Source organism: Halomonas sp. M20 (assembly GCF_020622265.1).
GTDB lineage: Bacteria > Pseudomonadota > Gammaproteobacteria > Pseudomonadales > Halomonadaceae > Modicisalibacter.
Genome location: NZ_JACNMQ010000004.1, coordinates 343,739 through 389,736, shown reverse-complemented (window position 1 = coordinate 389,736; position 45,998 = coordinate 343,739). Strand labels below are relative to the sequence as shown.

Below are 45,998 nucleotides of genomic sequence, written 5' to 3'. Positions count from 1 at the left end.
GTGGGGACAGCGTATTTACCGAATTACTTGGCATGGCGGCGGTTGTTTGAAACTGCAAAGTCAACTGAGGAGGCGTGGCTTCGGGCGGCGATCGGCCTCGACCAACAGCAGATGCCAACATAGCCATATACATACAGTATTATTGATCCTGGCAAAACGCGCAAGCGCGCGAATTCTGCATAGGCTGCCGAGCCATTCTCAATACTTTGTGATATCAGTGGGTTAGGCGAAGAAAGACGTGCTAGATAACATTGTTGAACACGCCAACGCGTTCATTCAATATCAGAGCGTTCCGTCTAATACCTGTTAACTAAAAAGGGAAATTCCAGATATGAGTAGAAAAATGACTGCATTGGTCATTGGGAATTCAGATTATCCGGGTCAAGAGTTAAAGAATGCCACAAATGATTCTGAAGATGTCTCAGCAAAACTATCTGAATTTGGCTTTTCTGTCATCCACCTTTCTAATGCACAGAAACGAGATATCGATGATTCGGTTAAGTCGTTTAGAGATAATCTAAATAGTAATGATATAGGTCTTTTTTATTTTGCTGGTCATGGGATGCAAATAGAGGGGGAGAATTATATAACAGCCGTCGATACCGAGTTTGACACGGAAATGGATGCAAAATACTCATCTTATCCATTAAACAAAGTCATTGATATAATGGAAAGAAGTAACAATAAAACTAATATAGTTATATTGGATGCATGCCGAAATAACCCGTATGAACGGGCATGGCAAAGAACTCCGGCTCAAAGGGGGTTGGCACCTGTATTTGCTCCTAAAGGTACTATGATTGCATTTGCCACCTCGCCAGGCGAGGTGGCTGGTGATGGAGCAGGAAGGAATGGCTGTTACACCGAAGCTTTACTCAAGCACATATCTTCACCAGATATTCCCATAGAAGAGATGTTTAAACGAGTTAGAAATTCACTCTCGGTAATTACAAAAAATAGACAGACCTCATGGGAGCATACGTCTTTATCTGGTGATTTTTTCTTTTATATAAGTTTGGTTAACGCTGTAGGTAAGTACAAAAAAGAGTCAATTTCAGACGAGCTGTTTCACATAAAATCGGATACAGACCTGCATGAAGTCATTTCTGACCTAAAATCACATGATTGGTATACCCAAAATCCAGCGGCAAGAAATCTCACGTCTACAGACATTAACTCTTCTGATGTGGATTCAGCTTTTGTATTAGGAAGAAATATTTATCAAGCAGCATGTGGAAGCGCCAATGGCGCAACTGAATTCATTTCAGGGTTTCGAGATAAAACTCAGGATGTAGATGGCGAGTTGAGAGCCTCAGTTTTGGAGGGAATGTTGTTTGAGATATTTTTTAACTCCAAAGGTGAGCTGAGAGAAAACTTCAAGACATCGAAATTTAATAAAGTTTTTGAATATCAACAATATTCTGAATTTGATGAATCCTTCAAGTTTGTCTCAGATATATTGGCAAATTATCCAAATCGTTTTCATATTATACCTGGGAAAGATAGAAGTGTGTCAATTGACATAGAAACAAACGAAAACCAAGAAGGTGAGCGTAAGGTAATCGGTATTCATCTGGGCGGCATAAACATTCTGCGTGAGGATGAGGATTATGGATTCTATGAGGAAGATGGTGAAGTGCCTTATGAGGCCCTACGGAAAGCGGCGCTTGAGAGACGAATTTCTGAAGATATGCTGATACCAAGCTCCAAGCTAACAATCAATTTTGACTTTGACGCGGATAAAAAGTCCAAAATCTTATTTCCCTATGGTCACACTGTAGCGAAGTAAGTTAACAAGGCCAGGCACGGCGACGTCTTTTCCGTTGCGGCTTCGCCTTCACTACAAAGCCGCGCATGCTGGCAGCGTTACGCGTAATATGCTTTCGGAGATAATGAATGGAATTCAAAATCCTTTATAAAGAAACCGCAGCAGATGAAACGGATTTTCGTGATGTTAAAAATATCTGCTCGGAGAATGAGATCAACTGCTCGTTAGTGAAAGTTCGTGCGACCGATCCTCAAGCATTACTAGAATGGTTAATCCCTACTGCCGTGGTCGTCTATATCGCAGGCCCATTTGCCAAGTCCTACTTTGGAAAACTCGGCGAAAAAGCAGCTGAAGCGACAGTGGATGTTATAAAGAACTTGGCCAGGAAATGTTTCGGAAAACAGAAAACTATAGACGAGCAATTGTTTACAGTTGGTGGTAAGGCAGTTGAATCGGAGTTTTCCAGAAACATGTCGTTTGCGTTTCCTATGAAAAATGGAAAAATGTTTCGGCTTCTATTAACGGAAAGTATTACAGATGAAAAACTAGAAATAGCATTTCTGCATTTTCTTACGCTACAAAAAATGTACCAAGATGACCCAGACAGCTGTCCACTCACACCTTGGTCAGAAAACAATGAAATCACAAGAAACTGGGATCAACTTGCATGTTTTAATGAAGAAACAGAGATGATGGAGTTTGTCGACTATGTAAAAAGCGACATTCAAAAACGGATCGTAAGCTGCCCCATTGATGATGCGTGGGAATATCACTGCTAAAACACGTAACAAGTCGCTGTAGCGCGCGGTGGACTTCCCCCGATCTAGTAGACACGCATTGATAACTCCGCAACAGGAGAACACCGATGCCGGAGATGATCATGGGGAAGAAAACTCAGCAGTACAGCACTGAGTTCAAAGTCAAAGCAGTGGAATGGAGCCACCAGGCCCACCGGAGCGCCAAAGGGGTGGCCGAAGCGCTGGATATTCACCCGTTCATGCTGTCACCAAACCAGCCGCAAATGCGGGCGTAAAATTTTTGCCGCACCCTCGCTAACTATGGTGTAATACATTGTAGTCGATAAATTCGAGGGAATACTCATGAGTGTCACCACAGTTCGCCTTCAAGCAGAAGTTGAACAGCACCTGGAAGCAATCGCCAGCAGGCTACACCGGAGCAAAGGCTGGGTAATCAACCAGGCATTGTCAGAATACATAGAAAAGCAGCAGCTTGAGCAAGAGCGGTGGAAACAAACGTTGGAGGCAATGGAGTCTGCCGCTCAAGGCAAGGTTGTTGATGCAAGCGAGGTTCACAGTTGGCTTAATAGCTGGGGAACCGAAAACGAGCAGGGTGCGCCGAGATCAGGTAAGTGAAACTGGTTTATACGGATGAAGCCATTGAAGATTTGAAGCGTCTCAGGGAGTTCATTGCGGTGCACAACTCGTCGGCGGCAGCCAGGATTGCCTCCGAACTGGTTGGCAAAATCGAATTACTTCCAGACTTCCCCAAAATCGGCACACCAGTTGAAATGGCTCCGGTACCTGACTCTGTTCGAGATATGGTTTTCGGTAAATATGTCGTTCGATATTCGGTTCATACCAGTACCATCATCATTCTTCGGGTATGGCATGGTATGGAGGGTGAACGATAGCAATTTAACCAGCCGCGGCACTCGGATACCTTTGTCTCCGCTTAGCTACGTCAAAGCCACCGGTGCGCTCAACGATCCGCAGAGCGAAGTGTGCAAGGTTATCCATTTGCCGCAATGGTTTATATCCGGCCTTGCAGGCTGGAAATAAGGCAATGAGCGAGTAAGGCTCGATCATTAGCTGAAAGCCCTTTCGTCTCTAGAATGACTTGCTCAAGTTTCATATTCATGGATGTTTCTCGTATCAAAAAGCGCACCCACCGATTCTAGCATGGGTGCACAAATTTCAGGATGAATAAGCAGTAAACGCCTCTGCCTTGACGTCGTTAGCGTTCTGCCTGGCGTCAGCGTGCTGGACATGGCCATCACCCGCCTGGCTGCGTCGCGAGGGGTTCAGCAAGTATAGTTATCCCCATATCGTATCGGCTCCTTAACCACTATGCTCTTGATAGACGATTTTCCATTTCAAAGGAGTGAACGATGTCCACGGTTCTGGCGTTCGATGTCTATGGCACCCTGATCGATACCCAAGGGATCAATGAGCAGCTACAGGAGCTGGTCGGCGATCAAACCCCCACGTTCTCTCAGCGCTGGCGAGATAAGCAGCTCGAGTACGCTTTTCGACGTAGCCTGATGGGCGCCTATGCAGATTTTTCGCAGTGCACCAGAGATGGGCTGGAGTTCGTCGACCGCGCCCTGCAAACCCAGCTTTCCGATAATGACAAGGATGCGCTGATGGCGACTTACGGGCGACTGCCGGCGTTTACCGATGCGGCGGATGCCTTGGCGCGCTTAGCGGATTCATCGAAACTGCGCTGCGTGGCGTTTTCCAATGGCAGTCGCGAGGCGGTCAACGGTTTGCTAGAGCAGGCGGGGATTCTCGAATATTTCGAGGACATTGTCAGCGTCGAGGAGGTCAAGCGTTTCAAGCCCGATCCGGCGGTGTACGCCCACCTACACAACCGCCTGGAAGTGGCAGCTCAGGATGTGTGGTTGATATCCTCCAATCCTTTCGATCTGATCGGCGCCAAGCATGCTGGCCTGCACGTGACCTGGATACGCCGTAGCGCCGAGGCGCCCTTCGATACCTGGGGCGGCGAACCGGATATGACCGTCTCGGATCTCAATGAACTGGTGGATCGTATTACTTGAAGGTTTCCGTTACTTCTTCAGCAATCCAAGGAGCACAGCATGAGTAATCAACTGCCCGCCACGTTGGCGGCTCTGGTTTTGGCGGGTGCGGTAAACATCGCCATGGCGCAATCCGATCATGCCTTTCCTGGCATCGAGCATGTAACGACCCAAGATTCGGTCGATGAGGTGGAATCGCGTTTGAAAGATGCGCTGGAAGACAAGGGCCTGACGCTGTTCACCGTGATCAACCATACCCAGAATGCCGAGAAGGTGGATATGCAGTTGCCGCCCACACGCACGGTAATCTTCGGCAATCCCAAGGCGGGTACGCCGTTGATGCAGTGCCAGGGCAGCACGGCGCTGGATCTGCCCCAGAAGATGGTGATCCGTGAAGAGGGCGATGCAACGCTCATCGAGTGGAACGATCCTGCCTATCTTGCCGAGCGTCACGAACTACAGGAGTGCGACCTACCGCTGAACAAGATCACCAAGATTCTCCGGTCCTTGGCCGAGACCGCGGCAGGATCTTGAAACGCTTGCTTACGACGCTAGTTCGTCAGTTCGGGCTGCCAGGATAAAGTCGTTCTTGTGCAGTCCCTTGATGGCATGCGTCCACCAGGTCACCGTGACCTTACCCCATTCGGTGAGCAGCGCCGGGTGGTGGCCGGCGTCTTCGGCAATCTCGCCGACGCGATTGGTGAATTCCAGTGCCTGCTTGAAGTTTCGGAACTTGAATTCCCGCTCCAGCTGCGCAATGCCGTCCCGTTCGACGATTTCCCAGTCAGGGATGGCGGTCTTGAAATCATCGAGCTGAGCTTGGGAGACTTGAGGGGCGTCGATGCTGCAGGTTTCGCAGGACTGCTGAGAAAGTTGGCTCATGTAAAGGCTCCTGTCAGGGCGTTTATGGATAGTCAGGCGCTGGCCGCCTGCTTTGGTTCGAAGGTCGGTGCGAACAGTCCATGCTGCATGGCCTCGTGCACCATGGCCATGATGTCCTGTTCGGCGAGTTCCTGCAGTGCGCTCAAGTCATCGATGACGTAATAAAGCGGTTGCAGGATGTCGATGCGATAGGGGGTGCGCAAGGCGTCAACGGGGTCGAACGGGTGATGTGCGGGCACGTCCGATAGCACATGCAGCGTCTCCTTGGGCGAGGAAATGATCCCGCCTCCATAGATACGCCGGCCTTGAGCGGTATCCACTAGCCCGAACTCGACGGTCATCCAGTAAAGGCGCGCCAGATAGATGCGCTCCTCTTTGCTAGCCGCCAGCCCCAGCTTGCCATAAGTGGCGGTGAATTCGGCAAATGCCGGATTGGTCAGCATCGGACAGTGGCCGAAGATCTCGTGAAAGATATCCGGCTCCTGCAGATAATCCATCTCCTCAGGCGTGCGAATGAAGGTCGCCACCGGAAAGCGTCGATTGGCCAGCAGCTCGAAGAAGGTGTTGAAAGGAATGAGCGCCGGCACCTGTGCGGTCTGCCAGCCGGTGGTTTGCTGCAGCACGCGGTCGACATCGCCAAGCTGAGGAATTCGATCCTCGGGTAGCGTCAGGCGTTCGAGGCCATCGATGTACTCCTGACACGCGCGACCCTCGATGAGATCCTTTTGGCGACGCATCAGCGCCTGCCAGGTTGCGTTTTCGGTATCGCTGTAGTGAATGATGCCGTTCTCGTCCGGCTGGTGAGCCTGATACTTGGTCGGCTTTTTCGTCTTTGAACCGTTCATGTCAGGGGCCGTCCATCGTGTTTGTAATTGGGTTTGATTATTAGAGTAGTGTTTTCTCGCCAACACGAGGCATTGCTCTAGTGCCATTCGTATTCAAAATGACGAAGCCTGGCGTAAACCTTTCATGACAAACGAGACCGGTTCGATCTTGCCTGGGTGGGAGGCGCTCGTTGCCGTGATGGGACTAGAGGCAGGTGTCACGTTATGTTGACAGCAAGTCAGGTTAGCGTGACGCTGAATTGTCATTAGCGTTTTCGCCCATCGGATCGAGTCGACCATGCGCCTCAAGTTTCATTGTCAGAATCGTATCGGCATCCTGCGCGATATCGTGGCCCACTTCGCCGATTACGGTCTCAACGTGGCGCGTGGCGAGGTCGGCGGCGACCAGGGCAATAGCGTCTATCTGCACGTCCCGCATCTGCTCAATGCCCAATTGGTCACGCTCAGGCCCAAGCTCGAAGCCATCGAGGGTGTCTTCGGCGTCAAACGCGTGGAATTGATGCCCAGCGAGCGGCGTCATCTGGAGCTCGATGCCTTGCTGTCGTCGCTTGCCTACCCCGTCATGTCCATCGACATGCAGGGCCGCATCGTGGCTGCTAATCGGGCCGCCGGTCAGATGCTCGGTGTGAGGGTGGACGAAGTGCCCGGCCTGTCGCTGGATCGGTATCTCCAGGATATCGATCTGCCCGAGCTGGTGCGGCGTAACAACGCCCGGGTCAACGGACTGCGGCTGACGCTCAAGGAAACCAGCTATCTGGCCGACATTGCGCCGTTGCATACCGGCGAGGACGATGTCGCTTCGCTGGCCGGGGCGGTAGTGACGCTGCACCGCGCCGACCGTGTCGGCGAGCGTATTTATCAGGTCCAGCGCCAGGAGATGCATGGCTTCGAGGCGATCTTCCAGGCCAGCCCGCGCCTTGCGGAGGTCGTGCAACAAGCGCGGCGCATGGCGCCGCTGGATGCGCCCTTGTTGATCGAGGGGGAAACCGGTACCGGCAAGGAATTGTTGGCACGCGCCTGTCATCTGGCGAGCCCCTGCGGACAGGCGCCGTTCATGGCGCTCAGCTGTGCGGGGCTACCGGAGTCGATGGCCGAGACCGAACTGTTCGGCTACGCACCGGGTGCCTTCGAGGGCGCGCGACCCGAAGGCAAGCTGGGGCTTCTGGAGTTGACCGCCGGCGGCACCATCTTCCTCGATGAAGTAGGCGAGATGAGCCCGCGTCTACAGGTCAAGCTACTGCGGTTTCTTCAGGACGGCGGTTTTCGGCGGGTGGGCAGCGACGAGGAAACCTATCTGAACGTGCGGGTAATGTGTGCCACCCAACAGGATCTGCCGCGGCTGTGTGCCGAAGGTCTTTTTCGTCAGGATCTCTACCATCGCCTCAACGTCCTCTCGGTACGCATTCCACCATTGCGCGACTGCCTGGACGGTATCGAGGAGCTTGCCCAACGCTTCATCGATCGTGCCGCTCGTCACATCGGCTGTCGATCCCCAAGGCTTTCCGGGGCGGTGGTCAAGAAGTTGTCGACGTATCACTGGCCGGGTAATGCCCGTCAACTCGAGAACGTACTGTTCCAGGCGGTATCGCTATGCGAAGGCGACGAGCTTCAGGTACGCGATCTGCGCCTGCCAGCCATCGCTCAGGCGCCGGGGTTTTCAGGCATCGATCTCGACGGCCCACTTGACGATATTCTCGGCAAGGTGGAAAAGCGCGTGCTTGCCTCCCTCTATCCCGAATACTCTTCGAGTCGCCTGCTGGCGCGACGACTGGGCGTGTCGCATACCACTATCGCCAACAAGCTCAAGCGCTACGGCATCGGCGATGAGGGTCAATGAAAACAACACCGCTGTAAAATCTGGTTTACAGGTTGTCAGCCTTTTACACCGCAAAAACGGGCCATTTGGCGCGCCGTGCGGCCCTGTCAACATTTATTGCCGCGAGTTTGGCGATGGTATGCCGATGTGCATACCGGGAGGACGGAAAAAGCGTTTTGAAGCGTCGCCAGGCGACTTACGCTGAATGCATTGCTCGCCTTGAGGCTTATCGAAACGCTGGCGAGAGCATCCAACAACAACTCCTGGAGATGAATCATGAATGTTTCCGCCTTCCCAACGCCACAGGTTTCCCAGCACAATCCCATCGGCACCGACGGTTTCGAGTTCGTCGAATACACGGCGCCGACCGCCGAAGGGCTGCAGGCGCTGCGCGAGCTTTTCCTGCGCATGGGATTCATCGAGACGCGCAAGCACCGTTCCAAGGCGGTCAGCCTGTTCCAGCAGGAAGGCATCAACTTCGTGCTCAACGCCGAGCCGAACAGCCAGGCCGCAGAATTTGCCCAGGTGCACGGACCCAGCGCCTGCGCCATGGCCTGGAAGGTGGCCGACGCCCGCCAGGCCTTCGACTACGCCGTGGCCCAGGGCGCGGAGCCGGTAGAGACGCCAGTGGGGCAAGGGGAGGTGGGCATCCCCGCGATCAAGGGCATTGGCGGTTCGCTGCTCTATTTCGTCGATCAAAAGGTCGATGACAAGGGGCGTACCATCTACGATATTGATTTTGAATCCCTGGCCGACTCAAGTGCCGGCATCGACAAGAACGCCAATAGCGTGGGGCTCATGGTGCTCGATCACCTGACCCACAACGTCGATCGTGGCCAGATGGATGTGTGGGCGAATTTTTATACCGATATCGCCAACTTTCGCGAAATCCGCTATTTCGACATCGCTGGCAAGAAGACCGGCCTGTTCTCCCGCGCCATGACCGCCCCCTGCGGCAAGATGCACATTCCCATCAACGAGTCCGCCGACGACAACTCCCAGATCGCCGAATTCCTGCGGGAATACAACGGCGAGGGCATCCAGCACCTGGCCATGGCAACGGACGATATCTACGCCACCGTGCGCGGCTTGAAAAGCAACGGCATCACGTTCCTGTCCACCCCGGATACCTACTACGAAAAGCTCGACGCGCGAGTGCCCAATCACGAAGAAAGGCTCGAGGATCTGCGCGAATTGAATCTGCTGGTGGATGGCGCGCCTCGTGAAGGGATATTGCTGCAGATCTTCACCGAAACGGTCATCGGTCCGATCTTCTTCGAGATCATCCAGCGCAAGGGCAACGAAGGCTTTGGCGAAGGCAATTTCAAGGCATTGTTCGAGTCCATCGAGGAAGATCAGATTCGCCGCGGTGTGCTCAAGGAATAAAGCGCGGCAGCGTTTCGATGACATCTTGCCAGCCATCGCGAGGAGTCCAACATGAGCCACCGCTGGATCAACTTTCCTATCCGGGAAGGCACCTACTCCCGTCAGGCCCACTGTGACCTGCCTGACGGTACCTTCGAGCGCGAACTGGGGCGCGAGGGCTTTTTCGGCCCGGTCAGCCATATGCACCACACCCATCCCCCTACCGGCTGGATCGATTGGGAGGGGCCGTTGCGCCCCCACGCCTTCGATCTCAACGCCATCGAGGCGGCGCCGACCTGCCCCTGGCAGGCGCCGCTGGTACTCGAGAACGCCGATATCGAACTGCGTTTCTGGCGTCTGGGCGAGCCGATGCGCCATCTGGTGCGCAACAGTGACGGCGATCAGCTGCTGTTCATACATCACGGCGAGGGTTCGCTCTATTGCGACTACGGGCATCTCACGTTTCGTGACGGCGACTATCTGGTGATCCCTCGGGGTACCGCCTGGCGGCTTGAGCCTCGAGAAAAATGCGAAATCCTGATGATCGAGAACGTGGACGGTGCCTATCAGCTACCGGACAAGGGCATGCTCGGCCCCAACGCGATCTTCGATCCGGCGGTGCTCGATCATCCGCGCCTTGATCAGACGTTTCGCGATCAGCAGGACGAGAACACCTGGCAGGTTCGAGTCAAACGCCTGGGCGAGATTTCCACCGTCACTTTTCCTTTCAATCCCTTGGATGCGGTGGGCTGGCACGGCGACAACACCGTGGTGCGTCTCAACTGGCGCGATATCCGCCCGGTGATGAGCCATCGCTACCACCTGCCGCCGTCGGCGCATACCACCTTCGTGGCGCGTGGCTTCGTCGTCTGTACCTTCTGCCCGCGGCCCATTGAATCCGATCCGGGGGCGCTCAAGGTGCCGTTCTATCACAACAACGACGACTACGACGAAGTGCTGTTTTACCATCGCGGTAACTTCTTTTCTCGAGACAACATCGAGCAGGGGATGATCACCTTCCACCCTTGCGGCTTCGCCCACGGCCCCCATCCCAAGGCTCTCAGAAAGAGCCAGGACGATCCCGCGTCCTTTACCGATGAGGTCGCGGTGATGATCGACACCCGGCGCAGCCTGCGCATCACCGAGACTGCAGAAGGCGTCGAGAACGCGGCCTATGTGAATTCCTGGCAGGCTCCGGGCAAGGTCGAATGATGGTTTCAATTTCTTTGTTGGCAAGGAGTTTTCGATGAAACTGGCATCCCTGAACCGGGGGCGTGATGGCGAGCTGGTGCTGGTCTCTCGCGATCTTGAGCGCGCCGTGGCGGCAAGCGATATCGCCCCGACCTTGCAGGCGGCTCTCGACGACTGGGCGCAGATGGCCCCGCGTCTGGAGGAGCGCTATCGGGCACTGAACGATGGCCAGTGCAGTGAGGCCTTCGATTTTCGACCGGAGGACTACGCCAGCCCGCTACCGCGGGCCTATCATTGGGCGGATGGCAGCGCCTACGTCAATCATGTCGAATTGGTGCGCAAGGCGCGCGGTGCCGAAATGCCCGAGAGCTTCTGGCACGATCCGCTGATGTACCAGGGCGGCTCCGATACCTTCCTGGCGCCGACCTCGCCGATCCGCCTGGCGGACGAGGCTTGGGGTATCGATCTCGAAGCCGAACTGGCAGTAATCACCGACGATGTGGCCATGGGAACCGCTGTTGATGAGGCGCAGGAGCACATCCAGCTGCTGATGCTGGTCAACGACGTGTCGTTGCGCAATCTGATTCCCGGCGAACTGGCCAAGGGTTTCGGCTTCTACCAGGCCAAGCCGTCCTCCGCCTTTTCGCCGGTGGCAATCACCCCGAATGAGCTGGGCGACGACTGGCGCGACGGCAAGGCGCATCTCGACATGGTCAGCCATATCAACGGCGAACTGTTCGGTCGTCCCAATGCCGGCGTCGACATGACCTTCAATTTCCCCACTCTGGTGGCCCATGCAGCCAAGACTCGGGCGTTGGGCGCCGGCACCGTCATCGGCTCGGGCACGGTCTCCAACTACGATCGCAGCAAAGGCTCCGCCTGCCTGGCGGAAAAGCGTATGCTCGAAGCGCTCGAGCATGGCGAGGCGCGCACGCCGTTTCTCAAGTTCGGTGATCGGGTGCGCATCGAGATGTTCAGTCGTGACGGTGCCTCGCTGTTCGGTGCTATCGATCAAGCCATTGAGCGTTACGTACCCGGCGAATGACACAGCCAGCCAACGCGAGGAGAGAGTATGCGTAATCAGCAACCTATTCTGTATGGTTACTGGCGTTCCAGTGCCGCCTATCGGGTGCGCATCGCCCTGAACCTCAAGGGCATCGAGGTCGAGCATCGCAGCGTTCACCTGGTGCGCGACGGCGGGGAGCAGCACCGCACCGAGTACCGGCAGATGAACCCCCAGGGCCTGGTACCGTTTTTCATCGACGGTGACGGCACGTCGGTGTCCCAGTCCCTGGCGATCGTCGAGTATCTCGACGAGACCCGCCTCGCCCCCGCCTTGCTGCCCTGGGAACCGGGGGCCCGCGCCCAGATACGAAGCTTTTCCCAGCACATTGCAAGCGACATTCATCCGCTCAACAACACGCGGGTGCTTCAGTACTTGAGTGAGGAACTACAGGTCGATGACGCAACCAAACGAGGCTGGTATCGGCACTGGGTGGCGCTGGGTCTGGCGGCGCTGGAGCCTCAGGCGGCGGCCTTGGAAGGCGCTTTCTCCTTGGGCGAGCGGCCTGGGCTTCTGGAGCTGTGCCTGGTACCGCAGCTTTATAACGCCCGGCGCTACGAGTGTGATCTCTCGGCTTATCCGGCACTGGTCGCGCTTGATGCCCGCGCCCGGGAAGTCGAGGCGTTTCGACGGGCGGCGCCGGAGGCTCAACCCGATGCGACGCCGTGATTTCAGCATAGCCGACTCCCTATACTGAGTTTTTTCGTTAGCGATTTGATTAAGAGAGATTTTCTGTCGTGTTGCCTTGCTCGTGGGCGAGCGGCTCATAGGCATTACCAGCCTGGTGCAATAACTCGAACTGCCTGTTGCACTCCCGGCAAGCGCCACACATACCAATGTGCATCTGCAGTAACAACCTGTCCTTGATGCCCAAGGGCACATCAAGGCGCTGAGACATCAATTTGGTAATCTCTCGACATATCATCAATTTGAACATCATGAATCTCCCAATAACCAGCCTCGTTCGATACAGGCGCGCAGACGTAATCGGGCACGGTGCAGGATGACCCAGCAGTTGTTTTCCTTGATACCGGTTTCCTTGCAGATGTCTTCGGTGGAAAGCCCCATCAGTTCCCGCAGAGAAAAGATACGTGCGATGTTGTCCGGGAGGGCGATCATGCAGGCATCGAACACTTGCCAGAAACGTTCGCTGACGAAGGCGGCCTCCGGGTCACCCCAGCTTGAAGGACGCGCGGCTTCTTTCCAGCGTCCATTACGTTTGAATTGGCGATCAAAGGCCTCGTCGTCCAGTTCTTCTTCCCAGGGGCGCCAGTTGCCTTGGCGGCGCTGGCTACGTAGGCTATCGAGTATCTTGAATTTGAGAATACCGAATACCCAGGTTTCATAACCTGATTGCCCCAGAAAGCTGTCGTTCTTTTCCATGGCGGCGACGAGTGTTTCTTGAACGGCGTCTTCGGCCTGGGCGAGATCACGAAGCTGTAGACGAGCAAAGGAGACCAATCTCGGCCGAACGGCCACCAAGCGCTGCATTCTCTCGTTCTTTTTGTCGGTCGTCGATGCAGTCATCGCGGCGTCTCATTTGGCTTATTAATGACATGATGAACGCCCGTTTGTGGAGGTCAAGCCGTTCTTGACGTTTGTTTTGTGTGTTTTTTCCATAAACCCTTACAGGTTTTTAAACATGCGGGCTGTCTTGTTTATCGAGGTAAGAGTGTAATGACGCGATATGTCTGGCTACTAAGAAAGATACAAAGGTGAAATAACGGTTCGTCGAGCGGGTATTCGCTTCTGCCATGGGAATAAGAGCTTTTGCTGTATGCCGTCAGATGGTGGTAGACGAAAAGGAAAACAGTCATGAAACATGCAAGGCTTATCCGGGGAGCCGTACTGGCAACTATCTCTTGGAGATTAAAGCGGTGACCTTTGGCAGGCGGCATGAAAGATTGAATCAATATGAACTAAAGACCTTCATGTATTAAGGATTTTACGTGGTCTGGACATGCAACGTTACGAATATTTGAATTTCCGCCAGGCTGATACCGGGCGGTTTTCAATGGCTCAATGAATGGCATTAACCGCGACACAATGGTTTTCTTATCGGACATGGCGATAGGCCTTTACGAGCCGCCGACTGTCCACCCCTTGCCAATAGCGATAGCGCAGCCGCCACATCAATACCATGGTGGACCAGAGGCCGTGGCGTTCCCAACGACGCCCAGAGCTTGCCACGCGTTGAGGCACACAGGTTGGTCTCGAGAGTCGTTTCAAGCGAGAGGTCATCTCGACATCTTCCATTAGCGGCTGCTCAGGGAAACCGCCGGCGGCAGTGAAGGCCGCGCGGGTCATGAACAGCGCCTGATCGCCGGTCGCTATGCCCGTGAGCCATGAGCGCAGGTTCATGGCCCTTGCAATCACCCCAAGCATGGCATGCCGTCCGGACAGCTGCACATCGAAACGCCCCCAGGGGCGCCTGGCAAGCGCTTTGGCGATCAACAGGTCCGCACGCTTCGGTAGTCGCGTATCGGCATGCAGGAACAGCAGATGATCACCCTGACTGGCATGCGCCCCGACATTCATCTGCCGAGCACGACCTGGGTCGCATACGATGACCCGCGACACGAACGGTGATGCCAAGGCGGCGGTCCGGTCTTGGCTGCCGCCATCGACGACCAAAACTTCGACACCGCACACCCACAGCCCAAGTAACGAGGCAAGCTGATTTTCTATTTCTCGTTCTTCGTTGAGGGTCGGGATGATGATACTGAGTTGTGGTGATGAGGCCATGGACAGCTACCCAGTTGTTTTTGCTTTGTCACCTCGGTCGAGTCACACCTTACAAGACACTGATCCCGGTGGAGGGTTATCGGGCGCTGTGAAGCATGGCGAGGGGTGCCATGTAAGGGTAGCGATCCCTGCACCGACCAAACAACACGAGAACACCGAGTTGAACCGCATATAAGCGTTAATGACCTGCGCCTTCAACGTCCACACTAGAGGTAAGTGTCATGCTGGATATCCTGGTGATGTATCCCAATAGTGATGAAGTTCGTTTCGACGATACTTACTATTTCGATAAACATGCATCGTTGATCATCTCTTTGCTGGAGCCTTTGGGCTTGAAATACCTGCGCATTGCCAAAGGCATAGATCAAGACGCTCCTTATTATCTCGTGGCCCATCTCGGCTTCGAATCCCAGGAAACATTTCAGAAAGCCATCGAGGAAGCGGGTGACAGGATTTTTGACGATATCTCGAACTTTACCAATATCGACCCTTTGATTCAGGTCGGAGAGGTGGTGGCCAATAACAATAGGTATTGAAATCCCGCGGGGAGGGGGTGTCCATGCAATCGTTATTGCAGCGAATCGGTTACTGGTTGAGTTGCTGGCTCTCCTGCCCGCGGCCTCAGCATCTTGCATTGCCCAATTATCAGCCACGCAGCCTGTTGAAATGCTTGCGCCCAGGTGACGTATTGTTGGTGGAAGGCACGTCGCGAGTCAGTACCGCCATCAAGTACCTCACCCAATCTTCCTGGTCCCATGCAGCGCTGTATGTCGGAGAGGCAACGGAAGAGCATGGTGCCGGCTATAAGGCTGTGCGCTTCGTCGAAGCCGATTTGACCGAAGGCGTCCGGGTTGTCGGTTTCGAGGAGTATCGAGGCCTGAATCTGCGAATCTGCCGCCCCGTTGGTTTGAGTAACAAGGACATCGATGCGCTGGTCAGGTTCGCTTGTCAGCGCGTGGGATATCAATATGACTTGCGCAACATCATTGATCTGGCACGTTATCTTTTGCCCTTGCCCCCGGTTCCGCCGCATTGGCGGCGTGGCATGTTGGGCCTAGGCAGCGGTGACCCTACTCGCGCCATCTGTTCGACACTGATCGCGCAGGCTTTTCAGTCGGTTCGCTATCCGATTCTTCCTGATTGGGAATGGACTGAAGACGAACTGCGTTGCCATGGTTGCAAAAAACAGGTGCTGAAGAAGCGCCACTACACGTTGTTCACCCCTCGCGACTTCGATTTCTCGCCTTATTTCCTAATCGTTAAACCAGTGCTCGATTCGGGGTTCGACCCACATATTCTGGAATGGAACGAGCGTATTGAATCGGCGTGAGAGTAGGCCCGCTGACTTAGAAGGTGCGTTCATCCGGTTGTCGAGTATGGACTTCAAAAATGAATAAAACTGTAAGCCCTTCCTCCTTCGACCTACCAAATGCCAGACACCGCAGAAAGCAGTGTCTCTCAACTGACGAACAACAATGGAGTGATCCCATGATACTCAAGAAGCGTTTTTCTCTGTCTCGCTCAGGCAAGCTGGCCTCCAGAATAGCCGGCACTGTGCTGACTGTGTCGTTGAGTGGCGCGGCTTTGCAGGCCATGGCGGCCTGCGGTGCTGCCAACCCCTGCGCAAGCAAGAATCCTTGCGCGGCACAACAGACATGTGGAGCCAATCCCTGTGCTACCAAGAACCCGTGCGCCACGAAGAATCCCTGCGCCACGAAGAACCCCTGTGCGGCCAATCCCTGCGCTACCAAAAATCCTTGTGCTGCCAACCCTTGCGCGGCCAAGAAGAATCCATGTGCCGCAGAGTCCTGGTGAGTGTCAACAGGCTCAACCACGAACTACTGTAATATCGGGCGTGAGGGTAGACCTCGCGCCCGTTCCTTTGCTATGGATAATGGAATGCCTTAACTCCCAAGTTCGATTACATGGCCACCGGCTGCTTCTGCATCGGCGGCGTCATGGGTAACCATCAATGTAGGCAGGTTTTCCTGACGTACGCGTTGAAATACCAGTTGGCGCATTTCATCACGCAGGGCGGCATCGAGCTTGGAGAAGGGTTCGTCGAGCAGCATCGCGCATGGTTTGGACAATAGCACACGCATCAGTGCTACCCGTGAACGCTGGCCGCCGGACAGGGTAGCGGGATCGCGGTTGGCAAATCCATTCAGGCCGATTTCTTCGAGTGCCGCCTCGACGCGCTGCCTGCGCTTTCGGCGTGAGCCTTCGGCGGTCATGCCGAAGGCCAGATTGCCGCCGACATTGAGATGGGGAAACAGCAGTGGGTCCTGAAACAGCAGGCCTACTCGGCGTGCTTCGGCGGGTAGCCGGGTAAGTTCGCGCTCGCCTAGGCACACTCTGCCGCGAGCATGGAACGCCGGGGATAGAAAACCGGCAATATAGGCCAGTAGTGTCGATTTGCCTACGCCGGAAGGGCCCATCACCGTCAGCACCTCGCCTGGGGCGATGGAGGTATCGACGCTAAGCAAGGACGCGCCCTCGAGGGTGATATGCACATCTTCCAGCGTCAGTGAATGCATAGGGCTCCCAGAGATGCAAAGTGATGTAGATAAGTGTTCATGACGAGATCAACAGTCCGCTACGACGACGAAACACCAGCCGAGGCAGGCCGAGTGCCAATGCGAACCCCAACGCAGGCAAGGCCAGTTGCAGCAGAGCGTAGACGGCGGTCAGGCGGCGATCACCGCCGCTGGCGAGACTGACCGCTTCGGTGGTGATAGTACTGACTCGGCCCGCGCCCAGCAGCAGCGTGGGCAGGTATTGACCGATACTCACCGCAAAGCCCACCGCAGCGGCAGTCAGTAGCGGAACGCTGAGCATCGGTAATCGCACCCGCCAGAAGACCTGTGCTGGACTGGCGCCTAGACAGCGCGCCAGATGCGTCCAGCGTGGGTCCAGCCGGCGATAACTTTCTGCCAGCGATAGAAACACATAAGGCAGCACGAATACCGCATGGCCGAGAATTACCACTGCCGTGCCCGGTGGCACGCCTGTTTGAACCTGCATCAATACCAGCCCGAACAGAAAGGCGACCGGCGGCACCAGTAAAGGTAAATAGAGGATAAACTGTGCCCAAGGTCGGGTCGGGCGTTCATGCAATGTTTCCGCTTCCAGTGCGCCAACTACCAACACTAACGACAATAGGGTGGCGATTATGCCGATCATCGCGGCCTGGGTCAGTGGATCACCCAGACTGCCGGCCGCACCCGTCCAGTTGCGCAGCGTCAGCGGCTGCGGCAATGCCTGAGGGAAGGGCCAATAGGCAGCCAGCGACCATAGGACCAGTCCGATCAGGCTGCCGACGATCAACAGTAGCGAGAGTGAAATCGCGCTGAGCGCGATCCCCCCGAACACTGCGTCGCCGCTGTTTCGCCGACCGCTCTCCAGCCAGGTGTGGGTAAGCCGCCGCAACAAACACTCGATTAGCCACCAAGTGGCCAAAGCGGCCAGGGTCACACCCAATTGCAGTAAGGCGCCGGCGGAGGCCATGAAGCGCATCGACAGATCGGGGTCGTTGAGCCAGCGCAATACCGCGACCGATAGTGGTGGCGGGGTAGTCGGTCCCAGGATCAGCGCCACGTCGACGGTCGACGATGCAAAGGCGATTACCGCGTAGACCGGCAGCCGCAATAGCGGATAGAGCCCTGGTAACACCGCTTTGAGAAATGCCGAGAGCGGCCCATAGCCCAAGGCGCGCGCCACGCGCAAGCGTTCACTGGCGTGGCATTGGGGCAGCGCGGCGAGGCTCATCAGAAGCAGGAAAGGCACTTCCTTGAGAACGAGACCGGTGATCAACGCCAGGCCATGCGGATCGCCGGGAAACAGGATGTCCGGTGGATGTTGCCAGCCGGTCATCCAGGGGGAAAGGGCGCGGCTGAGCAACCCCGAAGGGGAAAGCAGAAACGCCAGACCGATAGCTGCTGCGGCATGCGGCACGGCCAGTAGTGGTGATAGCAGTCGACGCATCGTGCTGAACAGTCGAGTGTGCATGAAGGCGCCGAGGAACAGCACGACGATGCCCAGCGACAGTCCGGCGCTGGCAAGCCCGGTGACATAGCTTAGCTGGACCATGCGACCCAGGCCCGGCTTCTCCAGGAGCGCCTGCCAATGCGTCAACGTCAAGGTATCGCCGCCCAGTACGGGTAGCCAACCGAAGGCCGGTGCGATGACGCCCACCAGGCCGCTGGCTACCGGCAGGCTCAGCAGTGCGATCGCCATCCAGGGCGCCAGACGTATACCCAAGGCATACCCAGACGGCATCAGCGCACTCCGTACCGCTTGAGCCACGCTTGTTCCAGACGTTCCATCCAGCTTGGATGCGGCTCGGCCAGCGTGCGTTGCAGAGCGTCGAGGGGCAGCGCCGCACGATTATTGTTCAGCGACTTGAAGGCTTGTCGTTGTGCTTCGTCCAACGTGTCCAGGGCCAGTACGGTGGCGTCGCCCCATACGTCGATATCCTGTTTGTGCGCCTGGGCTTCGGGGGAGAGCAGAAAGTTGGCTAGCACCAGTGCACCGGCCTTGTGACTGGCATTGAAGGGAATGGCCACGAAATGCACGTTGCCGAGCGTGCCGTTATCGAGCACATAGCTACGGATGGTGGGCGGCAACTGGTAATCGGCTACTGCAGCGGCGGGCTCCAAGGGATTGAAGGTGAACGCCAGGCTGAGCTCACCATCCCCCATTAACTGGCGCAGCGCACTACCGCTGCTAGGGAAACTTTTGCCACCGCGCCATAGATGCGGATGCAGCGCGTCGAGATACTCCCAAAGCGGTGCAGTGATCGCCTTGAAATCCGCCTCGCTGACCGGCTCATAAAGTGGTTCGGTATTCTCGACCAGGCCCAACAAGGCCTGCTTGAGAAAGGTGCTGCCGAAGAAATCGGGAACCAGCGGATAGGTGAAGCGGCCGGGGTTGTCCTTTGTCCAATCCAGCAGTGCTTGCATGGTTCTGGGTGGTGATTCGACCCGGTCGCTATCGTAGTAGAAGGTAATCTGCGCCTTGCCCCAGGGAGCTTCGAGGCCTTCCACCGGTAGTGTGAAATCGTTGCGCATTTCGGGATTGGCATTCGGGGCGGTCAGCGCAAAGTTTGGCAGTTTCTCGGCCCAGGGACCGTACAACAAGCCGTTTTCTTTCATGGCCGCGAAGTTCTCACCGTTGATCCAGATCAGATCGACGGCGCCATCTTCGAGATTGCCGGCGGATTTTTCGGCCACCACCCGCGACACTGCCTCAGCGGTATCGCCAAGTTTTACATGCACCACGTTGACACCATGGCGAGACTGCATCTGTTTACTCACCCAATTGATGTAGTTATTGGTATTCGAATCACCACCCCAGGCATTCCAGTAAACCGTTTGGCCCTTGGCCTTGGTCTCGATCGATGCCCAGTCATCAAGGTCGAGATCCTGAGCCTGTAGCGACGAACTGCCGAATAGCAGGATGATAAGCAGCGGCAGAAGTCGCAAAGCAAGTGATTGGAGCATGCGCAAAGTTCCTTTTGTCATTGGCATAGAGCGTCATGAATCAAGAAGCGCCGGGCGGTCAACCGAACAGATCGAGCCGTTGCAGATACTGCAACTCCGTGCAAACTCGCGCTACGATTCTTGGTGACAAATAATGATTGACTCGGTCGCGGACATGGGCGATCAGTGCGGGGTCACTCAACTCCGTCGACCAGTCCTCGCCCCCGGCAGTCGCATCGTGGGAATGGTGATTTTCCACGCGCCATTTGGCGCACCAGGTCACTGACCAGAGCCACATGGCACGCCGGCATTGCAGCATGGTGTCTTGGTCGCGATGCCTATCGTCGTCACCCATTGCGGTTGCCCAATGGCGATAAAACCCATGTACCTCTTCCACGCTGAGTTCGGCATGAGTGGCGATGTCCCAGGTGGTGGAAGTGTATAGAGTGGCATGTGCCAGATCGAGCCCCGGCAAACCGTAGCGGCATTTTTCCAGGTCGACCAATACCGCATGGCCATCGTCCTGGATCAGGAAGTTACCCGGATGTGCATCGAAGCTGATCAGGGCTGTCGATGATGGCTGACTCTCAGCCAGCCATGCTTCCAGGTGCTCGAATTCCTCGAATATCTGGCTATGAGTGTCCGCACTGATATCGGCTTGGGCCAGATAACTTGCCTGATCGCGAATTTCCTCTATCAGCGCCGGCCAGGGTGAGTGGGGCGCGAGTAATGGTGTGCGTGCTGCCGGGTGAGGCAAAGACAAGCGATGCAGACTGGCCAAAGCCCGTGCGATAGCGGGTAAGTCGCGGGGCAATTGCGCCGTACGGCCATCGATAGCGGACACTACAAGCCCGCCTCGGGGCAGCGCATCGCTGGGGGGAAGCACTGCGTGCAGGGCGGGCGTATGTCCTCCTTGGGAAGCGCGGGCAAAGCAACAGGCCTGGTAGTCGAGATTGGCTTGCGGGGCGAGTCGCATCTGACTCTGTTTGGGTACGCGTGCGACCCAATCGGCGCCATTTCGCCGATACAGCCAGACATGCTCATGAGCCAGGCCGGTATCGGCCATCTGGCCCAGTTCACTGACGTCGAGTCCTGCCGCTTGCAAAGCTCGGTGCAGATTTGCAAGTCGTGAATCAATGCCGCAAGCGATAGGCGAGTCGGATCGGGTCATATCAATCATCAACGCGAGAGGGAGTTTCAGAGCTTGGTCGTCTTCAACACCATGACCTTACACGCGAACTGGCAATATCGAAGCACCACTGCCTAGAGACCTTTACGGGCTCAGTCGCGTTCACATGCTCTAAGTGATTGCCGAGACAGCGTCATCAGTCGGTCAAGAAACATAATATGAGATGTAATGCTCCTGCACATTGCTCGACCAAGCAGTATGCGCAAGGCGAATCGAGTCGATGCCACTGCGCATCTGGGGCGATAACAATAGCCAACAAATTCGGGAGTGCTGTCATGAATCTCAAGAAACGTCTGAATCTGTCCAGTCGTACGGCGCTGGCAGGTACGCTCGCCGGCACCTTGTTGACGGCGGCCATTGGGGGTGGCGTAAGTCAGGTGATGGCACAATGCGCGGCCAATCCTTGTGCGGGCAAGAACCCCTGTGCCAGTCAAAATCCTTGCGCTGGAGTCAATCCATGTGCAACGAAGAATCCCTGTGCCGTAGCCAATCCTTGTGCAACAAAGAATCCTTGTGCAGGAGCTAATCCCTGCGCAAGTGCCAATCCGTGCGCCGGGGCCAATCCCTGTGCGGCGGGCAGCCAGAAAGATTCTAGCGCGGTGACACGCCCAGCGGATTACTCGCCGGGTTATAAAGAAGATGGCGAAAACACTCAAGAATTGCTGACGCGCGGCGAGACACTGTTCAACGATACGGAGCTGAGCAGCAATGGCCTTGCTTGTGCCAGTTGCCATAGCGGCGATCAAGGTTATCAAGCTACCTTCGAGCAGGCCTACCCGCATCAGGTGGTCATGGGCATGAACCTCTATGGCATGAACGAAGTCCATGCCGACGAGATGGTGCAGATCTGCATGGCCAATCCCATGGCGGCGAGTCCCTTGGACTGGGAGTCGATGGATCTAGCGGCGTTGGCGGCCTACGTGGTGAACGTTCAGCGTAATTACAGCGGACCTGAATAGCCATGATGACAAGTCGATATGGCCGCCATGCGAAGTCGGCCATATCGACGCCATGTCAACGAGATCGAGAAGCGGAGAAATGCCATGAATGCGGTGTCACCGTCGTACTCTATTACCGAGGCTATTTGCGAACCCTCTCTTGTGGATTACGCGACTGCTGAAGTACAGCTCATGCATACAGCCGCCCTCGACGCCCTGGATTGCCAGCGGGTATTGAAGAAGGTCGGTCTCAATTTGGTGGGGGAGCTACTCAAGGGGCAGGGTGAGTTCCTGGAGTTCAATCACTTCCCCCAGGGCGATGTCTACGACAAGGAAACCGGCAGCCAGTACTACTATCATGCACACCGAGGTAGTGAAGAACATGGTCATTTCCATGTCTTTCAGCGCCCACCGGAGGACAATCACCCCGGCTACTTGGCTGATCCTACTCATTTGATCGCCATCTCCATGGATGCCTGGGGGGAGCCTATCGGGCTTTTTACCACGAATCGCTGGGTGACCGGTGAAACCTGGCGCGATGCCCCCGAGACTCTGGCGCTGGCCAGATCATTCGAGCTCGATCACGCTTGGCCCTCTTGGCCCGTCAACCGCTGGGTGAGTGCCATGATTATCGCCTTCTATCCCTATCTCGACGTCTTGGTCAATCACCGCGACCGTGAGATAGATAGCCTTGAAAAGTCCGGCGTACGCGACATTTTCGAGAATCGCGATGTCGAGGTCATCGGCCAGTTGCCGATATCATTGGCAGATTGGGAGCGACGTCTAGCGTCCAGCCTGGGCCACGAGTGATAAGCAAGACAGGGGTAGACAAGGCCATGCCGCATGAGGCATGGAGGTGACTGTAACTGTCTATTGTGTATCAATTGCGCTGGAAACAAACTCACGCCAGCGCTCCGGATTGGGTAGGCTCAGCAGACGTTCGAGATCGTCGGGCCTGTCCAGATCCCAGACGCGTGTCGGACACGCATACGACCAGCCGAGCTCATGTAGTCGCTCGAGCGTCTGGGTCAACACGCGCTCGGTCCCCCAGTCGATATCCTGAAATAGCCGCGAATCGGCCTGGTGCGCGCCGATAAGGGCGTACCCGCCGTCCTCCGCCGGCAGCAGCACGCACTCCGAGGATGCCAAGATGGCCCGGCATTGCTGCAACAAGGCCGCATCGAGCATCGGACAGTCGCAGCCGATCACCAGGCCCGGACCTGGCATGGCAACCAGTGCGGCCTGCATGCGTAGGCCAAGGCTACCGTTAGGCTGCGCACATAGACGAATACCGAAATGTTCGGCACAGGTATCGAAGAACGCATGTTCCGGGCCGCCCCGGGAAGCAAGGCTTGTCCACAGCGTGATTGATGCCGGCTCGGTGGCAGCCACGGCGGTTTCCAGGGTCTGCCAGACAAGTTGGCGATGCAGCCTGGTAGCGCCCTCCGCACCAAGGCGAGGCATCAGTCGAGTCTTGACCTGGCCTGGTACTGGTGCCTTGGCAAGAATCGCCAGCGGAAAATCCTTCAGAGTGGTCATCATTTCTCTCTTCGGCGTTTCGAGGAGAGGTCACTCTTACCCGATCAATGCCCGATCATCCAGCGCTTGTTGGATTGTTGATAGTCCGTCGAGCCGGTCAGACGTCGGGTTTCAGGAGAGATCGGTGCGCCGTGATCGTGTTTGCAGCCATGCCGGTGCGCGCTATCGGGGTGCTGCTGAGTGGCGACACGCTTCAGATCCAGTTCGGCGCGGGACATCACCTTCGGGCAGTCGGCACTGAGTTCGTTGCGTTGATACGCCTTGCGGCTATTGCCGTTCATGGTATTGAGAAACGGAGCGCTGATGACGCGAACTGCGCTGAGGGTACACCGGGGGCAGTCTGCAGGATCCGTCGCCCGGGTCATCGCTCTTCTGATGCTGAAAGGTCCGCACTGGTGACATATATAATCGTAGTTTGGCATGATCAGAGCTCCTTTCTTGATAGTGGAGGCAGTACAAAGATTGTTCCTGGATGTTTCTGGCGCTATCCCAGCACCCCATTGAGCAACAAGAATCCCGGCAACCACCCTGTCAGCACACCCTGCAACGAGGTCATGTAGCCGGTCGCCTTGGCAATGGGCTTACGCACTGCCAGCAGCAGAAAGAACATGAACCACAGCACCGACCAGGCGGCCCAGCACAGGCCGAACCAGACATCCCACACCGACTGCGCTCCCATGAGGGTCTGCAAAGCGATGGGCAAAACAGTGATCGAGACGAAGAGGCTGAACCAGCCCAGACCTCGGCCATCGGCGCCGTTGTAGCGATTGAGCGCTACCCATAGGTAGGTGAAGCTGAACAGCAGGGTCAGGGCAGCTGCCTTGATGGTGGCGGCATCTGCATCGGGACCAAAGGCGGAGTAGCACGCGACCAGAAAGGTGAGGACGCCGACAAAGATATTGATGACGCCGATTTCCTGATCGCCGATTTTTTCCAATAACCAGAGGCCGTTGAGGAACAGCACGGCACCGACATAAAGCAAGGCGAGTCCAAGTAGCATGGTGACACCTGTTGCAATGGCCTGGGCCAAATGCCCCGGCGGGCAGCGATTATTGTCTGTTATAAGGTTCGCTCGCCAGGCATCAACTCGCGAAGCTGACGTTTGCCTCCGAAACCTGCTTTTCCGGGCCCTTGGCATTCGGACGAATATCGAAGTCGAAGATCCCCGTGGGGATGGCCAAGGTACAGCAGGCATTGGGGATATCGACGATCCCGGCGATGTGCCCCTCTACCGGCGCGGTGCTGAGCAGCGTGTAAACCTGCTCCCCCGTATAGCCAAACTTTTTCAGATACTCGATTGCATTAAGGCAGGCACGGCGATACGCGACATGGGCATCGAGATAGTACTGCTCACCACTATGCTCATCGACGGAGATGCCCTCGAAGACGATGTAATCCGAGAAGTGCGGATCGATTCGGCTTGGCATAAAAATAGGATTGGTCACCCCGTATTTGTTGACGCCATCCTTGATTATATCGACTCCGATATCGAGGAATCCGGCCATTTCGATACCGCCGCAGAAGGTGATCTCGCCGTCGCCCTGAGACCAGTGGATATCACCCATGGAGAGTCCACCGCCTTTGACATAGACCGGAAAATAGATCTTTGAGCCCCGCGAGAGATTCTTGATGTCGCAGTTACCGCCATGCTCGCGTGGAGGAACGGTACGCCATGCTTCCGCTGCTGCCTTGCCGGCGGCGCCGGGCTCCATCTGCCCCATTAAGGCGGTGTCCGCATAGGGAGGCGCAGCCAGGGGTGGGACCCGGTCAGGATTGGTCGCAATCAATGCCGCTTCGCGTTTATTAGCCGCTTCGAGCAGTTTGCGATCGGGCAGGCAGCCGATCAGCCCAGGGTGGATGATACCTGGCCAGCGTACCCCGGGGACATGTCGTGAACTGGTGAAAATACCGTGAAAATCCCAGCAGGACTTGAAAGCATTCGGGTAATGCTCAACCAGGAAGCTTCCGCCATTTTCTTTGGCAAAGACGCCGTTGAAGCCCCAGGGTGAATCCGGCAAAGCGCCGACATCGAGTATGTCGACGACCAGTAGATCGCCGGGTTCGGCACCCTCCACGCCAAAAGGACCACTGAGGTAATGCACCTTGGTCAGGTCGACATCGCGAATATCGTTGGCCGAGTCGTTGTTGTCTATCTGGCCGCCTGTCCAGTCATAGGTTTCCACGCGAAAAACATCGCCGGGCTTGAACTGCTCGACCATAGGGATGTCCGGGTGCCATCGATTATGGGTCTTTGTGTCTTGTTCTTCAGGGCTTTTGTTTAGCTCCACTTTGAAGGCTGTATGAGTCATGGCGTGCCTCATCATTTGAGTTCTAGCATGGTCCGAGCCGCTGCGATGACGTAGAACGAACCTTTAATTCCAGGTCGTTGCGATCATCTTCGTAACATGGCGCAAACAACAACCGCGTTTTTCAGGTATAGCCGTGAATCTTTGTGACAGTGGGGTTAATTATTTAGTGAAAAAGTATTGAGCTGCTGGGTTTTGATTGAATGTATGCCATTTTTGTAAAGGACAGGCCGTTCTTCATATCCCAGGGAGGGTTCGATGGTTTCGATACATCAAAAGGCATCGCGTCGTGGCCAGTCATCGGTCAAGCGCTGGTGGCTCATTCCATTGATTTTGATCGTGGTGGTGGGGCTGCTGCTGATCGCCTGGCTCTGGGCGCTGCCGTATTACATCGAGCAACGCCTGGAGTCGACGTTCTCTTCCATCACCGGGCGCGAGACCACCATCGAGAACGTTGCGATCGATAATCCGTTTACCCTGGAGTTGACGTTCGAGAATGTGCAGGTTGCCGGTCAGGCGCAAACGCCGGTGCTCTCTGGCGAGCGTATTGAGGCGAACGTGGCGTGGCGCTCGCTGTGGTCGCCGGGCTGGCGTCTTGAACGCTTGGGCATTCAGGCACCTCGCCTGCAGCTCATCTGGCAGGAAGATGGAAACTGGAACCTCGTCGAGATGTTCGCTGGCAGCGACAAAAACAACAATCAACAGCCCACCCCGATTCTGATCGAACGGATTACCGCCAGCGACGGTCGGTTCGACTGGATCAATCGACGTACCGATGAACCGGTCACGCTCTCTTTCGAGCAAGTGAGTCTGGATGCCGAGGGGTACGACAATACCTCCGATGCGCCGTTTTCATTGCAGAGCCAGTCCCGACTCCAGGGTGCGGACTTGAGCGCCCAAGGCAGGATGAAGTTCTCGCCTTGGCAGATGGACGTGGACATGACCGCTGAAAAACTGCCATTGACTGCGCTTTCCGGCTATCTGGACAACGTGGTAAGCGCCCGGACGAAAGAAGGAATGCTGGGCACCCAGGCAAGAATGCAAACAGGAGAGGCAACGGATGCGGGGATGCGCATCAGTGGTGATGCGGACCTGCATGATGTGGTAATGCTAGAACCCGACGGTGAGCAGCAGATCGCCCGGGCAACCCATGTCGATATCGATAGCTTCTTGTTCGAGCTCGACCAGCCCCGACTGGAGGCTGAGCGCATCACCCTTCAGGAACCCTGGTCCAAAGTGGTCATCAACGAGCAGATGGGAACCAACCTCTCTGCCTGGACGCCTCCCGATGAGCGGAATCAGGAAAAGTCAGGGCAGGGCAAGGCGGAGCAAAAATCTTCTTCGTCGATGCGCTACGCCCTAAACGAACTCGTTATCGAAAAGGGAGCAATGGTCTTTGCCGATCGGCATTTGGCCGAGCCCTTCGAGATCGATTTTTCAGCGCTACAAGGTGAGTGGAATGAGCTTTCCTCCTCGCAGCAGGGCGGGGGTAAACTTTCGTTGAAGGGCCAGGTATCGGATGGTTCTCCACTGAATATCCAAGGCACCTACGATCCATTGAGCGACCCTTGGCAGGGCAATTTCGAGATGCATTTCGAGCGAATGCGTCTGGCTACCTTCGCACCTTATCTGCGTCGGTTTGCAGGGTATGAAATCGAGCAGGGCGAGGTGAGCCTCGATCTCGATTACCGGCTGGAGGATGGCCAACTCAAAACCGACAACCAGCTCGTGCTACGTCGGATCAGGCTAGGCGAGCAGGTCGACGCCTCCGCCACGGATTTACCGGTGAAGACCTTGATCGGCGTATTGCGCAACGATGATGGCACTATCGAACTCGAGATTCCCTTTACCATACCGCTGGATAAATCCGGCTCCATCGAATTTGGGGATATCGCCGGTCAGGCCATTCGCAAGGCGTTGCAGAACCTGGTTTCCTCCCCCATCGAGACCCTGGGCGAGGTGATCGATGGCGGAGATGACGATGGTGGTGGCGGCAATGAAGCTAGTGAAAGTAATGGAAAAGAGAGCGCACGCGACGAGTCTCAAGAACGCGAAAACAGCGACGACACGGGGAATCCCGGCGCCAATCATGAAACCCAACAGGATTCCCAGGGTCTGTATAAGAAGCTTCAAACGCCAAATTAATTGCGCTACAGCGACACTGACTGTTTAAAAACAGCCAGTAGATATCAAGCGGGGACGCCATGCCAGGCACTCGTCATATCCTGTCCAATCGCTACCGTGCCTTATGGCTGCTGTGTTTACTCAGCGGCCTGGTGCTGGCTTTCCTGGCGGCTGCCCAGGAAGAGCAGGCGGGGCAGCAAAGTGCTCTGGTGATGACCATCGACGGCAGCATCAACCCTGCAACCAGCGACTATTTTCAGCGCGGTCTGGAAAGGGCGGAAGAGCAGAATGCCGCCCTGGCGATCCTGAGACTCGATACGCCGGGAGGCTTGGCCTCCTCAATGCGGAGCATGATCAGCGCCATGCTCGCATCAGAAGTGCCGGTAGCGGTATATGTCGCGCCCTCCGGGGCACGGGCCGCCAGTGCGGGCACCTATTTATTATTAGCCAGCCACGTTGCCGCCATGGCGCCTTCCACTCATTTAGGATCAGCCACGCCGGTGCAGCTCGGCGGCGGAGGAATGCCCGGTTCGGAAGAGGATGAGCCCGACCAGTCAGAGCCTTCCAATAAGTCTGATCAGGACGAGCAGGCCGAAGAGTCGTCTTCCGGCGATGGGCAGCAGGATGAAAAACAGGCCCAGAATCAGAGCCAGGAAGCCGGCGACGGGAAACGTCGCGGCGAGACCGCCATGGAACGCAAGGTGCTCGAAGACGCGGTCGCCTATATTCGCACTTTGGCGGAGCGTCACGGGCGTAACGCGGACTGGGCCGAGCTGGCGGTGCGAGAGGCGGTGAATCTCACCGCGCGAGAGGCGCTGGAGCAGAACGTCGCTGACGTCGTGGCGACTGACGTAGAGGACCTGCTGACCCAGATCGATGGCCGCGAGGTGGTCATGAGCGGCGGCAGAGAGACGCTAGAAACCGTGGATCTCGCCATCGAGCGTTTCGATCCGGATTGGCGCACCGAGCTTCTGTCGATCATCGCCGATCCCAACATCGCCTATTTCCTGATGATCATCGGCATCTACGGCCTGATCTTCGAATTGATCAATCCCGGTGCCCTGGTGCCGGGCACCATCGGCGCCATTTGTCTGCTGCTGGCGCTGTTCGCTTTTCAGGTGCTGCCGATCAACTATGCTGGGCTAGCATTGATACTGTTGGGACTGGGACTGATCGTCGGCGAGGCGCTGATGCCGAGTTTCGGTATTCTCGGTATCGGCGGCATCATCGCTTTCGTAGTGGGCTCGATAATCTTGATGGATGACGAAAACATGGCGGTATCGATTCCTTTGATAGCGGGTGTGGCCTTTGTGGCCGCCGGATTGTTGCTGTGGGTAGCGATACGCTTCGTCGGGCTGCGCAAGCGACCCCCGCTTAGCGGCGAGGAGGAGATGATCGGCATGACCGCGATCGCGTTGGAAGATTTTGATCATCGAGGACATGTCCGCTTGCGCGGCGAACGCTGGAACGCCCGTAGTGGTGAGGCAGTACGCAAGGATCAGCGTGTTCAGGTCATGTCCATCGATGGCCTGACCGTTGAGGTAGCGCCTTACCGTGTAGAGCCCGATTCCGATGCATCGTCAACATGAATGAATTCATTCAGCCTCTGCTCGAGGCAATCCGAGGAGATGTTTCCATGTGGGTATCCTATCTCGTTCCCGTGGTGTTGGTGTTGCTGCTGTTGGCAGCGTCGATTCGTATTCTGCCGGAGTACAAGCGCGGCGTGGTGTTCTTCCTGGGTCGCTATCAGGCGGTCAAGGGGCCGGGCCTGTTCATCATCATTCCCATCATTCAGAAGATGGAGGTGGTGGATTTGCGGGTGGTCACCATGGACGTACCGGAGCAGGATGTGATCTCCCGGGACAACGTCACCGTGCGGGTCAATGCGGTACTCTATTTTCGCGTCGTGGACCCGGAAAAGGCGATCATTCAGGTAGAGAACTTCACCGTTGCCACCAGCCAGCTGGCCCAGACCACTCTGCGCTCGGTGCTGGGCAAGCACGATCTGGATGAAATGCTCTCGGAGCGGGACAAGCTCAACGACGACATTCAGGAGATCATCGACACCCAGACCGAGGAGTGGGGTATCAAAGTGGCCAACGTGGAGATCAAGCATGTGGATCTTGATGAAAGCATGATTCGCGCCATTGCCCGGCAGGCGGAAGCGGAGCGGGAACGTCGCGCCAAGGTCATTCATGCGGAAGGGGAGCTGCAGGCCTCAAAAAAACTGGTCGAGGCGGCCAATGTCATGTCCGGCAATACCGCATCCCTGCAGCTGCGTTATCTGCAGACCATGAGTGACATGAGCAACAAGAACGCCTCCACCATCGTGTTCCCCCTGCCCCTGGATATCATGGACGTTTTCAAGACGATGGTTAAAGGCGGCGCTGGCCCGCAGCCAACGCCTGGATCGGCACCTGCTAGTCCCGGGCATGGCACGGGAGGCGACGCGGATTCTAAAGATATCTGATCCGCTCACTTGTTTTCGACGTCTGATTTGAGCAGGCTTGAACGCTGCCTGAATTGCCGTCGAGGACGCCTTGTTTTCCAATCTCTCCTTTCGACAAAAGGGCCTGCTGCTGACGGCGGCAGGCCCGCTGATCATTTCCCCGGATGCCTTGCTGATCAAGCTGATCGACCTGCCGGATAGCCAGATGCTGTTTTGGCGAGGCCTGCTGACGGCGCTGGGTTTCCTGATCATCGTGATGCTGCGTAACAGGCGTTATACCGTTACCTCATTCTTGCACTGCGGCTGGGTTGGACTCGGTGTTGCCGTACTTTTCACTCTATCGAATTATGGCTTCGTGCTGGGCAATCAATACACCAAGGGCGGCAATGTATTGATGATCCTGGCCGGCGCCCCCTTGATTGCAGCGCTACTGTCACGTTTTTTCCTGCAGGAGCATCTCCCCCTTCGAACCTGGATTGCCATTGCCCTGTGCCTGCTGGGCACCTCCTTGATCGTGTTCGACGATGCCGGCACCGGTTCCTGGGTCGGCAACGGCTTCGCCTTGTTGGCGGCGTTTACCCTGGCGGCCAATTTTACCCTGTGTCGTACTCGTCCGGGCATCGACATGAGTCCGATGCTGACCCTGGCGGGGTTGATGGTGGCGGCAACGGCGCCTTTGCTTGCCAGCGGAGGCGTGGCGTTGCCCAGTGCGGATCAAGCCAGCTTGCTGGTGCTGCTGTGTCTGATCTTGATTCCCATGGGCTTTACGCTGGTTCAGCGTGGGCCGCTGTATTTGCCTTCCGCGGAGGTCAGCCTGCTATTTTTGCTGGAAACCGTCGCCGGCACTCTATGGGTGTGGTGGATACTTCACGAGCAGCCGTCGAACTTGGCGTTTATCGGCGGCGCCCTGATCATTGGCACCCTGCTGGTCAAGAACCTCATTGATCGCCGTATTCAAAAGCGTCGGCTCGAGGCGGCCGGCATAAAGCCGGCAGGGTGAAGTGACATCGGCTAGCTGATAGAATGCGCGGCTGCCATTTCCCGATGTGTATTCACCGCCTTGTTCGTTGCGGCGCGGCGCTTCTTGCGTTTGCTGCAGGCTGCGTTCGATGCTGGCTGCGCGCTAGAACAACCCAACGGAACCGAGAATGATTCGATCCATCCACCACGCCTGGTTTTCCAATATCAAGAACGATCTGCTGGCCGGCATCGTTGTCGCCCTGGCATTGATTCCCGAGGCAATCGCCTTCTCGATCATCGCCGGCGTCGATCCCAAGGTCGGCCTGTATGCGTCGTTTTGTATCGCCGTGATCATCGCTTTCGTCGGCGGCCGGCCCGGTATGATCTCTGCTGCTACCGGCGCCATGGCGCTATTGATGGTGACCCTGGTCAGAGAGCACGGGCTCGAGTATCTGCTGGCGGCCACGCTGCTCACCGGCGTGCTGCAGATCGTCGCGGGCTATCTGCGCCTGGCGGATCTGATGCGATTCGTTTCCCGCTCCGTAGTCACTGGCTTCGTCAACGCGCTGGCGATCCTGATTTTCATGGCACAGCTGCCGGAGCTGACCGGGGTCACCTGGCATGTCTATGTCATGACCGCCGCAGGCCTCGGCATCATCTATCTATTCCCGCTGCTGCCGAAGATCGGTCGCGCGGTGCCATCGCCGCTGGTATGCATCCTGGTGCTTACTGCTGTTTACATGATCAGTGGCATGGATATTCGTACCGTGGGTGACATGGGCGAGCTGCCGGATACCCTGCCGGTATTCCTGTGGCCGGACGTGCCGCTGACCCTCGAGACGCTGAAGATCATCTTTCCCTACTCGGTGATGCTGACTGTGGTCGGTCTGCTGGAATCCATGATGACCGCCACCATCGTCGATGAACTGACGGATACCCCGAGCGACAAGAACCGGGAGTGCAAGGGCCAGGGGATCGCCAACATCGGCTCCGGCCTGCTTGGCGGTATGGCGGGTTGCGCCATGATCGGCCAGTCGGTGATCAACGTGAAGTCCGGTGGCCGTACTCGGCTGTCTACCCTGGTGGCCGGCGTCGTGCTGCTGCTGATGGTGGTGTTCCTGAGCGACTGGGTGTCCCAGATTCCCATGGCTGCCCTGGTGGCGGTGATGATCATGGTGTCCATCGGTACCTTCAGCTGGGAGTCGTTGCGAGATCTCAAGAAGCATCCAATGAGCACCAATATCGTCATGGTGGCCACCGTCATCGTGGTGGTCGCCACCCACAACCTGGCCATTGGCGTATTTGTCGGGGTGCTTCTGGCGTCGCTGTTCTTTGCCAATAAGGTAGGGCAGGTGCTTTATATCGGGAGTGAAATGAGCGTGGATGGACGTACCCGGGAATACACCGTGGTCGGTCAAGTCTTCTTCACCTCATCGGTTCGCTTCATCGATGCCTTCGATTTCAAGGAGAGCGTTGAGCGAGTGAAGATCGATCTCTCTCGGGCCCACTTCTGGGATATTACCGCGGTGGGCTCCCTGGACAAGGTGGTGCTCAAGTTTCGCCGGGAAGGGACCGAGGTCGAGGTAGTGGGCCTCAATGAGGCGAGCGCGACCATCGTCGACCGTTTCGCGGTTCACGACAAGCCGGATTCCGTCGAGCAGCTGATGGGCGGGCATTAGGCCTGTTCAACGGATTCAGGATAGGTTAGAAACGGGGCAAGAGATCAACGAAAAACGTCAAGGGAGCCCAGTATGAGCGAACACGTAATGGCCTGTATCGATGGCTCCGGTTACTCCACGGCAGTGTGTGACTATGGCGTCTGGGCCAGTCAACGTCTTGCAGCGCCGCTGACGTTCCTGCATGTGCTGGATAACCACCTGCCGCCGGAGGAGGGCAATTTCTCCGGCAACATTGGCCTGGGTAGCCGGGAACATCTTCTCGAAGAACTTGCCTCCCTGGATGAACGCCGCGCACGCATTGCCCAGGAGCAGGGCCGCTCGATGCTGGATGCCGCGCAGGAGCGGGCCAGTAAGCAAGGCGTGGAGGAGCCATTGGCACGCCAGCGCAACGGTGAGCTGGTCGAGACCTTGAGCGAGCTGGAAAGCGAGACGCGCCTGCTGGTACTGGGCAAGCGGGGCGAATCGGCCCATCTGGCCAGCGAGCATGTGGGCTCGAATCTGGAGCGGGTGGTGCGGGCATTGCATCGGCCGATTCTGATGGTGCCGGAAGAGTACCGTGATCCGCAGCGCATCATGATTGCCTTCGACGGTGGAAAAAGCACCCGCAAGGGCATCGAGATGATCGCCGCCAGCCCGCTGTTCAAGGGGCTCAGTTTCCATATTGTGATGGTCGGGGCTGGGGTGGCGGATTACCGGGCTCAGCTAGATTGGGCGCTGGATACGCTGAGACGCGCCGGCCTTGGGGTGCAGGGCGCTATCCTGGCGGGGGAAGTCGAGGCAACTCTGCGGGCCTATAAACAGGAAAACGATATCGACATGCTGGTAATGGGCGCCTACGGGCATTCACGCATTCGCCACCTGCTGGTGGGTAGCACCACTACTGCCATGTTGCGCAAGGCGAGTATTCCTTTGTTACTGTTACGCTAATTCTGTTTTCAACCGTCCGCTGACAACGGACATACACGTCAAGAAAAGGAACCTGCATGACACTTCAGCGTCACGATACCCAGACTCGCATGAGTCGCGCCGTCATTCACAATGGTGTTGCCTATCTGTGCGGCCAGGTAGCCGGCCCCGATGTGCGCCAGGGCAGTATCAATGAGCAGACCAACAGCATGTTGTCGCGTCTGGATGCATTGCTCGGGGAGATCGGCTCCGACCGTGAGCATCTGCTCTCCGCCACGATCTATCTGAAAGATGGCAGCGATATTGCCGCCATGAACGAGATCTGGGATGCCTGGGTACCGGAAGGCCATGCGCCGGCGCGTACCTGCGTGGTAGCACAGATGCCGGCGGAAGAGTTGAAGGTAGAGATTACCGTGACCGCCGCGATCAAGAACTCCTAAACTGTCTCTTCGCCACTCTGCTTGACTTGCGGCTGGTAGCGTAAAAACGCTTCCAGCCGTTTTTCGTCGGTCTCGTTGATACGGCAAAGCTGATCGGCGATTTCCGCATAGTGGCGCAGCAGCGGTTCGAACAGGCGCTTACTGGAGGCATCATCTTGAGCAGCCTCTTCTTCCGCCAGCCATTCGAACAGCCTGCCTAGGCGCTGATAATTGGGGTCGCTGCGGCCACTGTTGCCGCGTAGCGCATCGACCGCCAGGCAGCGCTGCACACTGCGCTTGTTGGGGTCGAGACTCTCCTTTTCGAGCAGGGCCTCTGCGTGATGCACAAAACGCTCCGTCAGCTGAACGAGGACCAGACCCCGTTGCTGATCCATTTGCGCGTCAAGACTCTGCTGCAGTGCGCGCTGTTGCGAGCTCAGAGTAAGCACGAGCACCGTCACCAGTGTCAGCAACCCCATGCCAGCGACCAAAACCAGTCCATAGAGGCTGACCGTGATCAAGGCCCCCTGAGTCAATGGCCAGTGCAGACCACTGACCGTGATGCCCGCCGCACCCAGTGCCAGGGTGGTCAGGAGGATGAGGATGATCGCTATACGCACGCAGTTCCCCTGATTCATGCGCCTGGTTCAAGAAGACCCACCATCGATATCAGGCGATATCAGATAAGGGGCCGCTTGTTGTTCTATCGGCCCCGCGGGTTACAACTTAATCCTTATTTTCATTCCCGGTGCCATGCTCGCTATCTTGTTGCGCTAACGCCTCTTCCTGCAGGGCTTGAAAGAGGTATCGTGGCCCTTCGGCATTCACCAGGCGGTGATGATCAGAGAGTTCCAGCGTCAGCTTGTTATCTTCCGAGGAAATGGCGGTAAGCTCGTTGATGAAGCGCCCCCCCTTGAGGGTAAGCTTCTTGGGAGCGGTCTCGCTTCTATCCTGCGGTAATAGAATGATTTCCCAAGCATCGCGATCGCCTTCCAACAACAAGTGATAGCTCTTCTTCAAAGCGGCAAGATCGCCACTCAAGGCATGCATCAAAAGTGTAGCGATCTGCTGTTCGCCGGGCAGATTGTCGTCGCTCTTTTCTAAAGGAGGAGTAGCCGTAGCCTCGTCGTCCTGTGGGCTTAGATCAAGCAGTTGTCCGGCTTTTTCGAGTACTAGTAGGCGTGGCACCGGGGAAACCCAACGCCATGCCATTGTCTCGTAGGGCGTGAACAACATCTGTCCGCTGGCGTGGACCCGAATTTGTGCCTCCTCGAGCCAGCGACTTTGCTCGATCTGACTTTGAAAGGCGGGAGTGGCGGCCTGCCATTCCCCCCACTCATCCAGTTCAAAGGCCTGGGCGTGAAGCGAACACAATAACAATAGTCCCGAGGCGAGATATTTCATGAACGAATTCCTGCACGGATATGTATGAAGGGCGATAGGGTAACCGGCGCGATAAGAATCGATACTGCGAAAAGCCCTTATATTAACGTGGATCAAGATCGCTTAGGTGCCAAATTGCTCAGACTTTGCCTATGGCTTAGCACATCCCGCCATTGACTGCGATCACCTGGCGCGTGATATAGGAGGCGTCGGTTGAGCAGAGAAAGCTCACCGCAGCAGCCACTTCGGCTGCCGTTCCAACGCGCTGCATGGGAATGATCTTGAGGGCTTCTTCACCCACATCATCGCGGATCATGTCGGTATCGATCAGCCCTGGCGCGACACAGTTGACGGTGATGCGACGCTTGGCAAGCTCGGTGGCGAGGGCCTTGACCGCACCGATCAATCCCGCTTTGGCGGCGCTGTAGTTGACCTGGCCCCGATTGCCCATGATTCCGGATACCGAGGACATCACCACGATGCGCCCTGGCGCTCGACGCCTGATCATCGGCATGATCAGCGGTTTCACCACGTTATAGAAGCCGTCCAGGTTGGTGTGAATGACACTGTCCCAGGCCTCGTCGGTCAGGGCGGGAAAGGCGCCGTCCGCGGTGATGCCCGCGTTGCAGATCACGCCATGATAGGCGCCATGGGCATCGATATCCGCTTCGAGTGCCTGACGTACCGCCTCCCGTTGCGTGACGTCGAAACACAGTATGCGCGCTTTGCGACCCAAGGCATGAATCTCTGCGACCACCGACTCGGCGGCTTCGCGCTCACGACGACAATGCACCACGATATCGAAGCCGTCCTGGGCCAGGCGCAGGGCGGTGGCGCGGCCGATACCGCGACTCGAGCCGGTGACGAGTATCGTATCGGTCATGAAGGCGTCTCCTGGTTGATGGCTTGTTCGGGCAGTTCTCCCGCGGTTGGCTGGAAGACGGTAAGCGTGCCGTGAGCAAGCCGAGTGCCGTCATCATCCATGATTTCGCCCTGGAAGTGACTAAGGCCATTATCCGCTTGAAAATCGAGACGAACGCTTACCTGATAGGTGCGATCGACTGCAAGATAGTCGCGCAATGACTCGAAACGCTTGCTGCCGATCAGAAAGCCGATCTTCGGAGACTCGCTGCGTGCCTGTTCATGGTTGGCTTGGGCATGCCAACCGGCCCAGGCGGCAACGGCCTGGGCCAGCCACTCAAGGCCTGTCCAGCCCGGAATGCCCGCATCGGTGGCGAATACGTTGTCGGCGCTTGGGGTCACGTCGGCTACCAAACTGTAATCATCCACCGCAAGAATATGATCCAGCTGGCACATGCCCTGACTCTGAGGCACGAACGCTGCGATGGGACAGGGCAGTCCAGGACGAGTCGTCGAATGCATTTCAATTCCTCTCACTCAGCCGCATTTAGTCTCACTCAGCCTTACTTAAAAGCAGCGAAGCATTGTTTCCGCCAAAGGCGAAGGAGTTGCTCATCACATGTCGCGGCGCTCTGGCGCTGACGTCCTCGACCAGGGGCAAGTAGGGGAGTGCCGGATCGTAATGCCCGTCGTAGACGTGCAGCGGCAGTTTGCCGTGCTGCAAGACAAGCCAGCAAAAGGCCGCTTCCAGGGCCCCGGCAGCCCCCAGCGTGTGGCCGGTAAGCGCCTTGGTGGAGCTACAGGGCGGCGGCGTGGCAAACAGATCGGCTACCGCCCGGGACTCCATGAGGTCATTCTGAGGGGTGCCAGTGCCATGCAGGTTGAGATAGTCAATTTCACCAATATCACGACCGGCCTGGGTCAGCGCGGCGCCCATGGCTGCCAGTGCACCACTGCCATTCGGGCGCGGCGCCGAGATGTGATAGGCATCGGCGCTTTCCCCGGCACCTTCGAGCTGGACGCCGCCGGGTTCACGAGTGACAACGAACAGCGCTGCGGCTTCGCCAAGATTGATGCCGCTGCGATTGACGGAGAAGGGCAGGCAAGGGTCGTCGCTGACCGCTTCCAGACTGGCAAAGCCGTTGACCGTCAAGCGGCACAGGGTGTCGGCACCGCCGGCGATCACCGCATCGCATTCACCGGCGCGCAGAAGGCGCCGCGCGCTGGCCAAGGCTCGGGCGCTGGAGCTGCAGGCGGTAGAGAGTACGTGGGCCGGGCCTTCGAGCCCGAGTCGTCGTGCCACGAACTGCGCCGGCGCGCCGAGTTCCTGCTGCGCATAGCGAAAATTGTCGGGAAGCGGCCCTTCCCGGCCCGAAATTTCCAGGGCCTGTTCGGTTTCACCGATGCCGGAGGTGCTGGTGCCGATGACGACACCGATGCGGGAAGGCGAATAGTTGGCAAGCAGCGACGATGTATCTAGGCGCTGCAGGGCCGTGGCCAGCAGCCGGTTGTTGTAGCTGCGATGCTCCGTGGGCCAGTCGGTGTCATCAACGAGCGCACTGGTCACCTTTCCCAGGGGCAATGGGCGCCCGGGAGTATAGGCATCGCTTGGCACGAGGCCGCGTTGACCGGTGAACAGGGCGGCTGCAATGGCGTCCAGGCTGTCTCCCAGGCTGCACACCACGCCTGGGGCCGAGAGCCGACAAGGCATGGCGGTGTGTTTTTCCTGTCGACTCATGAAGTGGGCTCCTCAAGCGGCTCAATTCGCAGACGATAGCGCCCCTGACGGTCGTCGAGTATTACCGTCTCTTCCCGAGAGGCATCCGTCATCGCCGGTGTGATGCGAGCAATGAGGGTGCCATGGCGTCGAATCTCCCTGACACCCCCCGTAATGCTCACCGTCCAGGGGCTATCGATGAAGACCTCTTCAAGCGCATTCACCGGCCAAAGGCTCCATTCGAGCCGCGATGCCAGCCACGCCGGGGAGGCGGGGAATGCGTCCTTCACCATTTTCTCGGGCACGTCGCCTTCCTCGAAACGACTGTCTTCCGCGTCGTGGACCAGGGTGGTCAGACGCTGACCGTAGGGCGTCAGAAACACCACTCGCAGCTCTCTTTCCTCAAGGCGAATCAATCCAATCAGGGTGCGCGCCTTGTCGGGCTCTTCTTCCGGCGTAAAGGTCAGGCGGCGCTTGAGCGTATCGGTCAGAGGTAGGCTCGCGAAGCGCGGCGAGGGGGCCGTCGAAGGCAGCAGCGAGCAGCCGTTCAGCAGCGCCAGAAGTGCTGCCAACAGCATTACTGGACGCAATAGAGTAAACAGGTGATTCGTCATGCACGTCTCTTTACGCAGGGCTGGATTGGGCTTGGCGCGGGCTGTAGCCACAAAGCTGGGCCAGGGTCGTCAGGCGTTTGTCCGCGGCGGTAACGAAAGGGTTGTCCTGTTCCCAGGCATAGCCTGCCAGAACCGCGCTGATCATGCGCTTGAGACTATCGGGCTGCGTCTCGTTGAAGACGATGCTCTGCAGCCGCCCGTCGTACCAGGCATCGACGAAAGCACGAAAGGTGGCAATTCCCTGGCGCAGCGGTGTCTCGAACTGGGTTTGCCAGTCCACGCTCTCGCCGCGTAAAAGTTGGTCGACCAGCGGGGCAGCCATCGTGGAGGAGCGTAGCGCGATGGTCACCCCGGAGGAAAAGACCGGATCGAGAAACTCGCCTGCATTACCAAGCAGGGCATAGCCGGGCCCGTGCAGACTGGTGACGTCCGCGGAATAGCCCTTGAGTTCGCTAAAAGCACGCACCGGTCGGGCGTTGCGCAATAGCTGGCGGTAGCGGGGTTCCGCGTCGATCAAGGCGTGCCAGCGCGCTTCGGGGCTATCGCCATACTGTGCTAAGGTCTCGATGGCACCGACGACGCCTACTGATGCGTGGCCGTTGGCAAAGGGAATCAGCCAGTACCAGATGGTGGCATCCTCGGGGTGTACGCCGATCAGGATTTTCTCGCGATCGTAGTCCGGATCGTCAATATAATCCTCTACATGGGTAAACACCGCCATGCGCGGCTCCAGGCGAGGGTCCCGCTCGAGTCCCAGCTTGCGCGCCAACACTCGGCCGTAGCCGCTGGCATCCAACAGAAAGCGGGCGGTGAGGGTCGTCGTCTTGCCGTTCTCATCGACGTAGCTCACTTGGGGGCGCTGGTCGTCGGGCCGAACATCCGTCACGGTAACGCCGAAGTCCACCTTTGCGCCGCGCTCGGCGGCGGCCCCGATCAGGCGTTGATCGAAGTCTGCTCGCTCGATCTGGTAAGTGGTGCCCCAGCCCGAGGTAAACTTTTCGCGGAAGTCAATGGCGGTCGTCTTGGCGCCGCGAGTAAAGGCGGCGCCATTCTTGAGCTGGTAGTCGCCGGCCTGCACGGTCTCGAGCAGGCCGGCGGTCTCGAGATAGCTCATGCACTGGGGCAGCAGGCTTTCACCGATCGAGAAGCGCGGAAATTGACTGCGTTCCAATACCCGCACCTCATGGCCCAGGCCTACCAGTTGGGAGGCGGCGGCTGCGCCGGCAGGGCCAGCGCCAATGACGATGACATCAGTATCGAAGCCAGGAGCGTGTTCAGGTGTCATGGGTTTTCTCCACCGAATTTTGTCAGGAGTGCTCGCGGCTGGGCCGCACCCAGGGTACCAGGCACCATACCATCGCCAGCCCAATCAGACAGGATAGCCCCAGATAGTGCAACGCCGGGGTCGCGCTGAAGGCCAGCAAACCGAAAGCCAGCAGGCTGGTCAAGGTCGATAGGCTGATCGCCAGCCAGGTCGAGGCGCGGCGGCTGTGTTCGACGCTGAAAATGCCTGCATCCAGACCGATGCCCAACACCAGCAGCAGCCCCAGCTGGCTAAAGACGTTCAACGGAATGCCGGCTAGGGCAAACAGCGACAAGGTGCCCAACAGGGCGCCCAGGGGCGGCGTCAATACCCGCCAGGTATCGCGCCCATAGCGCCAGGTCAGCAATAGGCTCAGTGCCGCCACCGCGGCGGCCACCCACCAGACGATATTCTTTCGCAGCTGACCGAGCAGCTCGCCAATACGCGCCACGCGATTGACATAGATGACGTCGTCATCGTCAGCGGCCAGCGTCTGCAATCGTTGTTCCAGCGCGGGTGCCTGATCATCTTCTCCAGTGAACTGCAGCAACAGCGCGGCGGCGACAAGAGTGCTGTCCTGGGTTTCGGGCTGGCTCAGCCACAGTCGCTGTTGGGAGGTCCCCAAAGGCGAAGCTAGCCAGGTAGCGACATCGAGAACCGGCACGTCGTCGAGGCGCGTTCGGGCACGCTCAATGACCCGGGCATCGAGGCCCGCTTGCCGCACCAATGCGTCCAGGGGTTGTTCGTACAAGCGCTTCACGCGAGATAGGTTCTCTTGCTGCACCCGGGGCGGCGGTACGCTGTCGGCAAGATTTGTAATTCTCAACGGGACGCCTTCGTCGATCCAGTCATCGAGCGTGCCCCCCAGGGCCGCAAGGCGATTTAGCAGGGCGCCCTCGTCGGTGGCGGTGACCAGCAGATAGCGATTGCCGGTATCGCTGCCAAGGGCTTGCTGCACCTGGCGCTCCTGGTCGAGCAGCGCTTTTGGAGACGGATTGAGTAGGCGCAGGCTGTCGTCGCTGGTCAATTGCCAGCCGATCAGGGCGCCGCAAATCAGCAGCCCGAGCAGTGCAATTTTGGGGGTGAGTCCGCGACGAGGGGTCGTTCGGCGCCACAGCATGTCCGCGAGGCGTCGGGTGGCCGCCGGACTGGGCAGGCGCATGCACGGTAGCCATAGCACCACGCTCAGCCAGGCGCCGAGCAGCCCGAGGGCGGCAAAGGTAGCCATCTGGCGCAGTCCCGGCATGGGAGTGAGGGTCTGGGCAAGATAGGCCAGCAGGCTCGAGGCCAGTCCCAGGGTCAAGCCCGGCAACAGCCGGCCGAGCCGAAAGTTGCGCCCGTGCACGGCGCGATCGCACTGTAGATGCAGGGCGTAGTCGATGGCGATGCCAATCAGGCTGGCGCCGAAGGCCAGGGTCATCAGGTGCAAACGGCCAAACAGCATTATCGTCACCGGTAGGGCAAGCAGCAGGCCACAGGCCAGGGGCAGCATCATCTGGGCCAACACCCGGGGCGAGCGAAACACCAGCAGCAAAATCGTGACCAGGCCGATAAAAGCGCCGAGCCCGATGGTGGTGATTTCCCGCTTGGCCTGGCGGGCGCCGGCGGCGGCGTGAAAGATCAACCCGGAGCGCAGTAGAGTGGCCTGGGGATGTTCCCTCTCGAACTCCTCGAGGATTCGAGTCATGGCCTGCTGTGCGCCAATGTCGTAGGGGCTGCCGGCCAGATCGCCGATCAGCAAGGCATGGGTACTGCCCTGAAGGGTGACGGTGAGCAGGCCGTCTCGGGCCTGAACCGGGCTCCCATCCCGGGCCTCGAGCCAGCGCTCCAGAAGGCCGAAAGGATCGGCAACCGGGTCGGGCTGTCCTGTGGGTGAGAACAGGTTGCGCAAAGCCGGCTCGATCAGTGATTCACTGCCACCCTGATCGATGATTTGCTGTAGTTCCGGCGTCAGAAGACGATAACGGTAGCGATCCAACGCTTGGCGCGGATCGCTGTCGATCAGATCGGTATCCCGCCAGTCGATCTCGGCAAGCAGCGGTGTACCGTGGTTCTCGGCTTTGTCGGCATCGCTCAACGTGCTGGCGAGCGTTCGGGTATCGGCCTTCAAATTCGAGGAGGAGAGCAGCAATACGAAGCGATCCTCGAAGCCGCGCCCGAGCTGGCCGTTGGCCTGCTCGATCAGAGGGGATTGGTGATCCTCCGGCAGCATGGCGGTCAGCCGCGTATCTACCGGCAGGCCATCCCGCACAAGCCAGCCCAGGCCGAGAATGCAGACAAGCAACACCAGCGCCCACAGCCAGGCGAACAAGCGCAAAAGCGACGCCATCTTTTTCGGCTGCGGTTCAGCGGTTGGGGCCATCGCCTGCCTCGGCGGCCGCTGGATCGAAAGGCTGCTGATCGAAGAAGCGCACCTTGAGTACATCCTCGTTGGCGGCGTAAAGCGCGACGTTGTCGAGATAATCGGCGCCCTTGAGCTCGATGCGAGTGAAGCGCTGGCGCAGGGCCCTGGCCTTTGGAGTGAGCGTGACCTGCCAAGCTTCGTTTGTGCCGGCCACATCGAGGGTGAAGCGCTCCTGCAGGGCTTGCCAATCCCCTTGTAGCAGCTGTAGCAGTAGCGTACCGACCTGCTGGCGCTGGCGGTCGTTGCCGGCGCTTGCGGCAGAATTCTCATCCGTGCCGTTCACCGCGTTTTCGGCGGTAAATACCAGGCGATCCTCGACCGGGGTTTCCAGCACCCAGACCATTCGAGTGTCCCGCTCATAGAGAAAATGACCGGTGCTTTTCAGCCGGGTATCGAGATCCGCGAGATAGCGCTGCTGTTCGAAGCGGCCCTTGAGCGCCTCGGTCTGATTCAACCGACCCTGCAGATCGGTCAGTTCGAAGGCCAGCGCCGGGCCGGGCAAGAGCAGCAGCAATACGAGTGCTCGACGCAACGGCTTCCAACTAGTCCACATACATTCCCTCCGCCAGGTCGGCCAGGTGGGCGCATAGATAGCGCAGATCGCTTTCCAGGGCCCGATCCTCTTCAATGAAGGCAATGCGTTCCCGGCACAGACGCTGAAAGTCCGCCAGGGCCGGCGGCAGACGAGAATTCTGAGCACAAGGGCCAAGCGCACAGCGCAGATCCAGCGCTTGGCAGGCGCCGTGCAACAGGGCAGCGACCACCTGCTCGCTCAGGGAGAGCACTCGCAGCGCATCCCGGGCGGCGATGGTGCCCATGCTCACCTTGTCCTGATTGTGACACTCCGTTGAGCGGGAAAAGACACTCGCCGGCATGGTCAGCTTGAGCGCCTCGGCGGTCCAGGCGGAGACACCGATCTGCACGGCTTTATATCCATGATTGAGCGGTGCTCGCTCCATGCTGGCGCCGCTCAGATTGGCGGGCAGGCCGTGGTTGTAGCGGGTGTCGACCAACAGCGCGAGCTGCCGATCGAGCAGATCGGCGATGTTCGCCACCAGGGTCTTGAGAGAGTCCATGGCGAAGGCGATATGGCCGCCATAGAAATGCCCGCCGTGCATGACCTTGCCGGCGACCGGATCGATCAACGGGTTGTCGTTGGCGCTATTGAGTTCGTTTTCGATGAAGCTGCGCAGCCAGGGCAGGCTGTCTTCCAGCACGCCGATGACATGAGGCGCGCAGCGAATCGAGTAGCGATCCTGCAGCCGCGAGGAGTTGCGCGGTGTTTCGGCGTCGCCGCCCTGTCCAGCGTCCTGAGCGAGGTCTTGATGCAGACGTGCGGCGACGCGCTGCTGCCCGGTATGGGGCTTGGCGGCAAACAGATCCGCGTCGAAATGGTAGGGGTTGCCTTCCAGCGCCCAGCTGTTCATGGCGGTAATGCGGGTGGCCAGGCGCGACAGCCGTTCGGCGCGACCCAGTGCCAGGCAGGCCAGGGCCGTCATCACGGCGGTACCGTTCATCAGCGCCAGGCCCTCCTTGGGGCGCAAGCGATAGGGCGTCAGGCCACGCTCGGCGAATACCTCGGCGGTGGCGCGCCGCCGACCGCCATCGAACACCTCGCGCTCGCCGCACAGCACCGCCGCCAGATAGGAAAGCGGGGTCAGGTCGCCGCTGGCGCCTACGGAGCCCTCGCTGGGAATCACCGGGATCACATCTTCCTCGAGCAGCCATACCAGCCGCTCCAGAAGCTTAAGGCTGACCCCTGAAACACCGCGGCAAAGCGATATCAGACGCACTAGCACCACCGCCCGGGCGGCCTCGATGTCGAGAATCTCCCCCAGGCCGCAGCCGTGAAAGGTATACAGATGGCGGGGCAATTCCGCGTGCTGTTCCATGGGTACTGCCCGGGTACAGGCGTCGCCGTAGCCGGTGGTGACCCCATATACCACGCCATCCTCTTCAAGCAGGCGATCGAGAAAGGCCGGCCCGGCGGCGATACGTTCGCGAAATTCCGTTGAATCCGAAAGCTGAACGCGAGTGTGACCTGTAGCGACGGTCAGTACGGACTCGAGTTCAACGGCGCTGCCATCGAGTGTCAGCATAGTCGGGTGGCGATCAGCCAGCATGTCGGTCATCCACCTGCCAGTAGGGAAAGAAGTTGAACCACTGCAACGGGTAGCGGCGGCATTGATCCGTAAGCCAGGCAACGTAACGCTGCATGGCATCCTCGCGCCAGGCTTCGCGATCGGCCCGTCGTAGATGAGTGGTGTCGTCGAAGGGCTGGAACTCGATCCGATGCGCCTGGTTTTCCCGTAGGCAACTCATGGTATAGATCGGGCAGCGTAGCAACGCCGCCAGCCAGAAGGGGCCTTCGGGAAACGGCGCCGATGCACCAAGAAAATCGATATGGCGTACCCGGCCGCCTTCGTTGATCGGCACACGATCCGCGGCGATTACCACGAATCCGCCGGCGTTGATGCGCTCCGCCAGGGCCATGGCCGTCGCCGGGGTGATCTCGGTCACCTCGATGATCTCCGGGCCGCGTCTCAGGATAGAACGATCGAGCAGCTGGTTGAACTTTTGCGAATTGCGGGTGTGCATGAGCTGGGTGACATGAAAATCCTCCCGGTTATCGCTCATGGCGCTGCAGATTTCCAGATTGCCGATATGGGATACCAGCATCAGGCCACCCCGGCCACTGCGAATGGCCTGATCCAGGCATGCGCGATCCTCCTGGGGCACGTACACTTCAACAGGTATGCCACTCCAGGCATCCACCTTGTCCATCAGGGACTGGCCGAAGGCCATGAAATGCTTGAGACCGAGCCACCGTTTCCAGCGCGGTGGCGACCCGGCATACAATGGCCAGATACGCTCGAGATATCGGCGCGACGCGCGTCGAGGCAGTGCTCGACCAAGATAGTAATAGAGGATGACCGGACCGAGCATTGCCCGAAAGGGCAGGCGCCCGAGATGACGGCGAATCCACACCATGAGGCGCATGCCGGCCACGGAGCCGGATTCCTGAATGCGTGCCCAGTGGTGGGAGGCGTCGGAAGAGTGGCTCATGAGACGTGGTTCAGTGTTCTCTGTCGTTTGAGAAGCAGTCGTGGCAGGCGTCGCAGCATGCCACAGAATAGTCTCCCATGCATGACGGCCAGTAGCGCATTGTCCCGCCACATATTGAAATGCGACACGCCATCCAGTGGATAGCGGACTCGCACCGGTAGATTCGCCACCGGGAGCCCGGCCCATAGCCAGCGCACCGGGAGTTCT

The 45,998-nt window shown here is 57.7% G+C and carries 49 protein-coding genes and 1 pseudogene (1 of these 50 cut by a window edge); 24 read left to right on the top strand and 26 right to left on the bottom strand.

Annotated elements, in window-relative coordinates:
• The 8 genes and pseudogenes from H7850_RS13145 to H7850_RS13110 all read left to right on the top strand — a co-directional run.
• A pseudogene (locus H7850_RS13145) lies at positions 1–123 on the top strand (IS1595 family transposase); the annotation flags it as partial.
• 220 nt (positions 124–343) lie between these two features.
• Complete coding sequence (locus tag H7850_RS13140) at positions 344–1,789, top strand: caspase family protein (RefSeq protein WP_227370013.1); 1,446 nt, start codon at positions 344–346, stop codon at positions 1,787–1,789.
• Between the two features lie 107 nt (positions 1,790–1,896).
• A complete protein-coding gene (locus H7850_RS13135) occupies positions 1,897–2,547 on the top strand; it encodes a hypothetical protein (protein ID WP_227370012.1) in 651 nt (216 codons plus the stop codon).
• An 86-nt stretch (positions 2,548–2,633) separates the two neighbouring features.
• A complete protein-coding gene (locus H7850_RS13130; protein WP_413614160.1) occupies positions 2,634–2,801 on the top strand; it encodes a transposase in 168 nt (55 codons plus the stop codon).
• A 67-nt stretch (positions 2,802–2,868) separates the two neighbouring features.
• Positions 2,869–3,141 (top strand): CopG family ribbon-helix-helix protein, encoded by a 273-nt coding sequence (locus tag H7850_RS13125; protein WP_227370010.1) that lies wholly within the window; start codon positions 2,869–2,871, stop codon positions 3,139–3,141.
• Positions 3,138–3,419 (top strand): type II toxin-antitoxin system RelE/ParE family toxin, encoded by a 282-nt coding sequence (locus H7850_RS13120; protein WP_227370003.1) that lies wholly within the window; start codon positions 3,138–3,140, stop codon positions 3,417–3,419. The genes H7850_RS13125 and H7850_RS13120 overlap by 4 nt, the downstream gene beginning before the upstream one ends.
• 477 nt (positions 3,420–3,896) lie before the next feature.
• Positions 3,897–4,568, top strand: coding sequence for a haloacid dehalogenase type II (locus H7850_RS13115; RefSeq protein WP_227370002.1), 672 nt, complete (start codon positions 3,897–3,899; stop codon positions 4,566–4,568).
• Positions 4,569–4,607: 39 nt separating this feature from the next.
• Positions 4,608–5,081, top strand: coding sequence for a DUF302 domain-containing protein (locus tag H7850_RS13110; protein ID WP_227370000.1), 474 nt, complete (start codon positions 4,608–4,610; stop codon positions 5,079–5,081).
• 9 nt (positions 5,082–5,090) lie between these two features.
• Here H7850_RS13110 and H7850_RS13105 read toward each other — a convergent pair whose 3' ends face one another.
• Positions 5,091–5,429 carry a 4a-hydroxytetrahydrobiopterin dehydratase gene (locus tag H7850_RS13105; protein WP_227369998.1) on the bottom strand — a complete coding sequence of 113 codons (339 nt, stop codon included), beginning with the start codon at positions 5,427–5,429 and terminating at the stop codon, positions 5,091–5,093.
• Between the two features lie 32 nt (positions 5,430–5,461).
• The gene (phhA, locus tag H7850_RS13100) at positions 5,462–6,274 is read right to left on the bottom strand and encodes a phenylalanine 4-monooxygenase (protein WP_227369997.1); all 813 of its coding nucleotides are present in this window, start codon (positions 6,272–6,274) and stop codon (positions 5,462–5,464) included.
• Positions 6,275–6,551: 277 nt separating this feature from the next.
• Between phhA and H7850_RS13095 the strand changes: the two genes are divergently transcribed.
• The 5 genes from H7850_RS13095 (at position 6,552) to maiA (ending at position 12,378) form a co-directional block, all read left to right on the top strand.
• Positions 6,552–8,111 (top strand): sigma-54-dependent transcriptional regulator, encoded by a 1,560-nt coding sequence (locus tag H7850_RS13095; protein WP_227369993.1) that lies wholly within the window; start codon positions 6,552–6,554, stop codon positions 8,109–8,111.
• 255 nt (positions 8,112–8,366) lie between these two features.
• Positions 8,367–9,476, top strand: a complete 1,110-nt coding sequence (hppD, locus tag H7850_RS13090; protein WP_227369992.1) for a 4-hydroxyphenylpyruvate dioxygenase — start codon at positions 8,367–8,369, stop codon at positions 9,474–9,476.
• Between the two features lie 51 nt (positions 9,477–9,527).
• Complete coding sequence (locus H7850_RS13085; protein WP_227369990.1) at positions 9,528–10,667, top strand: homogentisate 1,2-dioxygenase; 1,140 nt, start codon at positions 9,528–9,530, stop codon at positions 10,665–10,667.
• 34 nt (positions 10,668–10,701) lie between these two features.
• Positions 10,702–11,691: a fumarylacetoacetate hydrolase family protein gene (locus H7850_RS13080; protein WP_227369989.1), complete on the top strand. Its 990-nt coding sequence runs from the start codon at positions 10,702–10,704 to the stop codon at positions 11,689–11,691.
• A gap of 27 nt (positions 11,692–11,718) precedes the next feature.
• A complete protein-coding gene (maiA, locus tag H7850_RS13075) occupies positions 11,719–12,378 on the top strand; it encodes a maleylacetoacetate isomerase (RefSeq protein WP_227369988.1) in 660 nt (219 codons plus the stop codon).
• Positions 12,379–12,427: 49 nt separating this feature from the next.
• Here the strand turns inward: maiA and H7850_RS18335 are convergent, their stop codons facing one another.
• From H7850_RS18335 to H7850_RS13060, 3 genes are all read right to left on the bottom strand, one after another.
• Positions 12,428–12,634 carry a zf-HC2 domain-containing protein gene (locus H7850_RS18335; protein WP_227370028.1) on the bottom strand — a complete coding sequence of 69 codons (207 nt, stop codon included), beginning with the start codon at positions 12,632–12,634 and terminating at the stop codon, positions 12,428–12,430.
• Positions 12,635–12,645: 11 nt separating this feature from the next.
• A complete protein-coding gene (locus H7850_RS13065) occupies positions 12,646–13,236 on the bottom strand; it encodes a sigma-70 family RNA polymerase sigma factor (RefSeq protein ID WP_227369986.1) in 591 nt (196 codons plus the stop codon).
• A 528-nt stretch (positions 13,237–13,764) separates the two neighbouring features.
• Positions 13,765–14,454, bottom strand: a complete 690-nt coding sequence (locus tag H7850_RS13060; protein ID WP_227369985.1) for a TIGR04283 family arsenosugar biosynthesis glycosyltransferase — start codon at positions 14,452–14,454, stop codon at positions 13,765–13,767.
• Positions 14,455–14,675: 221 nt separating this feature from the next.
• On the opposite strand from H7850_RS13060, the gene H7850_RS13055 reads away from it, so the two are divergent.
• A complete protein-coding gene (locus H7850_RS13055; RefSeq protein WP_227369983.1) occupies positions 14,676–14,990 on the top strand; it encodes an EthD family reductase in 315 nt (104 codons plus the stop codon).
• 23 nt (positions 14,991–15,013) lie between these two features.
• The gene (locus tag H7850_RS13050; RefSeq protein ID WP_227369982.1) at positions 15,014–15,784 is read left to right on the top strand and encodes a YiiX/YebB-like N1pC/P60 family cysteine hydrolase; all 771 of its coding nucleotides are present in this window, start codon (positions 15,014–15,016) and stop codon (positions 15,782–15,784) included.
• Between the two features lie 16 nt (positions 15,785–15,800).
• On the opposite strand, the gene H7850_RS13045 is transcribed toward H7850_RS13050, so the two are convergent.
• The 5 genes from H7850_RS13045 to H7850_RS13025 all read right to left on the bottom strand — a co-directional run bounded on the left by H7850_RS13045 (position 15,801) and on the right by H7850_RS13025 (position 21,105).
• Positions 15,801–16,238 (bottom strand): hypothetical protein, encoded by a 438-nt coding sequence (locus H7850_RS13045; protein WP_227369981.1) that lies wholly within the window; start codon positions 16,236–16,238, stop codon positions 15,801–15,803.
• 120 nt (positions 16,239–16,358) lie between these two features.
• A complete protein-coding gene (locus tag H7850_RS13040) occupies positions 16,359–16,991 on the bottom strand; it encodes an ATP-binding cassette domain-containing protein (RefSeq protein WP_227369980.1) in 633 nt (210 codons plus the stop codon).
• A gap of 37 nt (positions 16,992–17,028) precedes the next feature.
• A complete protein-coding gene (locus tag H7850_RS13035) occupies positions 17,029–18,759 on the bottom strand; it encodes an ABC transporter permease (RefSeq protein WP_319799280.1) in 1,731 nt (576 codons plus the stop codon).
• Positions 18,732–19,955 (bottom strand): ABC transporter substrate-binding protein, encoded by a 1,224-nt coding sequence (locus H7850_RS13030; RefSeq protein WP_227369979.1) that lies wholly within the window; start codon positions 19,953–19,955, stop codon positions 18,732–18,734. Before H7850_RS13030 ends, H7850_RS13035 begins: the two co-directional genes overlap by 28 nt.
• Before the next feature lie 58 nt (positions 19,956–20,013).
• A complete protein-coding gene (locus H7850_RS13025) occupies positions 20,014–21,105 on the bottom strand; it encodes a phosphotransferase family protein (protein WP_227369976.1) in 1,092 nt (363 codons plus the stop codon).
• Between the two features lie 293 nt (positions 21,106–21,398).
• Between H7850_RS13025 and H7850_RS13020 the strand changes: the two genes are divergently transcribed.
• Both H7850_RS13020 and H7850_RS13015 read left to right on the top strand, forming a co-directional pair.
• Entirely contained in the window at positions 21,399–22,082 is a 684-nt protein-coding gene (locus tag H7850_RS13020; protein ID WP_227369975.1) for a cytochrome-c peroxidase, read from the top strand.
• A 171-nt stretch (positions 22,083–22,253) separates the two neighbouring features.
• On the top strand, positions 22,254–22,871 hold the full coding sequence (locus H7850_RS13015) for a DUF6969 family protein (protein ID WP_227369973.1): 618 nt from the start codon (positions 22,254–22,256) through the stop codon (positions 22,869–22,871).
• Between the two features lie 60 nt (positions 22,872–22,931).
• Here the strand turns inward: H7850_RS13015 and H7850_RS13010 are convergent, their stop codons facing one another.
• The 4 genes from H7850_RS13010 to fmdA all read right to left on the bottom strand — a co-directional run bounded on the left by H7850_RS13010 (position 22,932) and on the right by fmdA (position 25,909).
• Positions 22,932–23,600: a TIGR04282 family arsenosugar biosynthesis glycosyltransferase gene (locus H7850_RS13010; protein WP_227369972.1), complete on the bottom strand. Its 669-nt coding sequence runs from the start codon at positions 23,598–23,600 to the stop codon at positions 22,932–22,934.
• 44 nt (positions 23,601–23,644) lie between these two features.
• Positions 23,645–24,022 carry an FmdB family zinc ribbon protein gene (locus H7850_RS13005; RefSeq protein ID WP_227369971.1) on the bottom strand — a complete coding sequence of 126 codons (378 nt, stop codon included), beginning with the start codon at positions 24,020–24,022 and terminating at the stop codon, positions 23,645–23,647.
• Positions 24,023–24,084: 62 nt separating this feature from the next.
• Positions 24,085–24,600 carry an AmiS/UreI family transporter gene (locus tag H7850_RS13000; RefSeq protein WP_227369970.1) on the bottom strand — a complete coding sequence of 172 codons (516 nt, stop codon included), beginning with the start codon at positions 24,598–24,600 and terminating at the stop codon, positions 24,085–24,087.
• A gap of 82 nt (positions 24,601–24,682) precedes the next feature.
• Positions 24,683–25,909 (bottom strand): formamidase, encoded by a 1,227-nt coding sequence (gene fmdA / locus H7850_RS12995; RefSeq protein WP_227369968.1) that lies wholly within the window; start codon positions 25,907–25,909, stop codon positions 24,683–24,685.
• A gap of 255 nt (positions 25,910–26,164) precedes the next feature.
• Between fmdA and H7850_RS12990 the strand changes: the two genes are divergently transcribed.
• From H7850_RS12990 to H7850_RS12960, 7 genes are all read left to right on the top strand, one after another.
• On the top strand, positions 26,165–28,051 hold the full coding sequence (locus H7850_RS12990) for a DUF748 domain-containing protein (protein ID WP_227369967.1): 1,887 nt from the start codon (positions 26,165–26,167) through the stop codon (positions 28,049–28,051).
• A 59-nt stretch (positions 28,052–28,110) separates the two neighbouring features.
• The gene (locus tag H7850_RS12985) at positions 28,111–29,619 is read left to right on the top strand and encodes an NfeD family protein (RefSeq protein ID WP_227369964.1); all 1,509 of its coding nucleotides are present in this window, start codon (positions 28,111–28,113) and stop codon (positions 29,617–29,619) included.
• 47 nt (positions 29,620–29,666) lie between these two features.
• A complete protein-coding gene (locus tag H7850_RS12980) occupies positions 29,667–30,500 on the top strand; it encodes a slipin family protein (protein WP_227369962.1) in 834 nt (277 codons plus the stop codon).
• 70 nt (positions 30,501–30,570) lie between these two features.
• Positions 30,571–31,479: a DMT family transporter gene (locus H7850_RS12975; protein WP_227369961.1), complete on the top strand. Its 909-nt coding sequence runs from the start codon at positions 30,571–30,573 to the stop codon at positions 31,477–31,479.
• A gap of 148 nt (positions 31,480–31,627) precedes the next feature.
• Positions 31,628–33,118, top strand: a complete 1,491-nt coding sequence (locus H7850_RS12970; protein WP_227369960.1) for a SulP family inorganic anion transporter — start codon at positions 31,628–31,630, stop codon at positions 33,116–33,118.
• Between the two features lie 72 nt (positions 33,119–33,190).
• The gene (locus H7850_RS12965) at positions 33,191–34,045 is read left to right on the top strand and encodes a universal stress protein (protein ID WP_227369959.1); all 855 of its coding nucleotides are present in this window, start codon (positions 33,191–33,193) and stop codon (positions 34,043–34,045) included.
• Between the two features lie 56 nt (positions 34,046–34,101).
• Positions 34,102–34,464, top strand: coding sequence for a RidA family protein (locus H7850_RS12960; RefSeq protein ID WP_227369958.1), 363 nt, complete (start codon positions 34,102–34,104; stop codon positions 34,462–34,464).
• On the opposite strand, the gene H7850_RS12955 is transcribed toward H7850_RS12960, so the two are convergent.
• From H7850_RS12955 to H7850_RS12900, 12 genes are all read right to left on the bottom strand, one after another.
• Positions 34,461–35,063, bottom strand: coding sequence for a hypothetical protein (locus H7850_RS12955; protein ID WP_227369957.1), 603 nt, complete (start codon positions 35,061–35,063; stop codon positions 34,461–34,463). The genes H7850_RS12960 and H7850_RS12955 overlap by 4 nt on opposite strands.
• Before the next feature lie 106 nt (positions 35,064–35,169).
• Complete coding sequence (locus tag H7850_RS12950) at positions 35,170–35,847, bottom strand: LolA family protein (protein WP_227369956.1); 678 nt, start codon at positions 35,845–35,847, stop codon at positions 35,170–35,172.
• Between the two features lie 136 nt (positions 35,848–35,983).
• Positions 35,984–36,709 (bottom strand): 3-oxoacyl-ACP reductase FabG, encoded by a 726-nt coding sequence (gene fabG, locus H7850_RS12945; RefSeq protein WP_227369954.1) that lies wholly within the window; start codon positions 36,707–36,709, stop codon positions 35,984–35,986.
• Positions 36,706–37,209, bottom strand: coding sequence for a hypothetical protein (locus H7850_RS12940; RefSeq protein ID WP_227369953.1), 504 nt, complete (start codon positions 37,207–37,209; stop codon positions 36,706–36,708). Before H7850_RS12940 ends, fabG begins: the two co-directional genes overlap by 4 nt.
• 31 nt (positions 37,210–37,240) lie before the next feature.
• On the bottom strand, positions 37,241–38,425 hold the full coding sequence (locus tag H7850_RS12935) for a beta-ketoacyl-ACP synthase (RefSeq protein WP_227369952.1): 1,185 nt from the start codon (positions 38,423–38,425) through the stop codon (positions 37,241–37,243).
• Positions 38,422–39,018, bottom strand: a complete 597-nt coding sequence (locus tag H7850_RS12930; RefSeq protein ID WP_227369951.1) for a DUF3261 domain-containing protein — start codon at positions 39,016–39,018, stop codon at positions 38,422–38,424. The genes H7850_RS12935 and H7850_RS12930 overlap by 4 nt, the downstream gene beginning before the upstream one ends.
• A 10-nt stretch (positions 39,019–39,028) precedes the next feature.
• The gene (locus H7850_RS12925; protein ID WP_227369949.1) at positions 39,029–40,303 is read right to left on the bottom strand and encodes an NAD(P)/FAD-dependent oxidoreductase; all 1,275 of its coding nucleotides are present in this window, start codon (positions 40,301–40,303) and stop codon (positions 39,029–39,031) included.
• A 22-nt stretch (positions 40,304–40,325) separates the two neighbouring features.
• Positions 40,326–42,683 carry an MMPL family transporter gene (locus tag H7850_RS12920; protein ID WP_227369944.1) on the bottom strand — a complete coding sequence of 786 codons (2,358 nt, stop codon included), beginning with the start codon at positions 42,681–42,683 and terminating at the stop codon, positions 40,326–40,328.
• Complete coding sequence (locus tag H7850_RS12915) at positions 42,667–43,278, bottom strand: LolA family protein (RefSeq protein WP_227369943.1); 612 nt, start codon at positions 43,276–43,278, stop codon at positions 42,667–42,669. The genes H7850_RS12920 and H7850_RS12915 overlap by 17 nt, the downstream gene beginning before the upstream one ends.
• Entirely contained in the window at positions 43,268–44,848 is a 1,581-nt protein-coding gene (locus tag H7850_RS12910) for an HAL/PAL/TAL family ammonia-lyase (protein WP_227369942.1), read from the bottom strand. Before H7850_RS12910 ends, H7850_RS12915 begins: the two co-directional genes overlap by 11 nt.
• Positions 44,838–45,791, bottom strand: a complete 954-nt coding sequence (locus H7850_RS12905; protein ID WP_227369941.1) for a glycosyl transferase — start codon at positions 45,789–45,791, stop codon at positions 44,838–44,840. Before H7850_RS12905 ends, H7850_RS12910 begins: the two co-directional genes overlap by 11 nt.
• Positions 45,788–45,998, bottom strand: partial view of a glycosyltransferase family 2 protein gene (locus tag H7850_RS12900; RefSeq protein WP_227369940.1) — the 3' portion only. It continues 554 nt past the right edge of the window; the window shows 211 of its 765 coding nt (coding positions 555–765); its start codon lies off the right edge, out of view — the gene reads right to left on this strand; the stop codon is at positions 45,788–45,790. The genes H7850_RS12905 and H7850_RS12900 overlap by 4 nt, the downstream gene beginning before the upstream one ends.

Coding starts and splice junctions, on each gene's coding strand:
- H7850_RS12920 (WP_227369944.1), bottom strand. CDS start 42,683: ATGGCCCCAACCGCTGAACCGCAGCCGAAAAAGATGGCGTCGCTTTTG.
- H7850_RS12980 (WP_227369962.1), top strand. CDS start 29,667: ATGTGGGTATCCTATCTCGTTCCCGTGGTGTTGGTGTTGCTGCTGTTG.
- H7850_RS13110 (WP_227370000.1), top strand. CDS start 4,608: ATGAGTAATCAACTGCCCGCCACGTTGGCGGCTCTGGTTTTGGCGGGT.
- fmdA (WP_227369968.1), bottom strand. CDS start 25,909: ATGACTCATACAGCCTTCAAAGTGGAGCTAAACAAAAGCCCTGAAGAA.
- H7850_RS13055 (WP_227369983.1), top strand. CDS start 14,676: ATGCTGGATATCCTGGTGATGTATCCCAATAGTGATGAAGTTCGTTTC.
- H7850_RS13065 (WP_227369986.1), bottom strand. CDS start 13,236: ATGACTGCATCGACGACCGACAAAAAGAACGAGAGAATGCAGCGCTTG.
- H7850_RS13005 (WP_227369971.1), bottom strand. CDS start 24,022: ATGCCAAACTACGATTATATATGTCACCAGTGCGGACCTTTCAGCATC.
- H7850_RS13080 (WP_227369989.1), top strand. CDS start 10,702: ATGAAACTGGCATCCCTGAACCGGGGGCGTGATGGCGAGCTGGTGCTG.
- H7850_RS18335 (WP_227370028.1), bottom strand. CDS start 12,634: ATGATATGTCGAGAGATTACCAAATTGATGTCTCAGCGCCTTGATGTG.
- H7850_RS13050 (WP_227369982.1), top strand. CDS start 15,014: ATGCAATCGTTATTGCAGCGAATCGGTTACTGGTTGAGTTGCTGGCTC.
- maiA (WP_227369988.1), top strand. CDS start 11,719: ATGCGTAATCAGCAACCTATTCTGTATGGTTACTGGCGTTCCAGTGCC.
- H7850_RS12910 (WP_227369942.1), bottom strand. CDS start 44,848: ATGCTGGCTGATCGCCACCCGACTATGCTGACACTCGATGGCAGCGCC.
- H7850_RS13135 (WP_227370012.1), top strand. CDS start 1,897: ATGGAATTCAAAATCCTTTATAAAGAAACCGCAGCAGATGAAACGGAT.
- H7850_RS12925 (WP_227369949.1), bottom strand. CDS start 40,303: ATGACACCTGAACACGCTCCTGGCTTCGATACTGATGTCATCGTCATT.
- H7850_RS13095 (WP_227369993.1), top strand. CDS start 6,552: ATGCGCCTCAAGTTTCATTGTCAGAATCGTATCGGCATCCTGCGCGAT.
- H7850_RS12950 (WP_227369956.1), bottom strand. CDS start 35,847: ATGAAATATCTCGCCTCGGGACTATTGTTATTGTGTTCGCTTCACGCC.
- H7850_RS12915 (WP_227369943.1), bottom strand. CDS start 43,278: ATGTGGACTAGTTGGAAGCCGTTGCGTCGAGCACTCGTATTGCTGCTG.
- H7850_RS12970 (WP_227369960.1), top strand. CDS start 31,628: ATGATTCGATCCATCCACCACGCCTGGTTTTCCAATATCAAGAACGAT.
- H7850_RS13040 (WP_227369980.1), bottom strand. CDS start 16,991: ATGCATTCACTGACGCTGGAAGATGTGCATATCACCCTCGAGGGCGCG.
- phhA (WP_227369997.1), bottom strand. CDS start 6,274: ATGAACGGTTCAAAGACGAAAAAGCCGACCAAGTATCAGGCTCACCAG.
- hppD (WP_227369992.1), top strand. CDS start 8,367: ATGAATGTTTCCGCCTTCCCAACGCCACAGGTTTCCCAGCACAATCCC.
- H7850_RS13020 (WP_227369975.1), top strand. CDS start 21,399: ATGAATCTCAAGAAACGTCTGAATCTGTCCAGTCGTACGGCGCTGGCA.
- H7850_RS13130 (WP_413614160.1), top strand. CDS start 2,634: ATGCCGGAGATGATCATGGGGAAGAAAACTCAGCAGTACAGCACTGAG.
- H7850_RS13125 (WP_227370010.1), top strand. CDS start 2,869: ATGAGTGTCACCACAGTTCGCCTTCAAGCAGAAGTTGAACAGCACCTG.
- H7850_RS13140 (WP_227370013.1), top strand. CDS start 344: ATGACTGCATTGGTCATTGGGAATTCAGATTATCCGGGTCAAGAGTTA.
- fabG (WP_227369954.1), bottom strand. CDS start 36,709: ATGACCGATACGATACTCGTCACCGGCTCGAGTCGCGGTATCGGCCGC.
- H7850_RS12990 (WP_227369967.1), top strand. CDS start 26,165: ATGGTTTCGATACATCAAAAGGCATCGCGTCGTGGCCAGTCATCGGTC.
- H7850_RS12930 (WP_227369951.1), bottom strand. CDS start 39,018: ATGACGAATCACCTGTTTACTCTATTGCGTCCAGTAATGCTGTTGGCA.
- H7850_RS13015 (WP_227369973.1), top strand. CDS start 22,254: ATGCATACAGCCGCCCTCGACGCCCTGGATTGCCAGCGGGTATTGAAG.
- H7850_RS12960 (WP_227369958.1), top strand. CDS start 34,102: ATGACACTTCAGCGTCACGATACCCAGACTCGCATGAGTCGCGCCGTC.
- H7850_RS12905 (WP_227369941.1), bottom strand. CDS start 45,791: ATGAGCCACTCTTCCGACGCCTCCCACCACTGGGCACGCATTCAGGAA.
- H7850_RS13010 (WP_227369972.1), bottom strand. CDS start 23,600: ATGACCACTCTGAAGGATTTTCCGCTGGCGATTCTTGCCAAGGCACCA.
- H7850_RS13000 (WP_227369970.1), bottom strand. CDS start 24,600: ATGCTACTTGGACTCGCCTTGCTTTATGTCGGTGCCGTGCTGTTCCTC.
- H7850_RS12940 (WP_227369953.1), bottom strand. CDS start 37,209: ATGCATTCGACGACTCGTCCTGGACTGCCCTGTCCCATCGCAGCGTTC.
- H7850_RS12935 (WP_227369952.1), bottom strand. CDS start 38,425: ATGAGTCGACAGGAAAAACACACCGCCATGCCTTGTCGGCTCTCGGCC.
- H7850_RS12985 (WP_227369964.1), top strand. CDS start 28,111: ATGCCAGGCACTCGTCATATCCTGTCCAATCGCTACCGTGCCTTATGG.
- H7850_RS13030 (WP_227369979.1), bottom strand. CDS start 19,955: ATGCTCCAATCACTTGCTTTGCGACTTCTGCCGCTGCTTATCATCCTG.
- H7850_RS12965 (WP_227369959.1), top strand. CDS start 33,191: ATGAGCGAACACGTAATGGCCTGTATCGATGGCTCCGGTTACTCCACG.
- H7850_RS13105 (WP_227369998.1), bottom strand. CDS start 5,429: ATGAGCCAACTTTCTCAGCAGTCCTGCGAAACCTGCAGCATCGACGCC.
- H7850_RS13115 (WP_227370002.1), top strand. CDS start 3,897: ATGTCCACGGTTCTGGCGTTCGATGTCTATGGCACCCTGATCGATACC.
- H7850_RS13025 (WP_227369976.1), bottom strand. CDS start 21,105: ATGACCCGATCCGACTCGCCTATCGCTTGCGGCATTGATTCACGACTT.
- H7850_RS13085 (WP_227369990.1), top strand. CDS start 9,528: ATGAGCCACCGCTGGATCAACTTTCCTATCCGGGAAGGCACCTACTCC.
- H7850_RS13060 (WP_227369985.1), bottom strand. CDS start 14,454: ATGGCCTCATCACCACAACTCAGTATCATCATCCCGACCCTCAACGAA.